The sequence below is a fragment of the Paenibacillus sp. JL3B1040 genome, from assembly GCF_057063165.1.
On record NZ_CM169317.1, the window covers coordinates 4847501 to 4905171 of the forward strand.

General features: G+C 55.9%; 56 protein-coding genes and 1 riboswitch (1 of these 57 cut by a window edge). Of the genes, 10 read left to right on the forward strand and 46 right to left on the reverse strand.

The features are described from left to right. Positions 1-81 precede the first annotated feature (81 nt). The 10 genes from ACZF99_RS22280 to uptA all read right to left on the reverse strand — a co-directional run bounded on the left by ACZF99_RS22280 (position 82) and on the right by uptA (position 10829). On the reverse strand, positions 82-1812 hold the full coding sequence (locus ACZF99_RS22280) for a glycosyl hydrolase family 18 protein (RefSeq protein WP_483607135.1): 1731 nt from the start codon (positions 1810-1812) through the stop codon (positions 82-84). A 138-nt stretch (positions 1813-1950) separates the two neighbouring features. After that, the gene (gene perR, locus ACZF99_RS22285; protein WP_483607136.1) at positions 1951-2379 is read right to left on the reverse strand and encodes a peroxide-responsive transcriptional repressor PerR; all 429 of its coding nucleotides are present in this window, start codon (positions 2377-2379) and stop codon (positions 1951-1953) included. 144 nt (positions 2380-2523) lie between these two features. Then, positions 2524-4359, reverse strand: coding sequence for a DUF4097 family beta strand repeat-containing protein (locus ACZF99_RS22290; RefSeq protein WP_483607137.1), 1836 nt, complete (start codon positions 4357-4359; stop codon positions 2524-2526). Positions 4360-4520: 161 nt separating this feature from the next. Next, entirely contained in the window at positions 4521-4979 is a 459-nt protein-coding gene (locus ACZF99_RS22295) for a GNAT family N-acetyltransferase (RefSeq protein ID WP_483607138.1), read from the reverse strand. An 87-nt stretch (positions 4980-5066) separates the two neighbouring features. Then, entirely contained in the window at positions 5067-6506 is a 1440-nt protein-coding gene (gatB, locus tag ACZF99_RS22300; RefSeq protein ID WP_483607139.1) for an Asp-tRNA(Asn)/Glu-tRNA(Gln) amidotransferase subunit GatB, read from the reverse strand. A gap of 33 nt (positions 6507-6539) precedes the next feature. Further along, a complete protein-coding gene (gatA, locus tag ACZF99_RS22305) occupies positions 6540-7994 on the reverse strand; it encodes an Asp-tRNA(Asn)/Glu-tRNA(Gln) amidotransferase subunit GatA (RefSeq protein WP_483607140.1) in 1455 nt (484 codons plus the stop codon). 66 nt (positions 7995-8060) lie between these two features. After that, complete coding sequence (gatC, locus tag ACZF99_RS22310; RefSeq protein ID WP_483607141.1) at positions 8061-8348, reverse strand: Asp-tRNA(Asn)/Glu-tRNA(Gln) amidotransferase subunit GatC; 288 nt, start codon at positions 8346-8348, stop codon at positions 8061-8063. A 393-nt stretch (positions 8349-8741) separates the two neighbouring features. Beyond that, a complete protein-coding gene (locus tag ACZF99_RS22315; protein ID WP_483607142.1) occupies positions 8742-9125 on the reverse strand; it encodes an ATPase in 384 nt (127 codons plus the stop codon). Between the two features lie 339 nt (positions 9126-9464). Next, on the reverse strand, positions 9465-10091 hold the full coding sequence (locus tag ACZF99_RS22320) for an MBL fold metallo-hydrolase (protein WP_483607143.1): 627 nt from the start codon (positions 10089-10091) through the stop codon (positions 9465-9467). 126 nt (positions 10092-10217) lie between these two features. After that, positions 10218-10829: an undecaprenyl phosphate transporter UptA gene (uptA, locus tag ACZF99_RS22325; RefSeq protein WP_483607144.1), complete on the reverse strand. Its 612-nt coding sequence runs from the start codon at positions 10827-10829 to the stop codon at positions 10218-10220. 171 nt (positions 10830-11000) lie between these two features. Between uptA and ACZF99_RS22330 the strand changes: the two genes are divergently transcribed. Beyond that, positions 11001-11312 carry a dehydrogenase gene (locus ACZF99_RS22330; protein WP_483607145.1) on the forward strand — a complete coding sequence of 104 codons (312 nt, stop codon included), beginning with the start codon at positions 11001-11003 and terminating at the stop codon, positions 11310-11312. Between the two features lie 69 nt (positions 11313-11381). Here the strand turns inward: ACZF99_RS22330 and ACZF99_RS22335 are convergent, their stop codons facing one another. From ACZF99_RS22335 to yyaC, 7 genes are all read right to left on the reverse strand, one after another. After that, a complete protein-coding gene (locus ACZF99_RS22335) occupies positions 11382-13568 on the reverse strand; it encodes an O-antigen ligase family protein (RefSeq protein WP_483612900.1) in 2187 nt (728 codons plus the stop codon). 53 nt (positions 13569-13621) lie between these two features. Next, entirely contained in the window at positions 13622-13753 is a 132-nt protein-coding gene (locus ACZF99_RS22340) for a hypothetical protein (protein WP_483607146.1), read from the reverse strand. A 27-nt stretch (positions 13754-13780) separates the two neighbouring features. Then, positions 13781-13903, reverse strand: a complete 123-nt coding sequence (locus tag ACZF99_RS22345; RefSeq protein WP_483607147.1) for a hypothetical protein — start codon at positions 13901-13903, stop codon at positions 13781-13783. 323 nt (positions 13904-14226) lie between these two features. Beyond that, a complete protein-coding gene (locus ACZF99_RS22350; RefSeq protein WP_483607148.1) occupies positions 14227-15402 on the reverse strand; it encodes a class I SAM-dependent methyltransferase in 1176 nt (391 codons plus the stop codon). 40 nt (positions 15403-15442) lie between these two features. Continuing rightward, on the reverse strand, positions 15443-16090 hold the full coding sequence (locus ACZF99_RS22355) for a DUF6483 family protein (RefSeq protein ID WP_483607149.1): 648 nt from the start codon (positions 16088-16090) through the stop codon (positions 15443-15445). Positions 16091-16237: 147 nt separating this feature from the next. Beyond that, entirely contained in the window at positions 16238-17044 is an 807-nt protein-coding gene (locus ACZF99_RS22360; RefSeq protein ID WP_483612902.1) for an alpha/beta fold hydrolase, read from the reverse strand. Between the two features lie 85 nt (positions 17045-17129). Beyond that, positions 17130-17666 carry a spore protease YyaC gene (gene yyaC / locus ACZF99_RS22365; protein WP_483607150.1) on the reverse strand — a complete coding sequence of 179 codons (537 nt, stop codon included), beginning with the start codon at positions 17664-17666 and terminating at the stop codon, positions 17130-17132. Between the two features lie 137 nt (positions 17667-17803). Here yyaC and ACZF99_RS22370 point away from each other — a divergent pair, with 137 nt between their 5' ends. Then, positions 17804-18031, forward strand: coding sequence for a DUF1128 domain-containing protein (locus ACZF99_RS22370; protein ID WP_483607151.1), 228 nt, complete (start codon positions 17804-17806; stop codon positions 18029-18031). A 24-nt stretch (positions 18032-18055) separates the two neighbouring features. Here ACZF99_RS22370 and ACZF99_RS22375 read toward each other — a convergent pair whose 3' ends face one another. The 9 genes from ACZF99_RS22375 to ACZF99_RS22415 form a co-directional block, all read right to left on the reverse strand. Continuing rightward, the gene (locus tag ACZF99_RS22375; RefSeq protein WP_483607152.1) at positions 18056-19066 is read right to left on the reverse strand and encodes an asparaginase; all 1011 of its coding nucleotides are present in this window, start codon (positions 19064-19066) and stop codon (positions 18056-18058) included. A gap of 127 nt (positions 19067-19193) precedes the next feature. Next, positions 19194-19970 carry a sigma-70 family RNA polymerase sigma factor gene (locus ACZF99_RS22380; RefSeq protein WP_483607153.1) on the reverse strand — a complete coding sequence of 259 codons (777 nt, stop codon included), beginning with the start codon at positions 19968-19970 and terminating at the stop codon, positions 19194-19196. Next, positions 19967-20416, reverse strand: a complete 450-nt coding sequence (rsbW, locus tag ACZF99_RS22385; RefSeq protein WP_483607154.1) for an anti-sigma B factor RsbW — start codon at positions 20414-20416, stop codon at positions 19967-19969. The genes ACZF99_RS22380 and rsbW overlap by 4 nt, the downstream gene beginning before the upstream one ends. A gap of 17 nt (positions 20417-20433) precedes the next feature. Beyond that, the gene (locus tag ACZF99_RS22390; RefSeq protein ID WP_483607155.1) at positions 20434-20772 is read right to left on the reverse strand and encodes an STAS domain-containing protein; all 339 of its coding nucleotides are present in this window, start codon (positions 20770-20772) and stop codon (positions 20434-20436) included. A gap of 80 nt (positions 20773-20852) precedes the next feature. Continuing rightward, complete coding sequence (locus tag ACZF99_RS22395) at positions 20853-21776, reverse strand: sensor histidine kinase (protein WP_483607156.1); 924 nt, start codon at positions 21774-21776, stop codon at positions 20853-20855. Beyond that, entirely contained in the window at positions 21749-22903 is a 1155-nt protein-coding gene (locus tag ACZF99_RS22400) for a PP2C family protein-serine/threonine phosphatase (protein ID WP_483607157.1), read from the reverse strand. The genes ACZF99_RS22395 and ACZF99_RS22400 overlap by 28 nt, the downstream gene beginning before the upstream one ends. 237 nt (positions 22904-23140) lie before the next feature. Then, positions 23141-23641 (reverse strand): DUF948 domain-containing protein, encoded by a 501-nt coding sequence (locus ACZF99_RS22405; RefSeq protein ID WP_483607158.1) that lies wholly within the window; start codon positions 23639-23641, stop codon positions 23141-23143. Between the two features lie 97 nt (positions 23642-23738). Next, a complete protein-coding gene (locus ACZF99_RS22410) occupies positions 23739-24794 on the reverse strand; it encodes a C40 family peptidase (RefSeq protein ID WP_483607159.1) in 1056 nt (351 codons plus the stop codon). A gap of 453 nt (positions 24795-25247) precedes the next feature. Then, complete coding sequence (locus ACZF99_RS22415; RefSeq protein ID WP_483607160.1) at positions 25248-26117, reverse strand: cation diffusion facilitator family transporter; 870 nt, start codon at positions 26115-26117, stop codon at positions 25248-25250. Positions 26118-26345: 228 nt separating this feature from the next. On the opposite strand from ACZF99_RS22415, the gene ACZF99_RS22420 reads away from it, so the two are divergent. After that, on the forward strand, positions 26346-26534 hold the full coding sequence (locus tag ACZF99_RS22420) for a hypothetical protein (protein ID WP_483607161.1): 189 nt from the start codon (positions 26346-26348) through the stop codon (positions 26532-26534). Between the two features lie 89 nt (positions 26535-26623). Here ACZF99_RS22420 and ACZF99_RS22425 read toward each other — a convergent pair whose 3' ends face one another. Next, complete coding sequence (locus ACZF99_RS22425) at positions 26624-28249, reverse strand: ABC-F family ATP-binding cassette domain-containing protein (protein ID WP_483607162.1); 1626 nt, start codon at positions 28247-28249, stop codon at positions 26624-26626. Positions 28250-28562: 313 nt separating this feature from the next. Here ACZF99_RS22425 and ACZF99_RS22430 point away from each other — a divergent pair, with 313 nt between their 5' ends. Continuing rightward, on the forward strand, positions 28563-29471 hold the full coding sequence (locus ACZF99_RS22430; protein WP_483607163.1) for an IS1595 family transposase: 909 nt from the start codon (positions 28563-28565) through the stop codon (positions 29469-29471). Between the two features lie 200 nt (positions 29472-29671). Here the strand turns inward: ACZF99_RS22430 and ACZF99_RS22435 are convergent, their stop codons facing one another. The 4 genes from ACZF99_RS22435 to ACZF99_RS22450 all read right to left on the reverse strand — a co-directional run bounded on the left by ACZF99_RS22435 (position 29672) and on the right by ACZF99_RS22450 (position 33265). Next, positions 29672-30697 carry an MBL fold metallo-hydrolase gene (locus tag ACZF99_RS22435; RefSeq protein ID WP_483607164.1) on the reverse strand — a complete coding sequence of 342 codons (1026 nt, stop codon included), beginning with the start codon at positions 30695-30697 and terminating at the stop codon, positions 29672-29674. 83 nt (positions 30698-30780) lie between these two features. Then, positions 30781-30882 carry a cytochrome bd oxidase small subunit CydS family protein gene (gene cydS / locus ACZF99_RS22440; protein ID WP_483612904.1) on the reverse strand — a complete coding sequence of 34 codons (102 nt, stop codon included), beginning with the start codon at positions 30880-30882 and terminating at the stop codon, positions 30781-30783. A 5-nt stretch (positions 30883-30887) separates the two neighbouring features. Beyond that, a complete protein-coding gene (locus ACZF99_RS22445; protein WP_483607165.1) occupies positions 30888-31919 on the reverse strand; it encodes a cytochrome d ubiquinol oxidase subunit II in 1032 nt (343 codons plus the stop codon). Further along, positions 31916-33265, reverse strand: coding sequence for a cytochrome ubiquinol oxidase subunit I (locus tag ACZF99_RS22450; protein WP_483607166.1), 1350 nt, complete (start codon positions 33263-33265; stop codon positions 31916-31918). Before ACZF99_RS22450 ends, ACZF99_RS22445 begins: the two co-directional genes overlap by 4 nt. A gap of 293 nt (positions 33266-33558) precedes the next feature. On the opposite strand from ACZF99_RS22450, the gene ACZF99_RS22455 reads away from it, so the two are divergent. Beyond that, positions 33559-34704 carry a virulence factor gene (locus ACZF99_RS22455; RefSeq protein ID WP_483607167.1) on the forward strand — a complete coding sequence of 382 codons (1146 nt, stop codon included), beginning with the start codon at positions 33559-33561 and terminating at the stop codon, positions 34702-34704. Between the two features lie 113 nt (positions 34705-34817). After that, a riboswitch (Lysine riboswitch) is annotated at positions 34818-35017 on the forward strand. Positions 35018-35155: 138 nt separating this feature from the next. Continuing rightward, positions 35156-36628: an amino acid permease gene (locus tag ACZF99_RS22460; RefSeq protein ID WP_483607168.1), complete on the forward strand. Its 1473-nt coding sequence runs from the start codon at positions 35156-35158 to the stop codon at positions 36626-36628. 7 nt (positions 36629-36635) lie between these two features. Here the strand turns inward: ACZF99_RS22460 and ACZF99_RS22465 are convergent, their stop codons facing one another. Beyond that, entirely contained in the window at positions 36636-37769 is a 1134-nt protein-coding gene (locus ACZF99_RS22465) for a transglutaminase domain-containing protein (protein WP_483607169.1), read from the reverse strand. A gap of 298 nt (positions 37770-38067) precedes the next feature. On the opposite strand from ACZF99_RS22465, the gene ACZF99_RS22470 reads away from it, so the two are divergent. Continuing rightward, positions 38068-38265, forward strand: coding sequence for a hypothetical protein (locus ACZF99_RS22470; protein WP_483607170.1), 198 nt, complete (start codon positions 38068-38070; stop codon positions 38263-38265). A gap of 16 nt (positions 38266-38281) precedes the next feature. Here the strand turns inward: ACZF99_RS22470 and ACZF99_RS22475 are convergent, their stop codons facing one another. From ACZF99_RS22475 to ACZF99_RS22525, 11 genes are all read right to left on the reverse strand, one after another. Then, positions 38282-38842, reverse strand: a complete 561-nt coding sequence (locus ACZF99_RS22475; RefSeq protein ID WP_483607171.1) for a hypothetical protein — start codon at positions 38840-38842, stop codon at positions 38282-38284. A gap of 141 nt (positions 38843-38983) precedes the next feature. Continuing rightward, positions 38984-39457, reverse strand: a complete 474-nt coding sequence (gene tnpA, locus ACZF99_RS22480; RefSeq protein ID WP_240268557.1) for an IS200/IS605 family transposase — start codon at positions 39455-39457, stop codon at positions 38984-38986. A 60-nt stretch (positions 39458-39517) separates the two neighbouring features. After that, positions 39518-40849 (reverse strand): hypothetical protein, encoded by a 1332-nt coding sequence (locus tag ACZF99_RS22485; protein WP_483607172.1) that lies wholly within the window; start codon positions 40847-40849, stop codon positions 39518-39520. Positions 40850-40932: 83 nt separating this feature from the next. Next, positions 40933-42777: a hypothetical protein gene (locus ACZF99_RS22490; protein WP_483607173.1), complete on the reverse strand. Its 1845-nt coding sequence runs from the start codon at positions 42775-42777 to the stop codon at positions 40933-40935. A 43-nt stretch (positions 42778-42820) separates the two neighbouring features. Further along, complete coding sequence (locus ACZF99_RS22495) at positions 42821-43756, reverse strand: carbohydrate ABC transporter permease (protein ID WP_483607174.1); 936 nt, start codon at positions 43754-43756, stop codon at positions 42821-42823. A 15-nt stretch (positions 43757-43771) separates the two neighbouring features. Continuing rightward, positions 43772-44701 (reverse strand): ABC transporter permease, encoded by a 930-nt coding sequence (locus ACZF99_RS22500; protein WP_483607175.1) that lies wholly within the window; start codon positions 44699-44701, stop codon positions 43772-43774. Beyond that, entirely contained in the window at positions 44682-44822 is a 141-nt protein-coding gene (locus tag ACZF99_RS22505; RefSeq protein ID WP_483607176.1) for a hypothetical protein, read from the reverse strand. Before ACZF99_RS22505 ends, ACZF99_RS22500 begins: the two co-directional genes overlap by 20 nt. Beyond that, positions 44806-46461, reverse strand: a complete 1656-nt coding sequence (locus tag ACZF99_RS22510) for an extracellular solute-binding protein (protein ID WP_483607177.1) — start codon at positions 46459-46461, stop codon at positions 44806-44808. Before ACZF99_RS22510 ends, ACZF99_RS22505 begins: the two co-directional genes overlap by 17 nt. 155 nt (positions 46462-46616) lie before the next feature. Further along, complete coding sequence (locus ACZF99_RS22515) at positions 46617-48926, reverse strand: helix-turn-helix domain-containing protein (RefSeq protein ID WP_483607178.1); 2310 nt, start codon at positions 48924-48926, stop codon at positions 46617-46619. Between the two features lie 372 nt (positions 48927-49298). After that, a complete protein-coding gene (gene trxB / locus ACZF99_RS22520; protein WP_483607179.1) occupies positions 49299-50243 on the reverse strand; it encodes a thioredoxin-disulfide reductase in 945 nt (314 codons plus the stop codon). Between the two features lie 164 nt (positions 50244-50407). Then, entirely contained in the window at positions 50408-52348 is a 1941-nt protein-coding gene (locus ACZF99_RS22525) for a heavy metal translocating P-type ATPase (protein WP_483607180.1), read from the reverse strand. A gap of 357 nt (positions 52349-52705) precedes the next feature. On the opposite strand from ACZF99_RS22525, the gene ACZF99_RS22530 reads away from it, so the two are divergent. The 3 genes from ACZF99_RS22530 to ACZF99_RS22540 are packed head-to-tail and all read left to right on the forward strand — an operon-like array spanning position 52706 to position 54661. Continuing rightward, the gene (locus ACZF99_RS22530; protein WP_483607181.1) at positions 52706-53038 is read left to right on the forward strand and encodes a PadR family transcriptional regulator; all 333 of its coding nucleotides are present in this window, start codon (positions 52706-52708) and stop codon (positions 53036-53038) included. After that, positions 53025-53579 (forward strand): HAAS signaling domain-containing protein, encoded by a 555-nt coding sequence (locus ACZF99_RS22535; protein ID WP_483607182.1) that lies wholly within the window; start codon positions 53025-53027, stop codon positions 53577-53579. The genes ACZF99_RS22530 and ACZF99_RS22535 overlap by 14 nt, the downstream gene beginning before the upstream one ends. Then, positions 53576-54661 carry a DUF4097 family beta strand repeat-containing protein gene (locus ACZF99_RS22540; protein ID WP_483607183.1) on the forward strand — a complete coding sequence of 362 codons (1086 nt, stop codon included), beginning with the start codon at positions 53576-53578 and terminating at the stop codon, positions 54659-54661. Before ACZF99_RS22535 ends, ACZF99_RS22540 begins: the two co-directional genes overlap by 4 nt. Positions 54662-55296: 635 nt before the next feature. On the opposite strand, the gene ACZF99_RS22545 is transcribed toward ACZF99_RS22540, so the two are convergent. From ACZF99_RS22545 to ACZF99_RS22555, 3 genes are all read right to left on the reverse strand, one after another. Further along, positions 55297-56589, reverse strand: a complete 1293-nt coding sequence (locus ACZF99_RS22545) for a homocysteine synthase (protein ID WP_483607184.1) — start codon at positions 56587-56589, stop codon at positions 55297-55299. Between the two features lie 96 nt (positions 56590-56685). After that, positions 56686-57537, reverse strand: a complete 852-nt coding sequence (locus ACZF99_RS22550; protein WP_483607185.1) for an ATP-binding cassette domain-containing protein — start codon at positions 57535-57537, stop codon at positions 56686-56688. Next, positions 57534-57671, reverse strand: partial view of a hypothetical protein gene (locus ACZF99_RS22555; protein WP_483607186.1) — the end only. It continues 720 nt past the right edge of the window; 138 of the gene's 858 nt are visible here — the last part of the coding sequence; its start codon lies off the right edge, out of view; the stop codon is at positions 57534-57536. Before ACZF99_RS22555 ends, ACZF99_RS22550 begins: the two co-directional genes overlap by 4 nt.

Sequence of the window (57671 nt, forward strand, 5' to 3'; positions counted from 1 at the left end):
CTAACCTCAAACGGATTATGACGAAAAAAAAGCGGACCCTGCGCATTGGCAGCGGTCCGCTTCGTTTTAGGGGCCAAGACTCTATTTTTCGATTTGCCGCAGCGTCTCCCAGGCTTCGTCGGAAGCAAAGCCGCGAGTCCAAGTCGCGATGCCGGCCAGCTTCAACGACTTGGCCAATTCCACCCGGCGTCTTAACGATTCCGTATCCTCCAGCCAGATTCGGTGCCGTCCCTCTTTATCTTCATATTCCACATAGTTCTGTCCCGTCTCTTCGGTAAAGCGCGGCTTCAGCTTTTTCTCCGCGATGATTTGCTGAGCTTTGTCCATCCCGATCGCTTTGGAGCTGACCTCCGTTTTGCCGTCCTTTTCGGTCTCCGTCCAAATGCGAGTATAGAGCGGGATACCCAGGATCAGTTTGCTCGGCGGAACTCCGTCCTCCTCCAGAATTCGGGTGACCGACGAGCGCACCCATGGCAGCGAAGCGACGGAGCCGGACACCGGGCTGGCCGCCCAATGCTCATCGTAGGCCATCAGAACGAGGTAATCCACCACTTCTCCCAAGGCCCTGCGGTCCAAAAAAGCCGACCACATCTCGCTGTTCGATTTCGGGGTCACGTCGATCGAAACGATCAATCCCTGCTCCTCGGCCAACGGGCGAAGCTCGCGCATGAACTGGGTCAGATTGTCCCCGTCTTTGGTATAGACATTTTCATAATCAATATTGATGCCGTCCAAATCGTATATTTTCGCATAATGAAGCATTTGCAATATGGTCGTCAGGCGATTCTCGAAACTGGACAACGCCTTCGAGGTCAAGTCGGGCTCAAAGCTGTTGCTGAACAATCCCCAAACCTGCATCCCTTGTCCATGCGCCCATTTGACGTAGGCCCTGTCCGCCTTGCTCTGCACGTTTCCGCTCCCATCCACCAAGGAAAACCAGGTGGGGCTGACGACGTTTACGCCCGGCAGCTTGCCGATGGAGGACGGTTTGGGAGCCACCTGGTACACGGCTTCCCAGGTCATGTTTACCGTTTTGGACTGCCATTTCCGTTTGGCTTCAGACAACTCCAGTTTCATTTCAGGGACGAAACGCTTCTCGCCGGTGATCACGTGCTTCTGCCGAACGTATCCGGTATACCCGTTGTCCAGTTGGACATAATACCATTCATTATCCGGAGACTGCAATATCCGCAGCTCCGTCTCCGCCTTCATATCGGCCAGGATGGGCTGATGAATGCTGGGGCCGGTTCGAAGCGGAACGGTGTCGTTCTTGTCGGAACCCGACTTCACCGCAGCCGGCATAATACTCTCTCCCGCCCGGTACAGCAGCACGGCACCGGAGGAAGCATCCTCGCGAACCTCGGCCCCGTACAATTCCTGGAGCAGATGGGCCGGTAAATAGAGAACGCCGTTTTTTTCCTCGGGAGCAAACCGCAGTTCGGTCGGCTTATTGTTAATTTGGGCAATCTTCTCATCCGCCTTAAGCAATACCAATTTCCGAGGCGTCGTCAAAATAACCGATTTGGTGTCTTCCTCATAACGGATCGTCGGTTCGATAACTTGTTGAATGACCGGAAGCGGGAGCTTCAGACTGTCCCCCGATCCGATCCCGGTGCCGTCCAGCAACTGCCCCCCGGAAAAAATCGGCTTTTCCACCTGGCCCAGCCACTCGGGGTCGACATGCTCGCGGTTCGGCAGCCATACCGATTGAGCCCAATAAAGTCCCGTTATAATAAGGATCAGTCCGAAAAACCATTTTGTTCTCCTTCTGCCGGTCCGTTTTCTTCGATACGTATCTCTTCTGCTTTTCAAAGACAACCCTCCGTATAAGAATCTCCGTCTATTAATAATAACTTATGAAGCGTACCGAAAGTTACCGTAAAAAAATAAAACGTGAAGAACTCCCGAAGGAATTCCGCACGTTATCCGATTCTGAGCAGGTGACAACGATTAGTGTTCAATGCGGCACTCGCTGCAAATCCCATGCAGTTCCAGCCGGTGTCCATGAATCTTAAAGCCGGTAGCCTCTTCCGCTTTACGCTCCACATCGTCCAAGGAAGGATACATGAAGTCCTCAATTTTGCCGCATTTCTCGCAAATCACATGATAATGATTGGACACATCCGCATCAAAACGGCTCGAATTGTCCCCGTATGTCAACTCCCGGACCATGCCGGCTTCAATCAGCATTTTCAAATTATTGTATACCGTAGCAACGCTCATGTTCGGGAAGCGTGGCTCCAGGGACCGGTAAATCTCGTCTGCGGTCGGATGGCTCATCGATTCCATCAGATAGGTAAGTATGGCGTGACGCTGCGGCGTAATGCGGACACCATTGTTCTTCAGTTGGTCCAGGGCATGCTGTACGCGCGTTGTCATCTCGTCCACCGCCTTCTATATGCTCATTCCTAATTAATAGTTATGTTAAAAAAGTTCGCAAGATTATTGTACGTTTTGGTCAAAACTTTTGTCAACGCAAGATCAACGGCATGACGCCCGAGCTATCGCCGATTTTTCGGGTGTTCAGCTTTTATTCACATATAGATCGCTGTTGCCGTCAATCTTGAGCTTGTAATCCCCGCTTCCGATCGTGCCATGAATTTCCTTCTGGTCAACCGCAAAAGGCAGCTCAGTGTAAATATCGCCATACCCGCTGGAACCCTCCAGCTCGTAATTGCCGTCCTCCGGAAGCTCCAGCCTAAGTTCGCCGACCGCGCTGTATACCTCCCAATCGCCGCCGATCTGGCGGGAGGTAATAAAAATCCTGCCGTTCAGCGATTCCGCCTGCAGCTCCAGCGGCACGCCGTCCACACGGATATTTCCGTTTTTCGTGCGGGCCTGAATGCCGTCCCGGGCTTCGGTTAGCGTAATATCGCCTACTAAGGTGGACAAGGAGGCCTTGCCGGTAATCCCCCGTCCCTTGATGTTGCCGCCCTGCGTGTCGACTTGGGCCTCGCCGAAGATCCGGAACAGCTCCACATCCCCGTTCAGCGTCTTGGCGGAAACGTCTCCGATCACATCCCATAACCGCAAATCCCCGTTCCCGGTTTGCAGCTTCGCCTGCTTCATCGCTTGAACGCCGGTCAAGGTAATCCCGCCGCTTGACGTCGTGATGTCCAGATCCAGAAACCGGTTCACGGGCACGATCACGGTCAAATTCACGCGCGGATGGCGGCGGCCGGTCTCGCCGTAGGTTTTGTCCTTAACGGATAAGCCCAGCGTTTTGCCTTCATCGGCTTCAACGGAGGTTACGGCCGCGATTTTACGGGCATCCTCCGTCCCCAACTGGTCGATCCAGACCGTATAGCGGACGATCACATGATCGACTTCGGCTTTACGCACCTCAATATCCCCGTTTATCCCGTCAACGACGATCCGTTCGGTATCCAGATCGATCGGGATGTCCAATGGAGGTTTTTCAACGCGGTAGCCTTCCTCTGCACTATACTCCGCCCCCGCTGCCGTCAAATCCAGGCTGACCCGGTTCCATAAGTGCATGTACTGATCCTGCTGCGTAATCGCGAACACGGAGAAGGCCATAAACATGGACAGCAGCAGCCCGCTCACGTCCACATGCGGCCGGCGTCCGGCTTGCGTTTTTTTCATAGAATTCCATGTCAATATCAAAATATGCTCGATTCCCCACAAAACGAACACCAACGGCCACCATTTGAGGAACAGCCGCATATCGTCCCGTCCCGTCATCGCATCGCGCAGGAGAACCACCGCAACCGCCAGCAGCAATGCGGCGGCAGTAAAGCGTCCCGACCGCGAGAACGCGCGTTTCGATTCGCGCAAGACCAGCAGGAGCGCCGCCAACGCCAGCGCAAACGAGACCAGGTAGGCCCCGGCGTATTGCACCAACAACTGCAGCCAAACCGGCTTCATCCGGAACATAAACAAGACGGCACCGCCGCCGATCAGCAGCGCACCGGCACCGATGCCCTGCTTTAAGTTCCTGCCGGACGGCGTATCCGCCATAGGAGTCGGGCTGGCTTCAAGTTCCTTTTTCAGACGGGCATTATGCGCATCGGTGGATTGCAGAACGTCATAGATACTGAAGAAATACGCCGCAGGAATCAACAACCCCAGCCAAATCAGCAGCGGCACGTTGATGGCCATGCGGACCGACGAGAAATAAATCAGCGCCGAAGCATCGATCAATACGAAATACATAAAGCCGAGGCCTCGTAAATAAAGGCGTAAATATAGATGGCCCAAACCCGGAAGCAGGGCGGAAAGCAGGCAGGCCACCAGCTTGCGCTTGCGCCGCCGGGGCCGATATCCTTTGGTCCGCGCCTGTGTCGGGGTGTCTAATGGCAGCATATCCGGCGTCATCTCTCCACCCCTTTCGATCATTCAGCTTAAACTCCGCGGATATCCCGTTTTCTTAATCATAACCGAAATAAACTCCGGCTGTAACGTGGAATGAACTGGACCTGCCGGACTAAACCGGAGCCTGATGAAAAAACACGCCCTCAAACCCGGAGACGCGGTTCGAAAAGCGTGCTTGATCACCTTTACAGGTCCAGTCGAAAAATCGTCAGTTCAACGCCTGCGGCGGAGTTCGCCCGTTTCACCGGCTGAAAGCCGAACTTGCGGTATAAGGCTACCGCGGGGGCGTTCCCCGTACTTGCCGTTACGGTGAACCTTTGTTTGTCGGGGTGGACGGCAAGGACATATTGCAGCAGCTTGGCTCCGATCCCTTGGCGCAATTGGCCCGGGTGGACCATCAACCGGGTGATCTCGAGGGTTCCAGGCAGCTCTTCGCGAACCGCGATCGCACCCAGCAGCTCACCGTCCTCCGACAGCTCACCGAAAAACACGTCGCCGCTTGTGCGAAGGGAGTCAAAGGTATCCGGCAACGGCGGCGTTTCCGTCAAACCGACGGCCTTGGCCTCCAGCCGGTAAGCCGAATGCTGCAAGCTCCACAACTGCTCTACGATATCCGTGTCCTTCAGCTCTAATTGCCGGATCATCGGCTGCCCCCCTTGGATCGGCCTGCGGCCTGCCATCTGTACGTCCACCGCACCGAGTGCAGCGGACGCTTGTTGCCCCCTTAGGGCTTAGCCTTTCAGCACTTCCACCAGCAGCTTGTTGACCACTCCCGGGTTGGCTTTCCCTTTGCTTTGCTTCATGACCTGGCCGACGAGGAAGCCGATGGCTTTCTCCTTGCCCGCTTTGTAATCCTCGACCGAAGCCGGGTTGTTCGCCACGACCTCTTGGACGATCGCCAAAATGGCCCCTTCGTCGCTGATTTGCACTAGTCCCTGCTCCTCAACGATCTGCTGCGGCAGCTTGCCGCTCTGCAGCATTTCCTTAAACACCGTTTTGGCGATCTTGGAGCTGATCGTACCTTTCTCCAGCAGGCCGATCATTTCGCCGAGACCTTGCCCGGTCAGCTTCACGTCGGACAATTCCAGCGAATTGCTGTTCAGGTAACCCAGCAGATCGCCCATAATCCAGTTCGCCACCGCTTTGGCGTCCTTCGTATACGCAAGGCTGCTCTCGAACAGGTCCGCCAGCGCTTTGGACGACGTAATGACGCCGGCATCGTACTCCGGCAAGCCATATTCCGAAGCATAACGGGCCTTCCGGGCATCCGGCAGCTCCGGAATCGACGCGCGGATCCGGTCCTTCCACGCCTGATCGATATGCAACGTAACCAGATCGGGATCCGGGAAGTAACGATAATCATGCGCTTCTTCCTTGCCGCGCATCGAGAACGTTTTGCCCTGGGTCTCGTCCCAACGGCGGGTCTCCTGCACGACCTCTCCGCCCTCGTCCAAAATCTCGGCCTGACGCAGCTGCTCATACTCCAATCCGCGAACCACGCCGCGGAACGAGTTCATGTTCTTGAGCTCGGCGCGCGTGCCGAACTCCTTCTGGCCCTGCGGCCGCAAGCTGATGTTGGCGTCGCAGCGCATCGAGCCTTCCTCCATTTTCACGTCGGAAACCTCGCAATACAGCATGATCGCCCGCAGCTTCTCCAGATACGCCCGCGCTTCCTCCGGCGAGGAAATGTCCGGCTCGGACACGATTTCCACGAGCGGCGTACCGACGCGGTTAAAGTCCACCAGCGACGCGTACCCGCCGTCCACGTGCGTCAGCTTGCCGGCGTCTTCCTCCAGGTGCAGACGGGTAATTCCGATCCGTTTCGTCTTCCCGTCCACTTCGATATCGATGTATCCGTTCAAGCCGATCGGCTGATCGTATTGGGAAATCTGATACGCTTTGGGCGAATCGGGGTAAAAATAGTTCTTCCGGTCGAACTTGCTGACATCGCCGATTTCGCAATTCAGCGCCATCGCCGCTTTCATCGCGTAGTCGACGGCCTGGCGGTTCAGCACCGGCAATACGCCGGGGTGCCCCAGGCAAACCGGGCAGGTATGCGTGTTGGGCGGGGCGCCGAATTCGGTGGAGCAGCCGCAGAAAATTTTCGTTTTCGTATGCAGCTCCACGTGCACCTCCAACCCGATCACCGTTTCATATTTGGATGTTGACATGGCCTATCCTCCTGCAAAACATTGATATGGAACCTACAAGGCGGGACGTTGTTTGTGATGATCCGTATTCGCTTCAAAGGCATGAGCCACGCGCAAAACCGTGCTTTCGTCGAACGGCTTGCCGATGATTTGCAGCCCGACCGGCAAGCCTTCGGCAAATCCGCACGGCACGCTGACGGCGGGTACCCCGGCCAAGCTCACCGGTATCGTCAAAATATCGTTTAAATACATCGTCAGCGGATCGTCAACCTGCGAGCCTAACGGGAACGCCGTGGTTGGAGCCGTCGGTCCGAGAATCACGTCGAATTTGGCAAAGGTCTGATCGAAATCCTGTTTGATCAGCGTTCTGACCTTTTGGGCCTTCAAATAGTAGGCGTCGTAATAACCCGAGCTGAGCGCATACGTCCCCAGCATGATCCGGCGTTTCACTTCCGGGCCGAATCCCTGGCTGCGCGAGTCGTAGTACAGGTCCAGCAGGCTGCCGGCATGGTCGGCGCGGACGCCGTAACGAACGCCGTCGAAACGCGACAGGTTGGACGAAGCCTCCGAGGACGCCAGCAAATAGTAAGCGGCCACCGCGTATTCCGTATGCGGCAGCGACACTTCTTCCCATACGGCCCCTAAGCCTTCAAGCACGCGCAAAGCATCCATGATGGAAGCCTTGACCTGCGGGTCAACGCCGTCCAGATATTCCTTCGGCACGGCGATGCGCAGTCCGGCAATGTCGCCGGTGAGGGCGCTCAAATAGTCCGGTACGTCCACATTGGCCGAGGTGGAATCCTTCGGATCGTGGCCGGCGATCGCCTGAAGAACGTAGGCAGCGTCCTCGACGTTTTTGGTGATCGGCCCGATCTGGTCCAGCGAAGACGCAAACGCCACAAGGCCGTAACGCGATACCCGACCGTAGGTGGGCTTAAGACCCACCACGCCGCAATACGACGCGGGCTGGCGAATCGAACCGCCGGTATCGGAACCAAGCGTAAAGAACGCTTCGCCCGCGGCCACCGCCGCGGCCGAACCCCCGCTGGAACCGCCCGGTACGCGGCTTAAATCCCACGGATTGCGCACCGGATGGAAGCTGGAATTCTCGTTGGAGCCGCCCATGGCGAACTCGTCCATATTCAGCTTGCCGATCGTGACCGCTTCCGCTTCCTTCAGCTTCGTGACCACCGTAGCGTCATAAATCGGATCATAGTTTTTCAAAAATTGGCTGCCGCACGTCGTGAGCAATCCTTCGGTCACCATATTGTCCTTCACGCCTACGGGAAGCCCGAACAGCAACCCGCGAGCTTCGCCCTGCGCCAGCTTGTCGTCCAAACGGGACGCCTCCGCACGGGCCCCCTCTTCATTCAACGTCAAATAGGCGCCGATCTTTCCGTCGAACTCCCGGATTTGGGCGAAGGCTTCGCCGACCAAATCGGAAACGGACAGCTCCTTGTTGTGAAGCCGATTATGTATCTCCTGCAAACGCAAATCAAAAAGCGCCAATCTAAGCTTCCTCCTTTGTGTACCCCAGTTATTTCAATAGCGATCGATGGTCTTCGTGACGTAAGCCTATTCCAGTACGGCCGGGACCTTAAATTGCCCGTCTTCTTCGTCCGGCGCATTGCGGAATACCTTTTCCGGCGGCAGGCTGTCCTTCACCTCGTCCTCCCGCATCACGTTGCTTAAATGAAGCACGTGCGTCGTCGGCGCGATCTCGTCCGTATTCAATTCATTTAACTTCTCGGCGTATTGTAAAATCGCGTTTAATTGTTCCGTGAACCGATCCCGCTCTTCGTCGGTCAGGTGCAGGCGGGCCAGCTTCGCCACGTGTTCAACGTCTTTCGTCTGGATACTCATGTTACGGATGCCTCCTTTAGTGATGCGTTCCCGCACTATTCGTACATTCTACCATGCTTGTACAATTGAATAAAATTATATTGTAGATTCCGGTTCAATTCAATCCGTTAAAGCGAGACGGCGAAGATGGGGGCTATGCGGAACAAGTCGGCAAAAACAAAAACAGGCCCGCTGGCAACCGTCAAATTTCGTACAACAGGCGGCATGTATCCGGCCCCAATTTGCCGATTATTCGTAATTCGCTATTTATTTGCTTGCTGCGCTCCCCTCTTTTGTACGCTAAATCGTACAAAATCCAGAGACAACAACTTCAAGGACCTCTCCATGTTCTAAATTTTGTCGTAGCCCTCCCCTTTAACGAATAAAAGCCACTCTTCCGAGTGGCTTTATATCCTATATCCATGCCCGCAGGTTCACTTGCTTAATGAACTCCGCTTGGGACATTACTTCCTTTGTTGGTTCCTGCTGCCCGTCTGCCTCGCTGTCTTCACCGTTCATGATGTGCTTGAACAGCTTCTCGTTATGCGTAGCCAGCGCGTAATCGATTAACGCTTCCTGGGTCGCGCGTTCCGCTTCTTGCTCGATCAGCCGACTTTCGGATTCTATATCGCTCTGCGGAACGAAGTAATTCCGCCCCGTCTTCGGAGACCGGATGACATAGTCAAAAGCATTGTCCGGATTGCGGTCGTAAGCAATAACGTAGCCATATTCCCCAACAGGAAGATTCTGCTCAAAAGCATCGCCGACGATAACAATTTTCTCTCCCAAATGAAGCATCGTCTACCTCCCTGAGTAAGTTGATTGCTTAAATTCCTCATAAAACTTGTATTGCTTTATATCATCCTACTAAAAGTGACGGAGATTGGTCAAGTTCTTCGCCAGAATCCCGGATATGAATAGCGTATGCATTTCGGCGACGAGAGGTCCATCCCTGATCCATCAGCGGGACAAAACAAAAAAAGAACGCAAACCGGGACAATTCCGCAGCTTGCGTGCTTCGCAAAGTTTACAATGTTTTAATAAGTATATCCTATCAAAGGGTTGTACTTTTGTCCACTAGTTTTGTACTTTTTCGTCGATTTTTTTGAATGGCATCAGCCGGATCCACCTCCGTCACTAAGAGACGTACGGATTGTTCGCCCGTTCGAAGCCGATGGTCGTCCAGGGCCCGTGGCCGGGGTACACCTTGACCTCATCCTTCATCCGGTACAGCTTCCCGCGAATCGAATTGTACAGGTCCGCTTCACGGCCGCCCGGCAAGTCCGTCCGCCCGACGCCGAGGCGGAACAACACGTCTCCGGAGAAAAGCTCGTCCCCGCACAGAAAGCTGACACTGCCCGGGGAATGCCCCGGCGTATGATATACGGTGAACTCGTGTCCGATAAATCGAAGCTTCTGCCCTTCGGCCAGATCGAATTCCGCCGGAGCCGTTGCGACGGGCGGTCCCACCTCCGGCCACATCAGCGAGCCGTTCAGCTTTGGCGTCGTCAGCCATTCGCTTTCCAGCGGATGGACATAAACCGGACAGTTCTTCGCTTTGCGGATCTGGTCCACACCTCCGATATGGTCAAAATGGGCATGGGTGAGCAAAATGGCTTCAATCTCCAAGTCTTCAATTTTGCGAAGCAGCGGCCCCGGGTTCGTACCGGGATCGATAATGATCGCCCGGCCCTCGTCTTCTCCCCGCAGCAAATACGCGTTGGTTTGCAGGTGGCCTAAGGTGAAACTTTCGATTTTCAACATATCTATCGCTCGGAATAAGCTCGCACCGTTTGATGGCAGAAATCCAGCTTATTCCGCCTCCTTCCTCATAGGTTCTTTGACGGGCTCCAGCCCGTCCGTTTGTTCGGAAGCATGGAGCCCTGCGGCTTAGGCGTCGCCCTTCTTCCGGTTTCCGAAGGTTTTGACGATCAAATACACGATCAACAGCGCCAAGGCCCCTAACAAAATCGGCAGGATATAAGGTCCAGCCTTCTCGTCGACATGCTGCCACTGCTCACCCAGCAGCATCCCCAAATAAACAAACAGCACCGACCACGGAATCACCGCCAAGGTCGTGAGCAGCAGGAACCTGCTTACCGGCATTTTGGCCATCCCGGCGGGAATGGAAATCGCATGCCTCGCCACCGGAATAAACCGGGCGGTGAAAATCACCCCGGACCCGTATTTCAGAAACCAAGCTTCGGATACGTCGATATGCTTCTTCTGAATCAAAATGTACTTCCCGTATTTCTCCAAAATCGGCCTGCCGCCGTAACGCCCGATCCAATAGATGAACAGTTGGGCGATCACACCGCCGACCGTGCCGAAAAAAACGGCTCCGATAAAATGGATATTCCCCTGATGTACAAGGTAACCGCCGTAAGCCAGCACGATTTCGCTGGGGATAATCTCGATCATCAATCCCAGCATAATGCCGACATAGCCCAATTGCTGCACCCAATCCAATAATACGCTCACTAAATTCGATATCCAATCCACAGCTTCGTCCTCTTTCCCACTAGCTTTTCGTCCGAAAGACAGCAAACTCTCTCTCTAATCTCAGTCTATTCTATCATAGCCGGGGACATGCGTTCTACTTCGCTCTTCCGTCTCGGTGACTCCGGGAAATCCGCCCGCATATGCTGGATCAAAAGGAGGCGACTTCAAACCATGACAAACTTCCCGGCGAAACATCGGACTTCCCTCCCGACCCCGCGCAAGATCCGCCGCAGTTGCAGCATAGAGCTGTACCGGACGGTCAAGCGGCTCGGCGTTTACATTCCGGAGGAACGGATCAAGCAAGGCGAAGCCTTGTATTACAAGAAGGTGATCGGCAACCTGCTGTGGATCGGCGAAAATATCAGCAACCGCAAGCTGCTGGCGGATTGGTGGGACGAGGCTGTCAGCGCCGAGCTTGCCGAATTGTGGGAGATCGATCGCGAAGTGTTGTCCTCGGCCTTCCGCGCGGCGTTTGGGGGCTAGGCGGCAAGGGGGGACGTGACTGGCGGAAATGCCGTTCCGCGAGCCTGGCATGGAGAAAGGGGACAATACCTACTTCAGGGCGTCCCCCGTTGTTAATGGGTGAGACCGCTGCTGTAGTTTGCGGCCCAGCTCCCTGGCTTCCGCCGTCAACCGGAACGCCCGATCGTTGCGCGGCGCAGGGACTTCGGCAACGACTTCGGCAAGACGCGAGTAGTCCGCGTATAAGACGGCCCCCGCCGATGCGACGGCATCGGCTTGCTGCGGATGCCCGCTTGTCCGCAAGCCTTGCGCCAACTGCCATAGCTCGCGCAAGGCCGCCGTTTGCTTGACCCGGTCGAACCGGTCCAGCTCCACGCTTCGCCGCAGCGCTTCCGCGGCGGCGGGGTCTCCCGCCCGGGCCAGCGCCCGGCCCAGGGCCCACCACAGCTCGGCGCGCTCCGGCTCGTAACGCAGGCCGGTCCGCAGAAGCGCGGCGGCCTGCTGCGGCGCGGAGCGTTCCGCCAGCTCTACCCGTACCGATATGCGGTACGGGGAAAGAGCCAGCGAGCGCCGAAGCAGTTCCGTCGCCTCCCGGTTCGCCTGGGGCGGCCGGTCTAGAGCTTGGCGGTGGAGCCGCTGGCTTTCGGCTTCGCGGAAGCCGGAAACGCTAAGCACGAGCAGCGCGGCGGCGGTTAGGCCGCATAGGATCGGGCGCAGCGAGGTTAGCGTGATCAGTGGGCGCAGACGGGGCACGAGGCGCTGCTCAAGCCGGACAAGCCGGGGGAGGAGCAAAGCGGCGCGGGTTTGCGGCGTCCCGATTGGCGAGGCGGGGCCGCGCCAAAGGCCTAGACGGCTGTTGCGGGCCTCGGCGATCCCGAGAGCCGCAGCCCACAGCAGCAGCAGCCAGACGAGACCGTAGCTAAGGTCAAAGTCGATGGCGCTATGCAGCAGCAGCGCGATATAAGGCGGAAGCAGCGCGCTGCGGGCCCGCAGCAGGGGGATGGTCAGCACCCCCAGCCACAGAAGTGCGAAGGCGAGGCCAAGCAAGCCCAGATCGAGCGCCAGGTCCAGGTATCCGCTGTGCACCTCGCCGCCGACGTAAGGCCGGCTTTGGACGCTGCGGAACGCGTGGCGCCAGACATCTCCGCCTTGGCCGAGCCATGGCGACCGCCGGAGCAGCGCGGCGGCGTCGGCGTACATCGCCGCGCGGGCGGAGGCCGTTTCCGGGCGGAAACCCCGCCCGAGGAAACCGGCGGACGCCGGCAGCGCGGCCAGCGGCGCCGCGAGCAGCAGCGCCGCTCCGCCGCAGGCGCGGGCCGCACGGCGCATACCCGCGGCGGGCGGGCGCGCTTGCGGCGCGCGGCGGCGGCGCGAGCGCGGGCGCGGCAGGGCGCCGGCGGCGAGCCCGGACGCGAGCAGCGCCGCGGCCAGCACCGCGGCGAGCGCGAGCGCGCCGGGCCCCGGCGCCGGGGCGAGCTGCGCGGCCGCGAGCCCGCGCGCCAGCACGGCGGCCGCGCAGGCGAAGACGGCGCTGTGCCGGGTGTAGCGCCGGCGCTCGGGGCCGCGCAGCAGCGCGAGGCCGGCGGCCCAGCCGGCCAGCGCGGCGATGAGCGCGCCGCGCGATTCGCTCAGCAGCAGGCCGAGGGCAAACAGCAGGGCGAGCGCTCCCGCCCGCTGGCCGCACCAGCCGCCTTCGCGCGTAAAAGCGGCCCGCTCCATCCTCGCGAGCCGCATCAGCCGCTCCAACAGGAACGCCGCCATCACCGCACCGAAGGCGTTCGGGTACTGGAGCAGCCCGCCCAGCCGGGCCCCGGTCGCCGAAACGGCCGTATCCGCGGTGCGTAATATCGCTCCCGGCAACGGCAGCACACCGTACACGGCAGCCAGCGCCGTGACGGCGAGCAGCCCGCCGATCAGCACCCAGCCGGCCTCCAGCGAGCGATGCCCGCGCCGGGAGGCGACCGCCAAAGCCCCTAACGCCGCACCAAATACGCCCAGAAACGCCCACAGCCGCATAACCTCTACCGTCGATTGAACCGACAGCGGACCGGCCGCAAGCCGCCCCCCGTACCCTGCCGCAATGGCCAAAGGACCAGCAAATAACGCCAGGGCATACCGGGTTGCCGGTCCTGTCCGCAGGGTGTCCGAACCCGATAAACGCTTAGAAATCGGCATAGCCCCTTGGCCTAACCCGAGCAGAACCGCCCCTCCTCCCGCCACCAGGGCACCGACGGCCAGCGAACCGGACACCAACCACAGTGCTCCCGGACGGTCCATCAAGAACAAGCCTTGATTCAAGCAGGCCAACACACCGATCAACCCTATGGTTCCTATTCCCACCCCCGCCAGCCAACGCCCCACAACCTCACCTCCTCTTCAACTTCTTCAACTTCTTCAACTTCTTCAACTTCTTCAACTTCCCACCTTCTTATCTTCTTATCCTCATATCTTCTTATCCTCATACCCTCTTATCTACTTATCTTCCTACCTTACTGATCTTCTTCATCTTTCTCACAGACTTTATCCTCTTCTTCATCTCCCTCCCTGACTTCCATTTTCTCTTCCTTACCCTCATCCTCTTTCTTTCCTTTGCCTATTTCCTCCGCCTTCATTGCGGCCCTTTAGGCCAGGCCGCTTTTAACTCCATTCATTGGCAAGTTGAGGCCAGGGTATTCTCCCAAGAATCCAGGTACCCATTCACCAACTGCAAAAGTGCAGTTGTTTTCCGGACATGGAAGGTATATTTCTCAGATAGATGCAAAAGTGCAGTTCATTTCCGGCGGAAAACCGCTTTTTTCCGTGATTGCGGAAAATAAACTGTATTTTTGCAGTTCATGCCTCATTTTTAGCCCCATCACGCGGATATAACTGCATTTTTGCACTTCGCAGCAAAAAACCGGTCGGGAATCCCCGACCGGCTAACCGACTTTCTACTCTACTCCTGCGCCGCCCCCGGCAACAAATCGCGGCACGCCCGCTCCAGATAAGGATCGGCGCTCAAAAAATCGCGAAACGCCGTATACTCCCGCCAGAGCTCCAAGGCGTTCGTACCGCCCGATTTCACGGCACGGATCAAAATGTTCTTTGGCGTGTGCTCCATGTCGATGAACTCGAGCAGCTGCGTTCTGTAACCCATCACATCCAGAAGCTTGGCGCGAATCGCGTCGGTTGCCAGCGCGGAGAAGCGCTCCTTCAGGATGCCGTGCCCCAGCAGCGGCTGCAGCACCTCGCTTTGCACCTGGTTGAACAGCTCATGCTGGCAGCACGGAACGGACAGGATGACGGAAGCGCCCCAGCGGACCGCCTTCTCCAATGCGGCATCCGTCGCCGTGTCGCAGGCATGGAGCGTGACGACCATGTCGACGGCATTGAGCTCGTCGTAATCGGCAATGTCGCCGACAAGAAACCGCAGGTCGTCATACCGCAGCTTGCGGGCCAACCCGCTGCAGTGCTCGATGACGTCGGCCTTCAGGTCCAGACCGACCACGTTCAGCTTTCTTTGCTGCTGCACCGCCAAATAATGATACAGCGCAAATGTCAAATACGATTTGCCGCAGCCGAAGTCGACGATCGTCAACGTCCGGCCCTCCGGCAAATGGGGCAGCACGTCCTGAACCATTTCGAGAAACCGGTTGATCTGCTTGAACTTGTCGTATTTTTTGGCAAGCACCTTGCCTTCCGCATTCATGATCCCGAGCTCCACCAAAAACGGGACCGGGATCCCTTCCTCCAGCACATACTGCTTTTTCCGGTTATGGGTCAACGTTCCCAGCGGCTTGCGGGACGGCGCTTTTTTCAGGATCGTCACTTTGAACTTCTTGCTGATCAACACCTGATAATCGGCCTCCGCCGTGCAAAGCAGCCCTTGCCGAAACTCCGCAAACCGCTTCGTCAGCTCGTCCGCCAACGCGTCGGCCGGAACGTTTTGATGCAGCACTTTATTGGGGGAATGATAAGCGAATTGATAGTGCAGACGCTTCTTGATTTCGACCGGCTTGATCTGCACCTTGCTGTATTCCGTTTCTCCCGGCTTGCGGCGGCCGCTGATCGTGGCCGTGATCAGGCTGCCTTGCTCGGCCAGTTCGCTCGCCAGTTTGTGAAGTGATTCCATTTTTGTTCAACAGCTGCCTTTCTGCATATGCGTATTTACGTCAAAATCGGGCTTCCGCCTCGGCAAGCCCCTCCTCGACTTCCTCGATCGGCAAACCGCCGGCCGCAAGCGTTTCGGGCGTGAGCGTCAGCAGCCGCCGATAAAACCGGATCGCGTCTTCTTTGGTTGCGCCGCCCTCCTTAAGCAGACGGTAAAGCGCGTTTTCCGCCAAATCGAACCGGCCTTCGCTTTCTTCCCAGCGCAGCACGAGCCATTCGGTATCCGGCGGCAGCCGGTATTCCTTCAGCAGCGCTTGCAGCTCGGAGATCGCGCCGGGCAAGTCCCATAACGAGCGCTCCGCCCCATGCAATGCGGCGGTCAAATAAAGATGAAGCGACTTCAGCCATCGCGAAGCCCCTTCGTCAGGCTCTCCGGAACCCTCGTATACGTCGCCTTCCTCTTTGAGCAGCCGGGCCAGACTTTGCAGCTTGTCCGCCTCCACCTCTCCGCCGGTCTGAAACAAGCGCACGATATCTTGGGCGGACAACGTTTCCAGCAGTTGGGAGCTTAGGCGAAACTGCCCTTTATACAGCTCATCAAGGGCCCATAACGCCTCGACCTTCTTTTTCTGCTGCTTCAGACCAAACACCTTGCCCAACACTTCGGTCATTTCCTCGATCATTCGAACGAGGTAATCCCTGCGCAGCATGGTTCTCCCCCTTTCGTGCCATCTCCCGGCATCGTTTCCCGCCGATGCATAAAAAGCCGGAAAACCGGAGTTTCAGAACGAAGCTCCGGCTCCTGGCATCGGTTCAACTCGGGTTGGAGATGCGGGTTGTTTGCGGACGTTTCCGCTTCACGCTTCTCCCGGCTCTTTCGTTACGCCGCGCAAAAAGTCGGCGATTACGGCGGTTAGCTGCCCGGGCGCTTCATACATGCTCATGTGCCCCGCGCCTTTGATGACCGCCTTCGTGACATGCGGCCCCTCGGTCGTAAACAACCTGGCCATCGGCACGACGGCGTCGTTCTCGCCGGCAACCAGCAGCAGCGGGAGCCGCGCAGCTTCCATCACCTCGCGGCGGTCGGGCCGCTCGCGCATGGCAAGCGCGGCCCCGGTCGCCCCTTGGGGCGGCGTCTTGTAGCCGATCTCCTTTGCGCGATCGACTTCGGCCCTAAGCTTAGCGGCGTTGTCCGGAGAAAACAACCCCGGCACCAGGCCGTCCACGAAACGGGTGATCCCTTGTGATCGAATCAGCGAAACCGCCTCCAGCCGTTTCGCCTTCGCTTCCTCGCTGTCCGGATATCCCGTGGAATGGATCAGGCCAAAAGCGTTCAAACGCGGCGCATAACGCTGGGCCATAGATAAAGCAACATAGCCGCCCATCGAATGGCCCAGCAGCGTATATTTGGATACGCCCAGCGCCTCCATAAGTCCGGCGACATCGTCGGCCATCTGATCGATGGTATACGCGCCCATCGGCGCAGACGTGGCCCCGTGGCCCCGAAGGTCGGGAGCAATAACTCGATATGGTTCGGCAAGCAGCGGCTGAACTTTCTCCCAGTAACCGGAGCTGCCGCAAAAACCATGCAGCAAAACTACCGTTTCGCCCTGTCCTTGTTGTTCGTAGGCGATCGTTGTTCCGTTGACCGTTACTTTGTCCATTGCGCTACCCACTTTCATCATTATTTAGAGGTCGTTAACTTCATCCTATTTTCTCGGTGCTCCAAGCCTGACTTTTTGAACTTCGTCACGAAGTTGGCCGAAACGCCGAGGCCGCGGCGCCGGCGATTTCGTCGGCCATTTGCATGACCTTATAAAGCGAGGTCATCTGCAGCGTCCAATAGGGCTTTGGGCCTTTGACGTTGACGACCGCCGCGATGCTGTAATGACCGACCTCCGGCAGGTTGGCCCCGACGGACTGGGCCGGCTGCAACGGCTGGCCGGAAACCAGGTAATACCCGACCGAATCCGGCATCCCCAGGCAGGCATCGATGGCGATGATCACGCGCCCTTCGGGAATGTCGGCCATGCGCTGCTCCAAATTCGTCGCGTCGCACGGCTCGCGAAGCGTCCCGATCACCTGACCAAAGCCCCGTTCGGTCAATTTCGTCCCGACGAGCGGACCCAGCGCGTCCCCCGTGGACCGATCCGTACCGATGCAAAGAAAGGTAACGGCATCACAGATATGCCGGGCGCGAATGCCCGCAAAAAAAGCCTCCAGCTCGCCGCCGCTCAGCTTTTTCCGGTTCAAGCCCGCCGCCGGCCATTGTTGCGGTTCCTGCATGACCCAGACACGCTCCCTCCCGGTATTCCGTACCCTGATTGTAACGCATCCGAGCGGCTCATCGCAAAACTTCATGAACCCGCATTCCTCATGATACAATAGCTAATAACCCATAACCCGGAAGGATGAATAAAGGAATGGATCTGTCCACGAAAAGCCAGGAAAATATCGAATTCATGATCGAGGCGATCAAAAGCAAGCTCAAAATGGCCTCAGGCGCCGCGATGTCGGCGTCCGCGTTCCACGTTAACCAATATGACGATATCCGCGACGTTTATGACATTGTCATGAGCAAAGAGCGGCTTAGCATCTCCGAAGTCGAAGCGCTCGCCCAAGAGCTGGGGAGGCTTCGCGGCAAAGCCTAAAAGCCGAGGCCGTTTGAGCTTGGATTATCGTTCCAGCCGAAACGCCGTTTCGGTCTGACCTACTTGCCAGCCCTCATCGTTTACGATCGAAGACGGGAACGCTTCGCGCAGCTTCCGCAGCGTTTCCCCGTTTTCGTACCCGAGCTGCTCCAGCACGGCCAAAGCGATGAGTCCCCATTCCTCCTCGGAGCCATCCTGAATTTTGAACGTCACGCCAACACGCTCGCGGCGCAATGCCATAGCAAATACTCCTTTAAATCCGCCTTTGGCAACGATGTTCGAATCGCTCAGCAAGATCGAATCGATCCGCCCGGTACCGCCGACGAGCAGGGGATGGCGGTTCATCGCGCCGGTAATGACCGCGGTCGCCTCAACCGTTGCCGAATCCCCGATCAAATCCGGGCAAGCCAACTTCAAGTATGCGGCGGCCAAAGCGGACAACGGCAGCGCAAAGACCGGGAAGCCGCAGCCGTCCGTGCCGAGCGAGATCTGCGCCTCGGGGATCCCCGCCAAGCCAGCCAGCGTCGCCAATATTTCACGCTGAACCGGATGCTCCGGGTGATTATAGCTGTCCAGCGGGTATCCCTTCAATTTGCAGTAGGCCAGGACGCCCAGATGCTTGCCCGAGCAATTATGGTAAATCCGGCGATACGCTCCTCCCTGGCGAAGCAACCGCTCCTTGGCCGCCTCGTCAAGCGGAAGGCTCGGGGCGCATATCAGCCGCTCTTCGGCGAGCCCCGTTTTGCCGATCAGACTCTCCAGCGTGCCGACGTGCATCGCCTCGGCCCGGTGGGAAGCGGTCATGATGGCGATCTCTTCGTCAGACAATCCGTAAGCCTCCCCGATCCCTGCGCGGATGCCCGGAATCGCCTGGATCGGTTTGGCCGAAGAGCGGGTAAATACGGTCGCATGGGGATTCCCCGCCCGCCCCGCAATCTTGCCTCGTTCATCGATGACGCAGATATGGCCATAGTGGGCGCATTCCAGCAGCCCTCCGCGATATTCATTCACCAGTAACGCTTCGTTGTTGTTCATCTCATCGTTCTCTCCTTAATCCGGTTCCATTCCTACACAGTATAGTACAGCGAAAGCCCGCTGGCTAACCCTATGTTTAATAGGGCGTATTTAGCAAAAAAGCGCTGCCCCTATACCACAGGCAACGCTAATTAAGTCGTGTTCGTTGATCCATAATCTGTTTCAGCTTCTCCGTAGCCCGTTTCTGGATGCGGGATACGCTCATTTGGGACATCCCCAGCTTCTGGGCGATTGCCCGTTGGGATTGACCTTCTTGATAAGCCATCAACAGGACCTGCTGCTCTTGAGCCTTCAATTGACTCAGCGCTTGCTGCAAATCCATCCGGTTCTCCACCGTATCGTAGTCGTCGGTCTCCGTACTGATCATCTCTCCCAGCGTTGCGGCGCTTTCGTCCGGTGACAACGGGGAATCCAGAGACACGTAATGATAACATTCCCGGCCAGCCAACACCTCGACGGTCTCTTCGACCGATAACTCCAAATACTGCGCGATTTCCTTGATGTCAGGAGATCGTTCCAACTTGACGGTGAGTTCGTCGATCGCTTGCTGGACCAACGCGCCCTTCTCCTTGATTCTCCGAGGCACCTGGATATACCAGGACTTATCCCGCAGATAGTTCTTCATGTGCCCGATCATGCTTTTCATCGCATACGGTTCGAACGGGATGCCCAGCTCGCTGTCGTACTGCTGAAGCAAACGAACCAGCGCCATTTCGCCCACCTGGTACAAATCCTCGTACAAATCCGGCCGGTTGCGGGATATTTTGGCGGCAGCCATCTTCACCATCGAATCGTATTTGCGGATTAACCGCGTGGCAATCTCATTGTCCTTGGTTTGCTGGTACAGCCGAATCAAGCGGGTGGATTCGTGAAATGACTCGTGGGGAGCCGTTCGGTCAGTCATACCTTCTCCTCGCTCTTCTGAAGTCGGCGGACCATCATCACCTTCGTTCCTTTTCCGGCTTGCGTCTCCACACTGACGTCATCCATCAACGCCTGCATCAGATAGAAGCCTAATCCCCCGATCGGAGCCTCGCTCAACTCTTTTTCGTGCAAGGTGACGCCTCCCGTTTGTCCCCACGGTTCAAAGCTCTCCCCTTCATCTCTGACCGTAATCGACAAAGCATCCGCTAACACCTCGAACGTAATCTCCATTTTCCCGATGTCCTGCCGGTAAGCATACAACACGGAATTGTTGCAGGCTTCCGATACCGCCACCTTCATGTCTTCGATTTCCTCGTACGTAAATCCCATTTTCGAAGCTACACCGTATAAGTTCAATCTGACAATATCTACATATTCCGCTGTAGCCGGAAGGCTGATGACGATTCTCTCTACTTCCTCTATCATGATACTCGATCCTTTCCTTATTGGGAGTTCTCCTGCTCCGCGAAAAACTTGGCGATCCCGGTCATTTCAAACAGTTTCCGGATATGGTCCGGCACTTCCCGCACGTAAAACCTCGAATTCATTCCCTGTCTTGCTTTCAAGATGGACAGGAAAATACCGATCCCGGTGCTGTCGATGTACTTCAACTCTTTCAGATTCAAGACCAAATCCGCGTCATCTCTTCCTACCAACGGATCCATCACCTTTCGGAAGTCGGGGGCTACGGACAAATCCAGCTCGCCGTGCAACGAGACGATGCAAATTCCGTTTTCCGAATGGGTCGTGGTGGAAAATTTCAAACTTTTTCTCGTATTCATGAAAAACTCTCCCCAAAATAGGTTTTCTTCATTTTCTTCGATTGCTTACTACAACATAACCCAGCTTGTCCGCGAATGAATCACGCCGATGGACCGTCGCCGGCGGGACGGCTCCGAAGCGTAAACGCAAATGTGAATGCCGTTCCCTTCTCTCCCAGCCGCTTCGCTTGCAGCTCGCCGCCCAGCTTGTCCACCATCTTCCGGCAAATGGCCAGTCCCAGACCGAGGCCACCGTATTGCCTCGTCAAGGAGGAGTCGAATTGCGCGAACGGTTCAAACAACCGGAGCGTCTGATTTGGGGGAATACCGATCCCCGTGTCGCCGATACAGAAACTTAATCCGATTTTTCCGCTTTCGGCAGGCTTTGAGTCGACGATCATATAAATCCTGCCGTTCTCGGTGAACTTGACGGCATTGGCCAGCAAATGAACCAACACTTTACGCAGCCGCCGAATATCTCCATAGAGAAGGTCCGGAATCCGCTCGTCGATCACATAGTACAGGTCTAGTCCCTTGCCCGCGGTCTCTTGGCGGAACAGGGCAAAGATGTCCCAAATCGATTCTCGCAGCGCAAACGGAGTTTCCTCGAATTCCGGCCGCTCTTGATCCAGTTGGGTAAAATCGAGGATATCCGCAAACATCGACAATAAGGCATTCGCGTTGGCATGGATCAAGCCCGCATACCTCTTCTGCTCCTCGGTCAACTCCGTTTCCATAAGCAGCTCGCTCATCACGAACACGCCGTTAAGCGGCGAACGAAGTTCATGACCCACCATGGCCAGAAAATCCTTCTTGGCCTGGTTGCCCGCTGCGGCAGCCACCTTGGCCTTTGCGAGCTCGAGATTCACGCACTCCAATTCGCGCGTCTTCTGCTCCAACGCCCGTTCCGCTCGCTGCAACGCCATCGTTGTTTTCTCCAACCGGGTCACTTCCGGTTCCAACTCACCTTCCGCCCGTTCGTTACCGCCCATGTCCTTCATTTGAGCGATATCCATACCAGACATTTATCGTCTTCCCTTTTCCGCGGTCCGCTTTCTTCAAAGAACAACCGGCTCATCGCGCCGTGGTCAAAGTCATGACCGCATGTGTTCAAGCGATTCTCCAGCCATTCCTGCCGCGCCTCCGCCGACTCCTCCTGCGCATCGATCAATCCGTCGGTATAGAGCACCAGATGGCCCGGCCGCTCGTAATCAAGCGTTTGGGGAGCGGTTTCGATGCTGTCGAATAAACCTACGGGCGGACCCACTCTGTCCAGGCGCGCCACCTGTCCGTTCCCCGTAAACAGCAGCGCCGGCGGGTGTCCCGCATTGACGTATTCAATTTGTCTGCGCCGGGTATCCACCACGAGATAGATGGCCGTGAAATAATATTGAATCAGTTTGCTTTCGATGTGCAGCTCGATAAATCGGCGGTTCAGCTCTTGAATCACCTTCTTGGGTTCTACGTACTTATGAACCGTATCTCTCAGGACAGAGGAGATGAACATGCAGAATAAGGACGAGGAAATACCGTGACCCATCATATCGATCAAAATGACCGCATATTTCCCCTCTCCGAGCGAATACCAGGAATACAGGTCTCCGGCCAGCTCGTAGGAAGGCTTGTAAATGGCGTCGATTTCGACCTCAGGATCACGGATCGGGGCGCTTAGGACGGCATTTTGGATTAGCGACGCCAGCTTCAATTCCTCCTGGATCCGCTGATCCCGGTTACGATGCCAATCCTTCTCCAACTTCAGCCGCAGAGCCAAGCGAATCCGCGCCATCAGCTCGACCTTGTTGATCGGCTTCGTAACGTAATCGACGGCCCCGGCATCCAGCGCTTCCGCCAGCTTGTTGGAATCCCCCACCGCCGTCACCACGATGATTGGAATTTCCCGCAAATGCTCGGAGCGCTGTAAAATTCGGCACGCCTGAATTCCATCCATCTCCGGCATCATCATATCGAGCAGAATCAAATCCACGTCGGACGGTCCGCTTTCCTCAACCGCTCCGAGATCCTTTACACCAAGCCGCTCGAACATTTCCCGGGCCGAAGTGACCGTGACTGTGTTCCGGTAATTTTCCTTCTTCAAAATCTCACGAATGATAATGGTGTTTGTCGGATTGTCGTCAACGATTAGGATTCTCATGTTAATCTCCTTAAAATGAGCTTGAGCTATGACTTATACCTCATTTCGGCAAAAATTGCGTCAGTCCTGCTCAAAACGCAATCCGAAAACACGCCTAGTTGTGCAAAAAAGGAACGGGGAGCTCCCCCGTTCCTTCTGACTTCGATAATAACGCGGGCTAGGCATGAGTAACAGTGTAGATTACCCCGCCTAACCGCGTTTGAAACGCCGAATCGGAGCCGCCGCGCAAAGCTCGCTTTAACTCCGGTATTTCTGCCAGACATCGGCGGCAACATCCACCCATTTCATCCAACCGGCGGGTTTGGAGTTCGCATCGGGCGCCGGGGGCGCCGCATCGGCGTGAATCTGCCGAGCCGGAGCTGGCGAAGCCGCCGGGTCGGCGGCCTGGACCTTTCGTTTCGCCATCCGAGGGCGGCTCGCGATTCGGCTCGCCAAGGCCGCCGAAACTTGCTTGGTTGCCAGCGTGACCTCACTTAACACCTCGCCGGCATGCTTGACCGATTCCATCAGCGGATCAAATTGCTTCATTTTGTGCTGGATATCGCCGGTTAAGTCGTTCGCTTGCCGCACGACGTGCCGAACCTCGGTTCCCAGCTCGTCAATCGTTTTTTGTACCTCCCGCAGCGTTTCCGTCGTGGTTTGGAGCGAACGCTCCGCCGCCTTCAGCGTTTTGACCAGATATACGACAAGCACCACAAAAGCCGCCGCGGCAACCGCCACGCTGATCTCCCATATCATGCAACGTTCCTCGCTTTCCGTCCGCTTAATCTCGCTCTTTCCTTAACTATACACGAAATGATGCGGAAGAACAGTCGTTTCTTTGGCGAGGGTTCGTTTATTTCAAGACGCTGCCGCCAAACATGAAGCGGTATACCCAGGCGCCGTCGAGCTGGTCGACTTTGACCCCGCCGGACTCCGTCGAGTACGTGTGCAGAAGCTGGCCGTTCCCGAGGTAAATCGCCACGTGGGTAATCCGCTGATTTTGTTTGTTGATCCCTTCATAGGATTTGGCCGAAGAGCCTTTGTAGCTCATGAAGAAGACCAGGTCGCCCCGCTTCAAGCTGTCGATGCTATACACCGCAGTCCCGTTATTCTTGATGTAATCCCCTTGCTTGCGAGAATCCGCGGGAAGCGTAAGGCCCAATGCATCCTTAAAGGCTTGTCTCACAAAATCGGAGCAGTCGAATGTCGCCGTATTACTGCGGCTCGAACCGTACTCATACGGGGTCCCGAGGTATTTCATGCCGGCCTCAATCACCTGTTCGATTTGCTGGCTGATCCCGTTTGACGGAGCGGGGACGGGCGTCGGCTCAGGAGTCGGCGTTGGGGCGGGCGTTGGCGTTGGCGCCGGTGTTTCGGAGGGTCCGCCGATTTCCAAATATTTCTCCATTGTGCTGACGTAACCTATCTTTCCGGCGGACGTTTTCACCTTATAGAAATAGTCGTTGCTTTGTTCAAGAATCGTCAGTTGCGTGCCTTTGCTCAGCATGGTGAGGACTTTGCCCGAGAGCGAAGGTTCATCGCGCATATTGACGCCGTAAACCACCGTTGCCGGCCGCCCCAAGTTAGGCTGGGACGGGGCGGTAGCCCTTGTTTCCAGACGGATATATTTGTCGTTAGCGCTAACGTAACCGACCGCTCCGTCTGCCGTTTTTACTTGATAGAAATATTTATTGCCTTGGTCCAATACGGTAACTTCGGAACCCTTTTTAAGGAATCCGATCACTTTGCCCGAAAGGGAAGGTTGGTCACGAAAATTGACCCCGCCAACAATATGACCTTTGGTGATCGTTTGCGCGGTTGAGGTTGCGGCTGCGGCTTGATGAGGAAGAGTTGTATAAGTAGAGAGAAGAATGGCACTCAACAATGTGATCGCTATGCTTCGTTTCATAGATGATGTCCTGCCTCCTAATGTAAAATCTAGTTATTAGCCTTCGTTCCAACATTCTCCTTTCTTAGATCTTGCCCCCATTATAGCTTTTGTCGAAATTAGTCTAAATCGGTCGAAAATCACAATGTAGGTAAGCGCATTCAAAGACATTCGGCCTAGAGTCTATCGGCCAGAAATAGAGGCACGCGACCTATTAATTCCGGACGGACACCATCCGACAAAACGTCTTCCCGTAACTTCAAGGTCAATTTGTGTAACCAAAGTACCTGATCCTTCGAATTCCCAAATCTATTTCATAAAAATTCCAGATTATCCAATCGACCTATTTTCTTAGGGATATTCACCCGGTTTTCGGGCAAAAAGTAGCCCAAGCGGGTGGGCTGGTAAATGTTTCCGATGGCCTGTCCGCTTGGGCAATGAATGCCTGATGGCGAGTCTTGCTTGTGAACGTCCTTATCCCTCTTTGGGCTCGACATGGACGTGAACATGCATCACATTTTGCTTGCTCCTCATCCGTTCCTCCACCCGGTCGCTGATTTTATGGCTTTCGATGACCGTCAGTTGCGGGTCCACTTCGATGACGACGTCGACCAGGACATGATTGCCGTGAACCCGAGCCTTCAAGTCTTTGATTCCTTCAACGCCTTGGGTCCGGGCAATGGTGCTGCGCAGGTCACCCAATTCCTTCTCATCAAAGCCGTCGGTAAGATTATGCGTAGCTTGGCGAAAGATGTCCCAGGCGGTCTTGCAAATGAGCACGCCCACCGCAATCGCCGCTACCACGTCCAGCCACGGCAGTCCGAATTGTGCCCCAATGATCCCGATGGCCGCCCCTACGCTTACCATGGCGTCCGACAAGTTATCCTTGGCCGCCGCCATCAGCGCCTGGTTGTTGATCTGTTGGGCTAACCTCCGGTTGTAGGCATAAACCCCGCCCATCGCCAGCGCACAAACGGCAGCTACCGCAGCCGAGAGAATGTCGGGCCGGCTATGCACGCCTGCAGTCAACGAACGGACCGCATCAAGGATGACCTGGACGCCGACCATCGCCATAATAAAAGAGGCAACCAGCGCGGCGATCGTTTCCGCGCGAAAATGCCCATAGGCATGATCCGAATCCGGCGGTTTTTGCGAGATTTTGAGACCGATCAGCACCGCCACCGAAGCCACGATGTCCGTGAGATTGTTAAAGCCGTCGGCCAGCAGTGCGTTGGAATCGAAATAAAAGCCGCTTACCAATTTAAAAGCGGACAGCAGCAAATAAGCGGTAATGCTCACCCAAGCCCCGCGTTCCCCTTTGCGTATATCGTCATAAATATCCAAGTCCCGCACCTCCAGACTTCCCCCGAAGTCAATAACCTACTTCTTCGCAATCAAAAAAAACGATTTATGAAAAGCGTTTAATCATCGTAGCAAATAAAACCCGTGTAAGTCCAGAGAAACAGTGTTGCCTCCGGGAAAAGCAGTCACGCTCATTATTCCCGTTGTACGCGCATTTAAAAACGTTTAAAATAGGGACAGCCCCTTTCCAATGTCAAGGAGATGATCAGCGTGACGGAAAATCAAGAACCGCGCAAAATCGATTTGGCCGAAGCGATGCGCCAAAAGCTGCAGCAGAAAAAACAGCAGCAGCAAACCGGCAACAAACCGGGATTGAAGGACAACTTTCAAACCAAAGCGCTGAAGAGCCAAAATAATAAGAAGCCGAACAACCAGCGCCGCCGCACAGGCGGCTCGTAAGCCCGCACAGAAACGCAAACAAGCCGCATGAAGCGTCCGATGGACGTCTCATGCGGCTTTATGCGCAATGAACGTATGTGGATTACCTCTTAATCTTCTTCCGGATACATCGATTTCCGCAGGTTTTGGATTTCTTCATTCTCCAGGTACTCGTCGTACGTCATGATGCGGTCAATGATTCCGTTTGGCGTAATTTCGATAATCCGGTTGGCGATCGTTTGAATGAACTGATGGTCATGCGACGTGAACAGGATCGTTCCGTCGAAGTCGATCAGCCCGTTGTTGAGCGCCGTAATCGATTCGAGGTCCAAGTGGTTGGTCGGCTCGTCGAACAGCAGCACGTTGGCGCCGTTCAGCATCATTTTGGCCAGCATGCAGCGAACCTTCTCGCCCCCGGACAACACGCTCGCTTTCTTCAGCGCCTCTTCGCCCGAGAACAGCATCCGTCCAAGGAAGCCGCGCAGGAACGTTTCGTCCTGGTCGTTCGAATATTGGCGCAACCATTCGACCAAGTTCAGATCCACACCGTCGAAATAGCGGGAGTTATCTTTCGGAAAATACGCCTGCGAGGTCGTAACCCCCCAACTGTATTCGCCGCCGTCGGCTTCCAGTTCGCCCGTCACGACCTGGAACAGCGTCGTTTTCGGCAGGCTGTTCGGTCCGACGAACGCGATTTTGTCGCCTTTGTTCACGACGAAGCTGACGTTATCCAGCACCTTTTCGCCTTCAACGGTTTTGGTCAGCCCGTCAACCGTCAGCAGTTGCTTGCCGGCTTCACGCTCCGCCTTGAAATGCAGGAACGGATATTTCCGGTTGGACGGACGGATGTCCTCCAGCGTGATTTTATCCAATTGCTTCTTCCGGGAGGTCGCTTGCTTCGATTTCGAAGCGTTGGCGGAGAAACGCTGAATAAACGCCTGCAGCTCCTTGATTTTCTCTTCCTTTTTCTTGTTGGCGTCCCGCTGCATCTGCAGCGCGAGCTGGCTCGATTCGTACCAGAAGTCGTAGTTGCCGACGTACATCTGGATTTTGCCGAAATCGATGTCCGCGATATGCGTACATACCTTGTTCAGGAAGTGCCGGTCATGGGATACGACGATGACGGTTCCTTCGTAATCCATCAGGAAGTTCTCGAGCCACTGGATCGATTCGAGGTCCAAATGGTTGGTCGGTTCGTCCAGCAGCAGATTGTTAGGACGTCCAAACAAGGCTTGAGCCAGCAGGACGCGGACCTTCTCGTTGCCGCTGAGCTCGGCCATCTTCTTGTCGTGCAGCTCGCGCGGAATCCCAAGGCCAATTAGGAGCGCCGCCGCGTCCGGTTCGGCATCCCAACCGTTCAACTCTGCGAATTCGCCCTCGAGCTCGCCGGCGCGCATGCCGTCCTCTTCGGAGAAATCGGCTTTGGCGTATAACGCGTCCTTCTCTTTCATGATCGAATAGAGCCGGCCGTGGCCCATAATGACCGTTTCCAGCACCGGATACTCGTCGTATTCGTAATGGTTCTGTTTCAAGACAGCCATTCGCTCGCCCGGCGTCATAAACACTTCGCCTTGGTTCGGCTCGATCTCGCCGGAGAGAATTTTCAGGAACGTCGATTTGCCCGCCCCGTTCGCCCCGATCAAACCATAGCAGTTACCGGGGGTGAATTTTATATTTACGTCTTCGAAAAGTGCCCGTTTTCCGTACCGGAGCGTTACACCGTTAGTGCTGATCATGTTAGGCATTACCATCCTTTTATCATAGTGAGTGCGGACTATCCCAAAATAGTCGATACTACTGGCGTATTATATCATAGATCGCCAAAGAAATTGAACCCAAAGCGCAGAAAGTCGACTTCTGGGGGGCCTTCCTGTGTCTGTCTTGCTCTTCATGCTCCTTTAGCACGATTATCCCTTTCATTCAGCCGGTTTGAAATTACAAAAAAATGGATTGCCTGGTGTCCATTCACTTGACCGGAGAACGTTTGTTCGATATAATAAAGAAAACACGAACGAATGTTCTTTTTCCGGAGTTGGGAGGCGAGCAGACATGGACGATATTTCAGGAAAGGATCTTCATCCTATCGGCACCCGATATGACAGCGAGGAAGCCTGCATGGAGGCATTAATCGCAATGAAGTGGCGAAGTGGCTTCGTCTGCCCGCGCTGCCATTTCACCCGAGGTACACGCCTGAGTTCTCGCCGAATCCCCTTGTTCGAGTGCGGGAGATGCGCATATCAAGCGTCACCTTTGGTCGGCACGATTTTTGAAGGAACGCATCTTCCGCTAATGAAATGGTTCCAGGCATTGGAGTTGTTCCTGCTCCCCGATGGGATCTCGGCGGTGCGGCTAAGCCAGGTAATTCGAGTCACCTACAAGACCGCTTGGTTGATGCTGCACAAAATTCGCTATACGCTTGGAGAATTCGATGCCCGGGAGCTCTTGAGTGGAGACGTGAAGGTGAACAGCGACCAGTACGGGAAGAATCCGGCCCGATATTACCATTTCCCTCATCCATATGCCACGGCGGTCGTTGCCGGCTGTACGGTGACGGAGTCAGGTGAGCCGGAACAAGTAAAAATCCAACTGTTACCACAAAAGCGGGGCGAGGGACTCAGAGCCACCAGACACGAACTTGCCGCGTTTATCAATCGACATGTAGATGTCCATACATCGGTCGTACAGTCGTATCCCCTGGCCTATCGGCTGTATGTGCCCTTACGGAACGTAGTAAGAGAGGCTTGGAAATCGCTAAAGAGTACATATGTTGCTTTAGGACCGAAGTATCTGCAGGCATATCTAAACGAGTACACCGTACGCCGCGGTTTGCGTTTGCCCGGAGCGCCGGGAATAATAATGCATCAGAAGCTGCTGCGCATGTGTGTGTCAATCCCGGCCATCTCTTACCGCAAGTTAATTGCGCACCGCCCCAAGCCGCCTATCGCATTTGCAGCTTGATCTTGCGCTTGCGCTTGACGAGTTTGTCTATGGTGGCTGCAGGTTGATCGCACCAACCTAATCTTCCTCTTATCACGCTTTATCACGCTGCTTGACTGCATATCAACCGAACCTGATCAAATGGAGGGGTAAGCGAGCTATCGTAACCTCCTGATTAAACGGGATAATCGTGCCAAAGGGGCCGGCAACAAGTAACGACCCTATTCGATTCTTCCGCTCAACTGAGGAATTCGCTCCGCAGCTTCCGTCGGTACCGAAGCCGGAAGTTGAGGTGACAACAGATCTGGCAATCGCAGCGTTTCCCCGTGATGCAGCAGCCGAATCTTGTCTTCGGAGATCCCGCGCCGCTTCCGGTCCGCCTCCAGGCGGTCAAGCGCCTCCCGCGCCGTATCGTCGGCCAGCCGGAACGTGCCGTAATGCATCGGAATCATCAGCTTGGCCTTCACGTCCACGAACGCCTGCAACGCTTCTTCCGGCGTTGTATGCTGGCTGGTCATGAACCATTCCGGCTCGTACGCGCCGATCGGCAGCAGCGCCGCATCGATCTCGTAGCGGCTCCCGATTTCGGCGAAGCCGCGGAAATAGCCGCTGTCCCCGGCAAAATAGATGACCGGAGGCCTCCCGTCCGCCTGGGTCTGCGCCGGTTCCAATACGTACCCGCCCCAATGGGACGTATTCGTATCGAACGGCGTCCGGCGCGTCCAATGCTGGGTGGGCACGAACGAGATGTCGACCTCCCCGATCCGCACCCGTTCCCACCAGCTCATCTCTTGAACGCGGCGGAATCCCTTGCGCCGCATCTTCCGACCGAGGCCGACGGGAACCAAAATCGTCGTGCCGCTGCCGTATAAGCGGCGGATCGAAGCCACGTGCATATGATCGTAATGGGAATGGGAGATCAGAATCACGTCGATCGGCGGCAACTTGTCGATCGGAACGCCCGGTTCGCATATCCGGCGCTGGAATCCCATGCGCATCGCCCAGACCGGATCCGTTACGAAATTCAGCCCCTGGTACTGAATGAGAAACGTGGAGTGGCCGATCCAGGTCATCGTGGTCTCCACGCGGTTTTGATGCAAATAATCAAGCTGCGGCGGTTTATTGGGGATGACGTAGGAATAGTCCTTCTTTTTTCTGCGGCGCTCTTCCCGCCATTGTCTGAACTGCTTCAACGTTTTGTCTGTGCTGACGTTATCGATGTTGTTGTAGCGCGTTCTTCTGGGCATCGCTCCAGTTGCTCCTCTCCGCGTTTCTTTTTCCTTTTCTCCTATTCTAGAGCAATTTCGGCGGCAAAACCAACCCTTTTGGATCAATCGGCCGGGTCTCGATATTTCCAGGCATAGATAAACAGGAATAATACCGCCCCGACGACGACCAGCTCCGGCGCCACCATCATCATGAACCATTCCATCACCATCACCCTTTCCCCGGCGAACTGCCCCGTACGTATTTCGCATCGAACAAGAACAAACGCATCAGCAAAAACAAAGAAGGAATGAGGATGCAGAGCCCGGCGACAAAAGCGGTGATCAAGGCAACGGCCATCGTCTCGTTCGTGAAGCTTTCATGGATGCTGACCTGTTTGTAGAGAATGTAAGGCAGGTGACTGCGGCCATATCCGTACCAGGCAAAAGCGAACTGAAACATAACCAGCACGAACGACCAGCCCAGACGACGTTTTTTCCATACCAGGACAACAGCCCCCAGAAAGCAAGCCAACGAGGCGATAAACATCCACGCTACCTCCAGCATATGAGCGAAATGCTCCGGATTTTGCCGGTTGATCTGAAAAAAGGCAAGCACACAGGCGAGAATCGTCGGGCCGCTCCATAGCAGCGCGTAGCCGCGCAGCACTTCGAAGGCTCGGCGGTCCCCCGCTTTATCGGCATAAAACGTAAGAAACATCGCCGAAATGTACAGTACGGACACGAGCGCCAGCAGGATGACCGACCAGGTATACGGATTGCCGAAAAAAGCTCCCCAATCCAAGATCACCTTGCCGTCGGCTTCGCCGATGATCCCCCCCTCCGAAATCGCCAGGATCGTCGAAAGTGCGGCTGGAATCAACAGCCCCGTTGCCCCGTAGATCCCCATGTACGTTTTGTTGTTTGCCTTGCTGCTGCCGTAGGTGTTGTACGCGTAATAGGCCCCCCGCAAAGCGAGCAGCACGGTGACCAGACTGCCGGGAACCAGCAACGCAGTGCCGTAATAATAAGCGGAATCCGGGAAGAAACCGACCAATCCGACGACAAAAAAGATCAGAAATACGTTGGTCACTTCCCATACCGGGGATAGGTAACGCTGAATGATGTCGTGAACTTTGTTCTCATGCCCCGTAATCACACTGTAAAAGCTGAAAAACCCGGCCCCGAAATCAACCGAAGCCACGATCAAATAGCCGAACAGGAACGTCCACAGCACGGTGATGCCGACCAGTTCGTAGCTCATTGTCCGCCGCCTCCCTCAAGCCCGGCTTGCCGCAGCTCCGTCAGCACGTCCTTGTTTCGGAACATGCGGGACAATACAAGGACGCAGGATAGGCATAGCACCAAATACAACACGGCAAATAGCAGCAGCATCGGGCCGACGCTTTCCGAAGTGGTGGCGGCTTCGCCCACCTTCATATAGCCGCGGATGATCCACGGCTGGCGGCCGAACTCGGCAAACATCCAGCCCAGTTCGATCGCCGTCATCGCCAGCGGACCCAGTGCCAGGATGCCGATCAGAAGCCATACCGGGACCCCCTTTTTGCCGCCGGGCAAATAACGCCGAATCAGATACAGGAACGGAATCAGGACGAGCAGCGCCCCGATCGTAACCTTAAGATCGAACATATAATGGATCAGCAAAGGCGGGCGCACGTCCTCCGGGAATTCCTCCAGCCCGATCACCCGGGTATTGGGCGAGTTCCCGGCCAGGATGCTGAGCGCATAGGGGATTTCCAGCGCGTATCTAACGTTCCCCGCCTCATCCAACACGCCGCCGAAGATCAGCGGAGCCCGCTCCATCGTTTCGAAATGCCATTCGGCGGCGGCCAGCTTCTCCGGCTGATATTTGGCCAGAAACTTCCCGGAGAAGTCGCCAATCACCGCCGTGGCCAAAGCAAACACGAAGGAGGCCACGACCGTCAGCTTCAGCGCCTTTTTGAAATAAACATGATCCCGGCCGCGCAGCAGGCTGAAAGCGGCGATTCCGGCCAGGAGACCGGCGCTGACCGTATACGAAGAAACCAGCACATGGGCCACCTTGGTCGGCGTCGCCGGATTAAACATGGCCACGAGCGGCTGGAAATCGGCGATGACGCCGTTCTTGAGGGTAAACCCCTGCGGCGTGTTCATGAAGGCGTTCAGCGTCGTGATGAAAAACGCCGACGCGGAGGAGCCGATGGCCACCGGAATCAGCAGCAGCAGGTGAAGCAGCTTGTTGGTGAACCGGTCCCAGGTATAAAGGTAAATGCCCAGAAAGATCGCCTCCACGAAAAAAGCGAAGGTCTCCATAAACAGCGGCAGCGCAATCGCCTGCCCGGCCACCCGCATAAAAGTCGGCCATAGCAAACTCAGTTGCAATCCGATCGACGTGCCGGTCACGACCCCGATCGCCACGGAAATGACGAAGCCGCGAGCCCAGCGGCGGGCCAGCAGGGTATAGTGCGGATCGGCGGCGCGAATGCCCCGCCATTCCGCGAGCGCGATCATCAGCGGCACGCCGACGCCGATCGACGCAAATACGATATGTACGAACAAAGTCAGCCCGGTAAGCATCCGGCTTAACGTGACCGGATCGAGATTTGCCATGACGAAGCTCCTTCAGGAGAAGTATTGGAGGAAACGGTTAACGCTTTTGATGAAGGCATACAGCATGATCACGGCCACTACGAGACATACGATCGCCAGGGTTCGCTCTTGTTTCTGAAACATGCTATGGCCTCCTTGTCCATTTAGTGTGTCGCGGTTGTTCCTTTTTATTCCTTCTGGCGCTTGGGCTAAACGGCGCATTGAGGTACAATAAATAGAAGATAATAAAAAATTTAAGTATTGCCGGAATCGCCGATTGATTTCGCCACCTTATGGAAGGAGTCGTGATAGTTATGAAGATCGTCTTTATCGAGCCGACCCCCAGCCCGAATTCCATGAAACTGCATTTGGATGAAAGCCTGGAGCCGGGGATCCGGAAAACATATACGCTGGACAACGAACGCTCCGCCCCGGCCTGGATCCGCGGGCTGCTGCAAATTCCCGGGGTAAAAAGCGTGTTCCATACCGCCGATTTCGTAGCCTTGGACCGTAAGGGGAACGCCGATTGGGCGGCCATTCTGACCGAAGTGCAGAAGCAGTTCGGGCAAGAAGGGGTCGAATCGGCCTGGAACCCGGAAAGCGGGGAAGCAGCGGGGTACGGGGAAGCGCAGGTATTCGTCCAGTTTTTCCGCGGCATCCCGATGCAAATCCGGGTGAAGGCGGGGAACCGCGAGGAGCGGATTTCGCTGTCCGAGCGGTTCGTGAACGCCGTAACGGAGGTGGCGAGCGCCACGCTGATCAAGGAGCGCAAGCTCACCGATTACGGCGTTCGCTACGGCGAGCTGCCCGAGATCGCCCGCGAGATCGAGCAGGAGCTGGAGGCGGCGTACCCGCCGGAGCGGCTGAAAGGGATCGTCGCGCAGGCCATCGCCCACGGCCGCAGCGAGACGGAATTCGTCGAGCAGCGGCGTGAGCTCGGCCTGGACGAAATTCGCGAGCGGATGGAAGACGCGGATTGGCGCGTGCGCTACGCCGCGCTGGAGGCGCTGCAGCAGCCGGACGCGGAGGCGCTGCCGCTGCTGGCGGAGGCGCTGCGCGACCCGCAAATGCAGCTCCGCCGACTCGCCGTCGTCTACCTCGGCGACCTGCGGACGCCGGAGGCAATGGAGCTGCTGTACGTGGCGCTGCGCGATGCCTCCGCCGCCGTGCGCCGCACCGCCGGCGACACGCTGTCCGACATCGGCGATCCCGCAGCCACGGGGCCGATGATCGCGGCGCTGTCGGACAGCAGCAAGCTGGTCCGCTGGCGCGCGGCCCGCTTCCTGTACGAGGTCGGCACTGACGATGCCTTGGAGGCGCTGCGCGCCGCGGTGGACGACCCCGAGTTTGAGGTGGGTCTGCAGGCGCGCATGGCCGTGGAGCGGATCGAATCCGGCGAGCAAGCCGCCGGAACCGTCTGGCAGCAAATGGCGGGCCGGGACCGCGGGAGTAACAAATAACCGGCTGGCTTGCCGGATTGGATCTAACCACTTGTCATTAATTTGACATTGCTTGGCTTTCCCTCATGCGCTATACTTTGAAAATGTAAAATTTCATATAAAACCTCATCGTTTGGTGGGGTAGAGGTCGCGATTGTGAAGAGTACACCGGAGGAGGCGTTGGAAGCCGCCCGCGATGCCGGTGGAAAGGCATCGTCGCCGAAGCTTTGGTGCCCGCTTCTGTCGGCATCCGGGCTGGGTCTGTTACCGAAAGGGACAGAACTGTCACGATATTCCCGTCACCCGGGGGATGTCGTGTTGAGCTATCTTCATGGAATGGTGCGGATAAACGGTATAAATATGGCCGCGGAGTCCTTTCCGCGGCCTTTTTTCTGTGGAGTTTGCGGCCTGCCTGGCGCATCGGCGGCAGGTTCCGGGGAAAACTACGGGATCAGAAGGAGTGTTTTCACCCATGAGTAAACCAAATCACACGGCGGACGATCGGCTGAAACCGGGGCTCAAAGCCCGCCACATGACAATGATCGCCCTGGGCGGCTCGATCGGGACCGGCTTGTTCCTGGCGAGCGGCGGCGCGATTGCGGCGGCCGGCCCCGGCGGAGCACTGCTCGCTTATGCCGCCGTCGGCATCATGGTCTATTTCCTGATGACCAGCTTGGGCGAGCTCGCGACCTATATGCCGGATTCCGGCTCGTTCGAAACGTACGCTTCCCGCTTCGTCGATCCATCCCTGGGTTTCGCCATGGGCTGGAACTTCTGGTATAACTGGGCGATTACCATCGCGGCCGAACTGTCCGCAGCAACGCTGATTATCAAGTACTGGTTCCCCGACAGCTCGTCGCTGCTCTGGAGCGTGTTGTTCCTGGCCTTGATCGTCCTGCTGAACATCCTGTCGGTGAAAGGCTACGGAGAATCGGAATACTGGTTTGCCATGATCAAAATCGCTGTCGTTATCGTGTTCCTGATCGTGGGGGTGCTTATGATCTTCGGAATCATGGGCGGCGAAGCGGTCGGCTTCTCCAACTTTACGGTAGGCGATGCGCCGTTCCACGGCGGATTCTTCACGATCCTCGGCGTATTTATGGCCGCCGGCTTCTCGTTCCAGGGAACGGAAATGGTCGGCGTGGCAGCCGGGGAAAGCCATAACCCGAGGGAACATGTGCCTCGCGCCATTCGGCAAGTGTTCTGGCGCATCCTTGTCTTTTACATTTTGGCGATTCTCGTGATCGGCCTGCTGATTCCCTACACTAATCCGAACCTGCTGCAAGGCGGGATCGAACACATCGGCGTCAGCCCGTTTACGCTCGTGTTCGAAAAAGCCGGTCTGGCCTTCGCCGCTTCGGTCATGAACGCCGTCATCCTGTCGTCCGTGCTGTCGGCCGGCAACTCCGGGATGTACGCTTCCTCGCGGGTGTTGTATTCCCTGGCCCTGCGCGGGAAAGCCCCGAAGTTCCTGGCAAGACTGAACTCCCGCGGCATTCCGATGAATGCGCTCTTGATGACGACGCTCGTCGGCATGGTCGCCTTCTTCGCCTCGTTGTTCGGCGACGGAGTCGTCTACAACTGGCTGCTGAACGCCTCCGGCATGTGCGGCTTTATTACTTGGCTCGGCATCGCTATCAGCCATTACCGTTTCCGCCGCGCTTATGTGGCTCAAGGCCGTGACTTGAACGATCTGCCTTACAAAGTCCGCTGGTTTCCGTTTGGTCCGCTCTTCGCCTTTGCGCTTTGCTTTGTCGTCATCCTGGGGCAGAACGTGGCCGCCTTTACCGGCGAGACCATCGACTGGTACGGCGTCGCCGTATCCTACATCAGTATCCCGCTGTTCCTCATCGTCTGGCTTGGCTATAAATGGATCAAGAAAACCAAGGTCATCCCGCTTCTGGAATGCGATTTTGAGGTTCATCCGGCGAACGGCAAGAAATAATCTCATTTTATTCCCAATGGATTTCGACCCGCAAATCCTCCGTGCCGTCCAACGGCTGCATCAAATAACGGATATTGCGGAGGCCCAGGTCGTACAGCCCGGCCAGGTCCTCCAGCAGTTGCCGATCCGAACCGGCATAGCGCACGGTAACCGTGCCTTTACCGGTTTTCTGGCCGTCCTTCACCCGGTCCGCCAACCCTTTGGCGTTGGAAACCGCCGCGCCGGCGTCATACAAGTCGTATCCCAGCTCCGTTTTCAGGGCCAGATACGCCTCCTTCTTCGCCCCGCCCGCCTCGATCAACGCCTGGAGCGTCGTTCGATAGGACACGGAGGCCGGAGGGTAATCCTCCGCAATCCAGGTATGATCTTTGCGCATCTGTTCATCCGTGCGCAAATAATACCCGTAGTTCACCCGCTGAGATACATCGGGAACCGGATCGTTCCAGGTGGCGTCCAGATGATACCAGCGGTTGTCGAGGCGCACGAGATTCCAAGCATGCAGCTGGTCTCCGGCCGTTCCTTCAACCAAACGGCTCTCGATACCCGCTTCCTTCAACAGCTCATAAGTCAGCAAGGCATAACCTTGGCATACCGCTTCGCCGGTTTTCAGCCCCTCGTAGGCCGTATATTTTTGCAGATCGGTATCGTATTTCAAGCCCAGTACGACGTAATCGTGAATCGCTTTGATTTTCTGATGGGCATTCATGCCCGGCTCGATCAGCTGCTTCAGAATTTCCTTGACCCTTTGGCGAACGTACGCGGTTTGTTCGGCCGTTTCGCGGTAATGGACCTGCAGCGTGATTTTGGCCGAACCGGTGGTGCCCCGCCAGGAATAGACGTAACGATCCACGATATATTTCGTATACGGATCAGCGTCAAGCGCATCGTTAACCGCCTGCTTCAACTGCTTCTCCAAATTTTTGGTCGACCCTTTATATTTCAGGGTAATCGTCGTTTTCCGCGCCTCCATCCCTTCCGCCAACTTGGTCTGCAGTTGTTTGGCGGTCGTGACCGTTGCCGGCTCCGTAGCCGCATGAACCGGGACGGCAACCCAGCCCAGCGGTTCGGATCCTAGCAGTAAACCACCGATTATCCCGGTCAAGAGCCAACCCTTTGAAAGTTCCCCGATTTTCTTTCCCATCTGGCCCCCCTCACCTTCCGGTCAAGCTGCATAAATCATACTTCTGTCAATCTTTCAAGCCCATTGTAACACAGGCATTCCGTAAAAGGCTGCTAGGTTTTGTCGAACAAACCCCAGCTTGTCCAAAACCTTGAAATCGGCGCTACGTTCGTAGAAAAGACGCGAAAACGACGTTTAATTTTCACATTCGTCTTCTACAAAAGGGAGTTCTACTTGAGTATAATAAAAATATCGCAATTGTGATTTTAATCATAGCATTATTGATATCGATTATTCTGATGGAACGGAGAACGAACCGATGACGATTGTAAACAGTTCGGATATCTCGATTGAAATGTTTCTGGCTGTCATGTTTTTTTTGCTGATTATCGCCCCTTTGGTCAGTCTTGGGGTGCTAAGGTTGTTCCAGGGACGGCGAAAAGCGGGGTTGTTTTTGATCGGTATCGGCGTTGCAGGTTACCTTATCTTCCAACTCGTCGCCGGGCTTATCAGTTAATATCTCTACTCAATCCTTAATTAATATACGTAAAGAAAAAGCTTGCGCGGATGAACTCTTCCGGCTGGAGCAGATGGAAATTCAGGGCATACCAGGGCGTGTCGATCCCGGCATGATTGCGATAGCTGCGGGCTTCAATCTCCGGCCGCAGCAGTGACTGATCGTAGGAAATCTCCACTCCGCTCCCGCCTTCCCCGACGATTCGCACGGTTCCTTCCCCCACTATCGGCTCGATCAGGGTCACGAACCGCTCCGTCACGCTTCCGGGAGCGGAAGCAAACGCAAACTCGTCTTCAAGCTTGAGTCGCGGCCGACTGCCGCCTTTTGACCAGACGAAATGCCGTTTGAAGGAGCTCAGCTTGCCGCCAGCATAAGCCGCAGCCAATTCCAGGCTGATCCGGTCCTCCTCCTCACCCGTTTCAACTGCCAGCACCTTCGCCGCCGCCGCACGGCCTTCGCTCTGAAGCACGCCATCGATCACCGGCACGGAATGGCCCTGCGAGCCGTTACAATCGAAGCTGTACCGCTCCGTCCCAAAATATTCTCGCGTATATTCGCCGCTGCCGAGATCGGCCAAATCATAACCACCCGTCCAACGGGTGGTTTGCTCTTGGGGTATAACCCCCTGTTGCCAAACTGCGCCTAAAGACGCTAGCCTGACAATAAAATTGTTCAGGCTCAGTGTATTTTGTCACCTTCACTTACCAGTTAAACTGGTTTACTTCTTCTTGCCACCGTTACTGCTGAACGGATCTTCATATTCTTTTACACTCAGCTTATCCATCGCCTGGTCGTGTACTTCTTGTTCACGAATATACTTTGCTACGGTAGCTTCATTCAGTCCCACTGTACTCACATAATATCCCTCCGCCCAAAATTTTCGGTTCCCGTATTTATACTTTAATTGGGCATGTTTCTCAAAGATCATGAGGGAACTTTTTCCCTTCAGATATCCCATGAAAGATGACACGGATATCTTTGGTGGAATGGCTACCAACATGTGTACATGATCCGGCATCATATGACCTTCTAGAATCTCCACGCCTTTATACTTACATAGACGTTTGAAAATTTCGATCAAGTCTTTCCTCACTTGATTATAGATTTCTTTCCGTCTATACTTCGGGGTGAACACAATATGGTATTTGCACATCCACTTTGTGTGAGCAAGACTGTAGTTCTTGTTTGCCATCTAAGACCATTCCTTTCATTGAGCCTGAACATCTCAATTTTATCGGGATGGTCTTGTTGGTCAAACCCTCGTTCCCTCCACCCGCATAGCGGGTGGTTTTTTGTTTCGCACGCTTCGCGTACTCAACTGGCTAAAGCCTAAATAAAACTCGCCGTCCCGGGCCAGCAGAAATTGCCCTAAATCGTTATGGTTATGCGGCTCGTCGTTATGCCCTCCCTTAGCGGCAAAACCAAAAACCGTCTCTCCCTGTTGCACGCGCGAGATCATCCACTGGGCATCCGGCAAATAGAAGCTGCCCGCGTCCCAATCGGCGGAGACCGCCGCGCTGCGCCAGATAAAATTGCGGAAAGCCGGCGCCCAGCGGCTGCAGTGATCCTCGCGGAAATCGGCGCGCAAATAAGCCGGGGGTGCCGCTACCTCGCCCGGATATAACTCCGCCAGGTAGCAGGATAGGCCGATTTGCACGTTAGAACGGGGCAGGGTATCCGAGAAGTTGGCGACGGCGTCTTTGCCGAGAAAACTCTTCTGCTGGAAAGCCGCAATCCGCTTCACCTTAGGCTCGCGGAACCAGTCCAGGGCACCGCCGCTCATCCGCTTCAACAGATCGGCATAATAGGTGAAGTAGCCGAAGCCGTAATTCCAGTAGCCCAATCCTTCCAGGCATCCACCATCATCGCCCAGCCCATTCAAATAGTAAAGCATCGTATTCTGCACTTTGGACAGCAGTGCGGCGAGCCGTGCTTTATCCTCAATCTGGAGAAGCGCCGCCGCGCCAATGGATCCGGAGCATACGGCCGCCCAGTTGTTATTGATCGTTTCCCAGAAGAAGGATTCGCCACCCAGATAAGGGCGGAACAGCCGCTCCTCCACCCGGTCCGCAATCAGCACGCGCAGAAACTTCGGCAACCGGTCGCCCAGCAGCACGTTCAATTCGGCCAGAGCAAAGCCCGTCTCCGAGGAGAACAGGTCGATGGCTCCTTCCAGGGAATAAGTGCCGTTCACATGGGCCGGCAGGCACCAGGTCTGTTCACCGCAAATCGCCCATACGATTTCGCACAGGGCGGATTCGTATTCCTTCGATTCCGGCTCCAGCAACGTCAGCAAAGCAAAGGTGTTAAGCCGACGCCGCCGTTCAAAATAAACGCGTTCATATTCCAGCCTTGTCCCCTGCGTTCTGAACAGGGAAAATAGCGAATAGCTCAACTCCGGAATAGGCAGCGTCAGCAGACGCTCTCCCTCTGAGCGGATTTCCTCCAGATCGCTGCGGAAGGCGGTGCTCTCCTTCACGTATTGCCAGAACGCCTCCGCGTTCCCGTCGGCATAATACAGTTCCAGTCCGGCTTTGGGCATTTTTTGTGTAATTTCGGCCAAATTTGTTGATTCCACCTTCACTTGCTTTCCTCTCCTTGGTCGGCTGCAGCGATATGCCAGCCGGTTGATTTGTTGTATGCCCGCCAGCTTGCGGCCCAAGAGATTTATGCGCCCGTTTCCGTCCCCTGTTCCGCTTCCGTCCATAATTTAAGCCGAAGACTCAAGGATGGACCGGGCGACCGGATCACTGCCAGACGGTATTCCCCGTTCCGGTTTCCGCAGTGTTCTTCCTCTATCTCGAAGAAGCAGCCGGTTGCGCCAACTGTATAGCGGAAGGGGCCCAACGCGACATTTACGGCATGCCGCTCCGCCGTTATCGCGCTCCATTCCTGTCCATTACCGCAGAACAGGGGCACCCGGTAAAGAATAGGCCCCGAATCCTGCCCGGCAAGCTCGGAAACAATCTCCAACCCCTCATCCGACAAAGCGTATCTTTCCGTTACTCGCCCGTCTTCCGGCAGACCCTGACCGCGATAGGCGATTCGGAACTCCACGCGGCCGCTGTCTTGCCGGATGACATGAAGTTCATGCTCCAGCCCGCCGCTCAAATCGGCCAGATATACCGCTGTCCCGTCCTGCCGCTCCCAGCCCGGACCAATCGCAGCGTTCAGGGACCGGAGCCCTCCGGGCAACCGGTATTCAGGCGCGGCGCACAGCGGGCTGGACAATGCCAGTTCCGCGGGAACACCCTGACGGTGATATCTTCCCAGTCCCGTGGAGTCGTAACGGTGATCGGCGGCAGTATCCAATTGCACTGATTGGCCTCCGGCAGAGGCAAACACTTTGTGGAAGTGCTCCGAGGTCGCCAGCACATATCCCCCGCTTTCGGCAGGACAAGGCTCTTCGGCAATATCATCCTCCGCGAACAAATAGGCCATATAAGCGAAGCTGCCTAGCGTAATCATATACTTGTCATAATACGCGTAGGATTCCGTCCCGTAGCCGGAACGGATGCCGTAGTGATTTTTGACATGACGTGGCGGCGCAATATCACGGACCCAGCGCTGGATAGCCTGCACCGACAATCTTGCGCTTCGTTTGAAAGCGCCGGCCAACTTGAGGTTCCCCTGCTGTCGGTACCGCGCGGCTTCAAATTCCGCGCAGGCCGCCGCCAGTGCTTCGTTGAAATGGAACTGGCTGCTGCGTCCTCCATAAGGAAAATGACCGGCGGCAGACTGCATGAACAAGGTCATCATTCCGCCGTCTGCTAGCTTTCGGTTCAGTTCTTCCTGAAACGCTCCCCGATACCCGGCCGCCAACATCAGTTGGATGTGGCAGCGGGTCGCCAGATCGTACAACAGCGGACAGCCCGGGTCCATATACATCCCGTTTCCGTCGAATTTACGTAACTGCACCGGCCAATGCTCGGCCAAATAACCGGTGGCGCTTGTCATTCCTTCCGTTTCCCGCAAATATTCGCCGGTCATGTTGTAAATGTTGATATTGTGCAGCCGTTCAGGTTCGGAAACGGAAGCCAGCGAATAAACATAATTGACCGCAGGATCAATGCGGGTTAATTCATTTTTCCATTCTGCGGATTGTTCTGCGGAAACATGCGACTTCATCGCCTTATAGGCCAGCAGCAGTTCCTTGGTACTGAAATCAGCCATCTGATTGCCCGTCGTTCGCGGCAATTCCCGGCAGCCCGTCTCCATCATGCTCTCCCATAGAGGAAAAAGTTCACGCTTACGTCCGCCCGCCATCAACCCGGCCAGAACGGAGACAACGCGGCAGTAGGTCTGGAGATCCTGCGGACGCCCCTGCCGGTCCGTTCCCCAGGTCTTGTCTGCTTGCTCCAGCCCGTATTCCTGAATCGACCATTCCATCAGATCAAGATAGACGTCTTTGCAAAAACCGGTCGGCTCAAAAGCCGCATTCCGCTCCAGCGCGTCGATATATGCAAACAGATCGGCGCCGGAAAGCGGCTGCAAATCTCTTAATGGACTCATGTCCTTTGACTCAACTCCCTAGTCGGCCACGCAGCCGAAGCCTTCAGCCCTTCAGCGAACCGATCATCACCCCTTTGACAAAATATTTCTGAATGAACGGGTACACGCACAAAATCGGAACCGTCGCCACGACAATCAGGGAATACTTCAGCACGGCCGCCGCCTGGGCTTTGGCCACCTGCAATTCAGGGTCCATAATCATGCTGACATCCACCTGGTTCATGATCAGAATTTCCCGCAAAATAATTTGCAGCGGGTACAGCGAGCGGTCATTCAGATACATCAAAGCATTGAAATAGGCGTTCCAGTGGCCCACCGCCGCGAACAGCGTGATGACCGCGATGACCGCTTTGGACAGCGGCACCACGAAGGAGAAGAAAAAGCGTACATCGCTGCAGCCGTCGATGCTGGTCGCTTCGATCAGCTCTCCCGGAATGGAAGACTGGATAAAGGTTCGTGCGATAATCATGTTGTACACGGAAAGCGCGCCCGGAAGCACCATCGCCCAAATGGTGTTGATCAGATGGAGGTCTTTCATCAAAATATAGAACGGAATCAGGCCGCCGCTGAAAAACATCGTGAACGTGAACAGAAACATAAAGAAGCCTCTACCCTTCAGCCCCGGTCTGGAAAGCGCGTAGGCGCAGGTCATAACGACACTGACATTCACCAGCGTTCCCAGAATGGTATACAGAAACGTGTTGCCGTAAGCTCTGACGATATCTTTGTTTTTGAATACAGCTTCATAACCTTCCAGACTGAAATCGACAGGCCAAAGCAGAACCTGACCGGACGATACGGCATTGCCGGAAGAGAAGGAAGCCGAAAGCACGTAAATAAGCGGATAAGACACAGCGATTAGAATAAAAGTCAAAATAAAGCCGGAAATGATGTAATACACTTTATCCGAAGTCGGATGCGTTGAAAATTTCTTTTTTTTCGCTTTGGTTGCATTCATTTGCACGTGGGTCTGGCCCATTGTCGGTCTCCCTCCTTACCACAGGCTGGTATCGCTGAATTTCTTGGCGGCGTAGTTCACCATAATCAACAGCACAAAGTTGATGAGTGAATTAAACAGGCCAATCGCAGTCGCAAACGAGAAATCGCCCGTGCCGATCGTCAACCCTACCTTATATACATAAGTGGAGATGACTTCGCTTCTCGAAATATTCAATTCATTCTGCATGAGGAACACTTTCTCGAATCCAACTTCCATGATATTGCCGACCGCAAGTATCAGCATGATGGTAGCCGTAGGCAAAATGGACGGAAAATCGATATGCCGCACCCGCTGCAGACGCGAAGCGCCGTCGATTTGAGCGGCCTCGTGCAAATGCTCGTCAACGGAAGACAAGGCGGCGATGTAAATGATGCTGCTCCAGCCGATGCCCTGCCAAATGCCGGACCAGACATACAAGTGCTGGAAAGCACCCGGATTGGCGAAGGCGTCCGGCAGTATTTCACCGGTAAAGAACGAATACAGCGCTCCAAAAGCTCCTGTACGCGGATTGAAGAGCTGAACCAGCATGCCGACGATGACAACCGTCGAAATAAAATGCGGCATATAAGAAACGGATTGTACGATTTTTTTAAATTTCAGCCCCGTAAACGAATTAAGCACCAGGGCAAACAGAATCGGCAAAGGAAAGGAAATCAGCAGACTGTACATGGACAGGCTAATGGTGTTCCAAATAAGGGTCGTAAACTGATAGGAATCGAAGAACCGCCTAAAATTGTCCAATCCGATCCATTCACTGCCCCAGATTCCCAGGTTGAAATCGTAGTTTTTAAAGGCAATCTGAACGCCTGCCATCGGGACATAAGCAAAGATGATGATGTACACGGTGGCCGGAATGAGAAACAGGTACAGCTGCCAGCTCGGCAAAACTTCTTTTTTCAGCCAATTAAATACAGATGCTCGCATAGTTGCTCTCCGTTCTGGGCCGGAAACGCCGGCCCGGGAGCCGGGCATACAGCAAACCCGCTTCCCGGGCCAGGTTCGTCCCGAATAATTGATCGGCCCCGCCGTTACTTCGAACGTTCATAGGCGGCTTGAGTAACTTCCAAATATTGCTTAAGCCCCATTTTGTTCAGTTCGGCGATATAATCGTCCCACTGGGACAGCGGACGGTTGCCGGTGATAAAGGCAACGGCGCTTTCGTTGACGTAGTTGTCGATCGCCGTTTTGCTGTTGGCGATTTCTCTCAGCTCATCGGGCAGATAGTTCAGCTTGACGATTACCTCATCCGGGAAGGTTGGCACATATCCTTCCGCATAAGCAGGCTGCCAGTTCGGCAGTGGATTTTCCGCACCTTTCTTCAGATTGGAGGCCGTTTTGCTGATTTCGAGCGGGCGGTAGGCAGGGTTGGCATCGTTCCAGTGCTTATTCTGCGGATTGTTCCAGATTGACGGATTCAGTTCGGCTAAGCCTGCGGCCAGCCCTTCCGATTCTTCAAACGGACCAAGGTATTCCGCCGTGACAGCAGGGTCGTCGCTCCAGTCCACATCCTTCTCGCCGTAACGGCTCACGAGCGACAATTCGGGATTAAGCATGGAATCGCCGACTTTGAAGGCAAGCTCGGGATCCTTCGCATCCTTCGTAATGAACCACAATTGAGTCGGCAGGGAAGGGCTGTACGGCGTCGCCGCCAGGCCGGACGGTCCCTTGACTGGAGGCAGCAGCGTCATTTTGTTCTCCAGTTCTGGACCAAACGTGCTGTAACTGCCGGCCGTCACCACACCGGCCATTCCGCCCGGCACATTAATCAGCGCCTTCATCTGCGTCTCGTCCTGGGTGAAGGACAAGGACGAGAACAGGCCGTCTTTAACGAGCTTGTTCATATACTCCAGTCCTTCCTTCCATTCAGGCTGAGTGAAAGCCGGGTAGACCTGACCGTCCTTCACATTCATGTAGCTCTTGCCCGGATCGGCGTAAATAAAAGCGTTCATTAAATAAACACGCGGGTTCTGAGACCAGCCGTTCAGTGAGCCGACAACGCCGATTTCGTCCTTCTTGCTGTTTCCGTTCGGATCCTGCTCTACAAACGCTTTCAAAACATTGTACAGATCGTCCGTCGTTTCCGGTATTTCCAGATTCAGCTTCTCCAGCCATTCGCTGTTGATCCAAGCCCGGTTGGAACCTTCGTTCCATTCGTACGGCGTGTATCTTGGCAACGCATACACTTTGCCGTCCGGCAGCTTCATCGAATTATAGACAAAATCCCTATCCGGAATGTTATGGAAATTGGGAGCCAGGGACGGATCGTTCAAATAATCATCCTGCGAGATGAACACGCCTTTGGCGGCATAATCGTAAACCGTCGATTCATTCAAATAGATATTGACGACATCCGGCAGTTCCGCCCCCGAGGAAACCATTAGCGAAAGCTTGGTTAACGCTTCTTCTGCCTGGCTGGGCAGCTCCAGAAACTCCAGATCGACGTTCATCGCCTCTTCGACCAGCTTCGTATAGTGGTTCGTTTCATAGTCCTCGACATTCGGATTAGCCTGAACGGCAACCGTAATGACGGGGCGTCCTCCCGTTTCCGCCGATTCGCCTCCCGCTCCGCTCTCGTTCGCCTGTTGATTGCCCGGCGAGCAAGCCGAGAGCAGCGCTCCCAGCATGGCAAGAACCAGCAAACCTGCCGTCAGCGCTTTCCTTCCTTGACTTATCTGTTGGGTCAAACGGTATTCCTCCCTTTTGTGATCGTGTGATCCACAATATTTTGTAATCGCTTACAGGTCGATTGTATTCCCCTGCCCCCACCGTGAAAACCGTTACTTCTCTTTTACGCTGTCACTGGGTAAGATCAGGGGCGCTGGCAATTCTCCCCTCATTGTCAGTCGGTAAGATTGCACTGGTTTTCCCGCCAAACGGTCGGCGTTACGCCGTGCTTTTTAGAGAAAGCCCGGTAGAATGTATTTTCGCTGCCAAAGCCGCACAGCTTCCAAACCCGGTTGTTGGAATAATCGGTGGTTAAAAGCAGTTGCTCCGCGTTCAGCAGCCGAATTTCTTCAATATATTTGCCCAGACTTTTGCCGGTCTGCTCCTTGACGAAGGAAAAGACATATTTTTCGGAAATAAGCAGTTCGCTGGCGATACCGCCGGCGGAAAGGCCAGGATCTCCGTAATGCGCCCCGATATAATTTAAAATGTCGGTTTTCAGCCTGTCGTTGTTGCTCTTCTTGTTGCCTATGACGATGTCGCATAAATCGAACGCCGTCCTCCGCAGGCGGTCCGCCAGCCGGATAATATCCTGCGACTGGTCGTAAGCCGGAATGGTCAGCGCTTGTCCGCCCGAACCGCTCTTGTCTCCGCCGATCACCTTGTGGGCGCTGAACACCGTCTGCCGGACGGAGAAAAAGATCTGCAACTGCTCCTGCTCTGTCAGGGAGTAGCCGGCCAGAAGTCCGAGACAATCATCCAATATTTGCGATACCAGGCTTTTCTCGCCAGCGATCAGGGCATCGTACAGCTTCAGCAGCACGGCATTATCGAAAGCCGGACGAGTATCGGAATCGGAAGGAGGTTCAAATAGATACACCCCGCTGGCTACCTCGTTCTCATTGATACCTAGGGCGTATTTCGCTTGCTGATAAGCTGCCTTGGCCTGCTCCGGACCGGACATGATTTCGCTGACGCCGATACTTACCGTCACCGCCAGCGACGTCTCGGCATTCAACGAACGGATGAGCTCCGACAACCGCGTTTTGATATCCGAACGCCCTACCGCATTTTCCTCCGGATCGAAAAACAGCATAAAGACCGTTTCGTTGGCATGAAAATTGAGGGCAAGCGGACGATGGCGCATGACGGCGTTAAACCGTTCCTCCAACTGCAGTCCGATATTTTGCTGCACGGCCTTGAGTCCTGCATGGGGGCCGTTCACCTTGTATATGGCTTTCACCACACAAAACCGCTCGAATGCGGAGCCGAAATAGCTCTCCGCCTCTTCCTTTTCCCGCTCCGTAAAGGCGCCCAGAATTAGCATATGCTTGGCAATGGAATATTTAATGGAATCGTTCAACGCTTCGATCCGCCCATGCTGCTGTTCGTTGAGCGTGTGAATCTCGGTAAAGGCGTTGTCAAGGTACTCGAATTCGTTGCGGAGCGTAAAGCCCTTCTGGGTCGACCTTGCCGCCGTCTCTACCAGCTTCTTCAAAGAGATCGCCTCCCTCATCGAAAAAAGGAATGCCAGCAGCACGGTAAGTGCCATACCCGCCACGACGTAGAGCACTACAAGTTCGAGCAAGGAATTAACGTTTTCCTCGAAGGCTCCCGCCGGGATGCCGACTACGACCTGAAGCCCCAGCAGTTCGCTTGAACGCGTAAGCAAGATATACTTGCCGCCCGAAATCTCAATTTCGGCAAGCGTTCCCGCCGTTTCCAGCGGATCCCCGATTTCGTAATTGTGTGACAGCAAAATACGGCCTTCGCTGTCGACAATGTAGACGAAATGATCATCCGTCTGATCCGCATACAGCAGCTTGTCCACAAGATCCTCACGGTCCATGTCAATGGCCAGGACGCTTTTTTGCTCAAACGCATTGAAATAGGAATTGTTAATGACGGCCGTAATGCCGTCGAACGGCCGTCGGCTGTAATAAGAAGAGAATACCTCCTTGGCCGGAAACAGCTTCATCGTGTAGTTCTCGCCGAACAGCCGATCCTGCCACTCTTCCGCCGAAAGGTTTCCGTACCGGTAGTAACGGGCATACACATCTTCATAGTCGTCCGATGAAATATAGTTGGAGATAAATACCGGATTGTCCTTGAAGCGGATGTACACGTTGGAATACATATCCTGGGTCAGCGCCAGGCTTTTTAATTTGGTCTGCACCACTTTGATGTCCATGTAGTATCCGCTGGACGGAACACCTTCTAGAAAAAACAAATGCTTGAACGATTCCTCCTGGTGCAGCAGATTGGTAATGGTTTGGGCCCGCAGCACCTGCTGCTCCAACGACTCCACACCGTCCAACAGCTTGGATTCGCTTTTATCCAGCGTCAACTGCTTGGCCAACGTATAAGATTTGAAATACAGCGGAATGATCATCAGCATGAGAATGGCCAAAATAAGACCGTATTTCATGAAGCGCTTGCCGAAAATCAACCAGGACGGATGTCTCTTTATAAACTCGGTAACCATGATGCGCCCCCTTGCAATAATTGAAAAAGACCGGCTTCAGGATTGTCGGCGGCATATAAAATACAGCGGATAAACAGCCGGATTTTCAGGTGTAATCGCTTACAATAAAGGTAAAGGAGAACGTTTCAAAGTTAAACCTCCAATTTTTTGTATGCTCTGTCATAGAGTACGATAATCCAGCCGAACGAACGGTTTGTCCTGCCCGAATTCGTTATCGCCTCGCGGATCAGCCTGATAATACCGTTTGAACGGAGGTAAAGAAAAAAAGGGCATTGCGGATGGTTCTCCCACTCGCAATGCCCGTCTCCATCACCGGAAAGCGTCGATCTTCTGCTTAATCGCGTTTTCCATGATGGGGTCTTCCTTTATTGATTACTTTGCGGCGACCGCCTCATGTTCTTGGCTTTCGATGAATTTCTCGCAGTCGATCGCGGCCATACAACCGCTTCCCGCGGCGGTGATCGCTTGACGGTAGCGGGTATCCTGCACGTCGCCGCAAGCGAAGACGCCCGGAACGTTGGTCTCGGAAGTCCCCGGCTTCACCACGATGTAGCCGTTCGCATCGAGCTCGATTTGCCCGCCCAGGAACGAGGTGTTCGGATGATGGCCGATCGCCACGAAGACGCCGCTTGCCGGAATGACTTCCTGCTCGCCGGTCTCGTTGTTGCGCACCTTCAGACCGGTGACCCCATGCTCGCCGGCGATAACTTCCAGCGGCGTACGGTTGAGCGCCATTTCGATCTTCTCGTTGCTGCGTACGCGATCCTGCATGATTTTCGAAGCCCGCAGCTCGTCGCGGCGGTGCACCAGCGTGACCTTTGAGGCGAACCGGGTCAGGAAGCCGGCTTCCTCCAGCGCGGAATCGCCGCCGCCCACCACGACGATCTCTTTGCCGCGGAAGAAGAAACCGTCACAAGTCGCGCAAGTGCTTACGCCGCGCCCGACGTTCGTCTCTTCGCCCGGGATGCCCAGATACTTGGCCGTTGCCCCAGTGGACAGAACCAGCGTCTCCGCTACGAGCTCGCCGAGTCCCTCCACCTGCAGCTTGAACGGGCGCTGGCTCAGGTCGACGCTGTTCACCCAGCCGGTGCGGAATTCGGCACCGAAACGTTCGGCTTGCTTGCGCATATTATCCATCAATTCCGGGCCCATGATCCCTTCCGGGAACCCCGGGAAATTCTCCACTTCCGTCGTCGTCGTCAATTGACCGCCCGGCTGCGGACCCTCGATAATCAGCGGATTCATGTTGGCGCGGGCCAGATAAATCGCGGCGGTCAGTCCCGCCGGGCCGGTGCCGATGATGATCGATTTATACATCTCCTCAAGCCCCTTCAAATGGATTGATCCGAATAATAAAAATCATTATTGCTTGACTCTAATTATGTGAACCCGGCGGCGTCCTGTCAATCATTGTAGCGGCAGGGTTCGGTGAAGTTTGCATGAAGGAATGATGAAGGGTTCCCCTTCCGCCGAAAATGTCCTCAACGAAGCAACCGCAGGCCGTTCAAAATAACCAGCAGCGTGCTGCCCTCATGCCCGACCACGCCCAGCGGCAACGGTATGCCCGCAGCAAAGTTGCTTACGATCAGCATCAGGATGACGGCACCGGCAAACATCAGATTCTGCTTCACGATCCGCCGCGCCCGCCGGGCAAGCGATATCGTCTCCGCGATCCGCTCGATGCTGTCGTTCATCAGCACGAGGTCCGCCACTTCCAGCGCCGCGCCGCTGCCGCCACCGCCCATGGCGATCCCCACGGTGGCCGCTGCCAGCGCCGGTGCGTCGTTTACGCCGTCGCCGACCATCGCAACGCTGCCGTAACGCTCCCGCAGCGCCCTGACGTGCTCGACCTTCTCCTGCGGGAGCAGATCGCCGTACACGAGGTCGACGCCGATCTCCGCGGCCAGCGCCTTCGCGGTCGCGCCGCGGTCGCCCGTCAGCATCGCGACCGCGAGCCCCAGCTCATGCAGCCGGGCGATGGCGGCCTTGGCCTGCGGGCGAACCTCGTCGCGGAGCGCGATTAAGCCGGCATACGCACCGTCCCGCTGAATGGCGGACACGGTGTGCCCTTCGGCGATCCAGGCGCGAAGCTGCTCGGCCAGCGGCTCCGGCAGCAGCGGATCGCCGTCGTCCGCCTTGCCGACCCGCCACGTCGCGCCGAGAACCTCCGCTTCGATGCCCCAGCCGGGCAGCGCCCGCAGCTCCTCCGCACCGCGAAGCAAAATCCCCTCGGCTTCCGCCTTGCGCACGATCGCCTTGGCCAGCGGATGCTCCGACATGCTCTCCGCCGCAGCGCAAGCTGCCAACACCTCCCGCGGGTCGTAACCCTCGGCGGTGAACAACCCGGTCACCGTCGGCGAGCCTTCCGTCAGCGTACCGGTTTTGTCGAAGGCGACGACCCGGATGCCGCCCAGATGGTCCATATGAGCCCCGCCTTTAAACAGCACGCCTTTGCGGGCGCTCTTCGACATCGCCGAGAGCATGGCCGGCATCACCGACGAGACGACGGCGCACGGCGAAGCGACGACGAGGAACACCATCGCCTTATAAAAGGCGAAGGACCAGCTCCAGCCGATCAGCCACGGCGTGATCAGGATCAACGCCAGCGTGGCGGCTACGACCGTTTTGGCGTAAATCCCTTCAAGCCGCTTGATGAACCGCTGCGACTCCGGCACCTCCTGCTGGGCCTGCTCGACGAGGGCGATGATTTTCGCGAACAAGGTGCCTTCCGCCGGGCTGGACACCTCGACGTAAATCGCTCCTTCCCCGTTTAACGTCCCGGCATATACACCGTCCCCCGGCCGTTTGTCGACCGGAATCGATTCACCGGTGATCGCCGCTTGATTCACCGCGGAAGCTCCGGTCCGGATCGTTCCGTCCGCCGGAATCACCTCGCCCGGTTTGACCAGCAGCAGGTCGCCGACCGCCAGCGCCTCCACCGGCACCTCCTCCATCCCGTCTCCGCCGACGCGCAGGGCGGTTGCCGGCTTCATCGCGATCAGTGCGGAGATATCCTTCCGGCTCCGGTCGCCGGCGAACGATTCCAAAGCGCCGCTTAATGCGAAGATAAAGATTAACATCGCGCCTTCGTTCCAATAACCGATCGAGGCGGCCCCAAGCGCCGCGGCGATCATCAACAGATTAACGTCCAGATCCCGCTCCTTCACTAAGGTAATCAATCCCTCCCGGGCCTTCACGTAACCCCCGACCGTATAGGCGGCAATGTATAAAGCCACCGAGCCCCACGGCATCCACGCTTGTATGCCCCAAGCCGCAAGCATGAGCAATCCGCTGCCCAGCGCCAGCAGCATTTCCCGATGACGCAGCATTCGCAGCAAATCGAAGCGGCGGCGCTTGCCGGGATTGGGTTGGTTTGCGGTTTTTTGCGCTGCCGGCAGGGTTCTTCTATGGATGGCTTCCATAATGATGATCTCCTCCTTAAAAATCGTAATACTCGCACCGTGAACTCGTTCAAGCGTCCGGCTTGAGAATGAATATTATTGTTAACCCCCCAAAAATGGCGCAAGCTGCCCCGGGATCTTCCCGGAGCAGCTTACAAATGAGAACGATAATCATTTTTGTATTAGGACAATAATTTTGGTTTAGTGAAACTTTATCTTCATTTTAAGCTATCCTTCTCAAGTTGTAAACACTAGGTTGCAATATTCAGTACAGAATATTATACTGGGATCATCTAGTGGTTATTATCTAGTACTGAACAACGTCTACTTAACGACCGAATATGCGAACCCACGACATGGATACCCGAGGTGATGCCCGTGAATGCGCAGTTTAAAAAGGGGGCGCTGGAGCTTTGCGTCCTGGTCTTGATCTCCAAGAAGGACCGCTACGGCTACGAGCTGGCGCAGAAAATAACCGAAAAAATCGAGCTTGCCGAAGGAACGCTGTACCCGATCCTGAGGCGGCTCACTAAAGAGAAGCATTTAACCTGCTATTTGTCCGATTCCTCGGAAGGGCCGCCGCGCAAATATTATGCGATTACCGAATCGGGACGCGAACAGTTGGCGCAGCTAATCGCGCAGTGGATGCCGTTTGCCAAAGCCGTCAACGAGTTTATTGAAGAAGGGACGAATTCAGATGGAGAGAACTGAGTTTTTGCAAAGCCTCGAAGGCTTGCTCGCCGGGATCCCGCCGGAAGAGAGAAAGGAGATCCTGTACGATTACGAAGAGCATTTCGAAGCCGGCGCGGCTGCCGGCCACAGCGACGAAGCGATCATCGCGAAGCTGGGAACCCCGGCTCTGCTGGCCAAAGAGCTGCTGCTCGATTACAGCATTACGGCCGCCGAGAACAAGCGCAGCTTCTCCAACATCATGCGTGCCGTATGGAAGGTCGCCAGAATTAACCTCATCAATATTTTTGCGGTTGCCTTGCCCGTTGGCCTTGGGCTGTTGGCCGCCGCTTTGCTGACGGTCGTTGCCGCCGCCCTGCTGCTGAGCCCGCTGCTGATCATTGTCGCGCTCTTGCAGCGCGGTTTTGAACTGTTCCTGTTCAACTTGTTCGCCACGATGACCCTGTTTAGCTTAGGTTTGTTGCTGGCGGTGGGACTGCGGCAATTTGCGGGATGGGGGTACGGCGCGATCATGCGTCTGGTCAAAACAAAAGCCGGAATTCAAGGAGGAACGCCGTTATGAAAAAGATCGTTTACTTTGCCGTCGCTATGCTGGTCATCGGGGTCATTGGGACCATCGTTACGATTCCCAAAACAAACACGTTTGCGGCGATCGGCTTATTTCCGGATCGCGCTGACACCGGATTCGGCTCGGGCGAACGCGGGAAGGCGGCGGAACGGCAAGAGCCCCCGCAGGATTTGGACGGCGCGATCCGGGATTTCCACGACGGGATGATGGAAGGAACGGCCGGCATGGTGGACGGGATCATGAAGGAAGTCGCGGGGGTCGTAGACGAAGCCGTTTCGGCCGGTTTAAGCGGCCTGGATGATCTGGAACTGCCGGAAGACGATTTCTCTGACGATCCGGAAATCAGGGACGTCTCCCGTTCCGAAAGCATGGACGGGAAAGGCATCCGGGAGATCGTCATCCAAACCGCGGCGGCCGACGTGAAGCTGGCCATCTCCGACTCGTCGGCGATCGGCGCCGAACTGAAAGGCAAGGCGAGCAGCGACTTTAAGGACGACGAGCTGATCACCGAACAAGGCGACACGCTGTTCGTGGCAACGGAACGGTCGCGCAAAAACGGCGGCAACCTGCGCGCGGATTTGACGCTGACCGTGTATCTTCCTTCCCGCTCGTTCGACCGGTTGTCGGTGACCACGGCCAGCGGCGACGTCGAAGCCTTTGGCCTGCAGGCCAAACAATCGATCGAAGTGCAAACCGCAAGCGGCGACATCACACTGACCCAAGCCAAAGCGACCCGGGTGGCGCTGGACAGCAGCAGCGGTTCCATCGAAGGCTCCAATCTCCAAGGCGGCGGCCTGGAGATCAAATCGGTAAGCGGCGACTTGAAACTTGACCTGCGGAACGACCCTTTGGACGGAGACCTCACGGCTCAAACCACTTCCGGCGACATCGGTATCGCCTTAAAGAAGTCGCAAGCCTTCGCGCTCCGCTTCAACACCGTGGCCGGGGAAGGCCGGATCGATGTGGCCGGGATGGAATTCGACAAACGCACGGACCAAGAGATCGAAGGGAAGGTCGGCGACGCCAAATACACCGTCAAAGCCAGCACGACCAGCGGCGATTTTACATTGGAATAACGAACCTGGGCAAGGGGGAAGAGGAAGGAGGGAGGAGGGGCGGCGCGAAAATCTAACGCTTGTGAGCGACGCTATTTGAGCCGGAACGGGGAATCGTTGCATGTAACGCTTGCCAGAGAGCTTATTCCCCCGCTTTTCCTAAGAAAAGGGGCGGTTTCCCCCTTATAAGCGTGCTGGCAAGCGTTAGAAAAGAAATCCCCGTCATTTCGGCCAAATAAGCGTTGTGGCAAGCGTTAGCGCAAAGATACACGGGGCGGGTTGGCCGGCACCGCAACAACCTCGCCGGCCGGTTGTTACCTTGTTGTCCCTGCGTGGCTGCTTTGCACAATTATCCCTTTCGTTAAGGGGGCAAGGGGCGCCAGAAGAAGGGAAGCAGACCGGACGTGAGATCAAGAACAAAATGTGATGGAACGAAAAAACTGCACCGTCATGTTCTCACACCTTAATTTCTTATCCGGAGTTTGGCTGTTTCTCTGCGATCTGATCAAACGGGATAATCATGCAATGCGTCGGACAGCGAGTGTTAGGCTCGATCCAAATCCTAGTATTCCCCTGTCCGAATGCGGCGATTACAGCACAAAGCGGCCGCCCGCCCTACCGTAGGGCAAGCGACCGCTCGCTGCGAACTCAATGCATCAACCTTGGCTGGCGGCAATCGCCTGCTCCAAGTCGTACAGGATGTCGTCGATCGACTCCGTCCCTACGGACAAGCGGATCAAGCCCGGCGTCACGCCGGCGGCCAACTGCTCCGCTTCCGTCAACTGTTGGTGCGTCGTGCTGGCCGGATGGATGATCAGCGACTTGGAATCGCCGACGTTGGCCAGATGCGAGAACAACTTCACGTTTTCGATCAGCTTGCGCCCGGCGTCCACGCCGCCGCGAATTTCGAACGTCAGGATGGCGCCTTGGCCTTTCGGCAGATATTTTTGCGCCAGCTTATAGGATTCATGGCTCGGAAGTCCGGCGTAGCTGACCCACTCCACCTGCTCGTGCGCCTCCAGGTACTGGGCCACCTTTAAGGCGTTTTGGCTGTGGCGTTCGACGCGCAGATGCAGCGTCTCCAGCCCTTGCAGCAGCAGCCAGGCGTTAAACGGCGACAACGAAGCGCCAAGATCGCGCTGCAGTTGAACGCGTGCCTTGATGATGTACGCCAGCGGTCCGACCGCCTGCGTGTAAACGACGCCGTGATAGCTGGGATCGGGTTCGGTGAGGCCCGGGAACTTACCGCTCGCCGCCCAATCGAATTTGCCGCTGTCGACGATGATGCCGCCGATCGAGGTGCCGTGTCCGCCGATGAATTTGGTCGCCGAATGCACGACGATGTCCGCGCCGAACTCGATCGGACGCAGCAAGTACGGGCTGGGGAACGTATTGTCGACGATCAGCGGAATCCCGTGCTCATGGGCGATCGCGGCCACCGCCTCGATGTCCAGCACGTCGCCTTTCGGGTTGCCGATCGTTTCGGCGTAAAGCGCCTTCGTCTTGTCCGTGATCGCGGCGCGGAAATTTTCCGGATTGGAGGAATCCACGAACTTCACGTGAACGCCAAGCTTGGGCAGCGTCGTCGAAAACAGGTTATACGTGCCGCCGTAGAGCGTCGTGGAAGATACGATTTCGTCGCCCGCTCCGGCGATATTCAAGATGGAGAAAGTGATCGCTGCCTGGCCGGAGGCCGTCGCAAGCGCCCCGACGCCGCCTTCCAGCGCCGCCACGCGTTTCTCGAACACATCGTTGGTCGGATTCATGATCCGGGAATAAATATTGCCGAATTCCTTCAATCCAAACAGGTTGGCCGCATGCTCGGTGTCGCGAAAACCGTAGGACGTCGTTTGGTACAGCGGGACCGCCCGGGAGTATGTAGTGGGGTCGATCTCCTGGCCGGCGTGGATCGCCAGCGTTTCCGGGGCAAATTGACGCTCTTGGGACATGGATAATTCCTCCTTTATGTTTTTCATATTCTCTCACATCTCGCGTTATTTGAAAATAGGAAATCCGATAAAAATAATATGAATTCCAAAAAGCGTTTAGCCTCCGGCGTATTTTCGCATAAAATAAACGTCCTCCAGGGACGGATCGCCTTCCGAAAGCCCGGGAAAAGGCCGGAACTCGGCCACCAGCCGGACATACACCCCGCCGGGAACCTCCCGAAAAACGATCAGCCCCTCCTCCGGGCAGGCAGCGAACTGCTCGCGCGTGATGGCGCCCTCCCAAACCCGGCACGGCAGATCCTCCAGCCACGACGATTTCCGGCCGTAAAACCGGACTTGGCCACGGTCCAGCCATAAAATATAGTCCGCCGCCGCGCCCCACTCGTTCATCTCATGCACCGCGGCGATAACGGTGCGCCCTTCGGCGTACCGGTTCAGATAAGACACCGCCAGCTTCCGCTCTTCGGAATCCATCGCGTTTAACGGCTCATCCAGAAACAGAAAGTTCGGCGCGGCCAGCAAGGATTGGGCCAGGACGATCCGCCGCCGCACCCCTTGGGATAACGCTTTTATCCGCGTATTCCGGTACGGCTCCAGCCGAAAATCGCGGAGCAGCACCCCGGCCCGCTCCGGATTGAACACGCCTTTTAACTCGGAAAAATACGCCAGGAGCCGATACGTCGTCATTTCTTCATATAACTCGATCTCTGCCGGCACATATCCGATTTGGCTGCGCACGAGCGGCAAATCCTCCAGCGCAGATCGCCGCTGGTAGCGAATCGTCCCTCGGTACGGCATTCGCACCGTCGCCAGCAGCTCCAGCAGCGTCGTTTTCCCGGCGCCGTTGGCACCGACCAGCAGCGTTAGCCCCGGATGCAGCCGCAGCGTATCGATCTGCAGGCAAAAGCCGCCCACCGGCTGCCCGCGCAAATGTTCGACGGCGATCATGGCTGCTGTTCCTCCGCTCCCCCACCGGTAAATTGCAGAATTCGGCTGCGTTGGTAGGAGCGAAGCAGCAGCACGACGCCGAACAGCAGCAGCACGGCATTCAGCGCCGTTTCCCGCCCGGCGATTCCGTGCAA

Bases quoted from the DNA above. Each gene is read 5' to 3' on its own strand.
- ACZF99_RS22395 (WP_483607156.1), bottom strand. From the start codon at position 21,776: ATGTCTGGTATGGATATCGCTCAAATGAAGGACATGGGCGGTAACGAA.
- ACZF99_RS22355 (WP_483607149.1), bottom strand. From the start codon at position 16,090: ATGCTGCGCAGGGATTACCTCGTTCGAATGATCGAGGAAATGACCGAA.
- ACZF99_RS22370 (WP_483607151.1), top strand. From the start codon at position 17,804: ATGGATCTGTCCACGAAAAGCCAGGAAAATATCGAATTCATGATCGAG.
- ACZF99_RS22500 (WP_483607175.1), bottom strand. From the start codon at position 44,701: ATGCGAGCATCTGTATTTAATTGGCTGAAAAAAGAAGTTTTGCCGAGC.
- ACZF99_RS22430 (WP_483607163.1), top strand. From the start codon at position 28,563: ATGGACGATATTTCAGGAAAGGATCTTCATCCTATCGGCACCCGATAT.
- yyaC (WP_483607150.1), bottom strand. From the start codon at position 17,666: ATGCAGGAACCGCAACAATGGCCGGCGGCGGGCTTGAACCGGAAAAAG.
- ACZF99_RS22450 (WP_483607166.1), bottom strand. From the start codon at position 33,265: ATGGCAAATCTCGATCCGGTCACGTTAAGCCGGATGCTTACCGGGCTG.
- ACZF99_RS22455 (WP_483607167.1), top strand. From the start codon at position 33,559: ATGAAGATCGTCTTTATCGAGCCGACCCCCAGCCCGAATTCCATGAAA.
- ACZF99_RS22495 (WP_483607174.1), bottom strand. From the start codon at position 43,756: ATGGGCCAGACCCACGTGCAAATGAATGCAACCAAAGCGAAAAAAAAG.
- gatB (WP_483607139.1), bottom strand. From the start codon at position 6,506: ATGTCAACATCCAAATATGAAACGGTGATCGGGTTGGAGGTGCACGTG.
- ACZF99_RS22295 (WP_483607138.1), bottom strand. From the start codon at position 4,979: ATGATCCGGCAATTAGAGCTGAAGGACACGGATATCGTAGAGCAGTTG.
- ACZF99_RS22460 (WP_483607168.1), top strand. From the start codon at position 35,156: ATGAGTAAACCAAATCACACGGCGGACGATCGGCTGAAACCGGGGCTC.
- ACZF99_RS22505 (WP_483607176.1), bottom strand. From the start codon at position 44,822: ATGAACGTTCGAAGTAACGGCGGGGCCGATCAATTATTCGGGACGAAC.
- ACZF99_RS22375 (WP_483607152.1), bottom strand. From the start codon at position 19,066: ATGAACAACAACGAAGCGTTACTGGTGAATGAATATCGCGGAGGGCTG.
- ACZF99_RS22525 (WP_483607180.1), bottom strand. From the start codon at position 52,348: ATGGAAGCCATCCATAGAAGAACCCTGCCGGCAGCGCAAAAAACCGCA.
- ACZF99_RS22360 (WP_483612902.1), bottom strand. From the start codon at position 17,044: ATGGACAAAGTAACGGTCAACGGAACAACGATCGCCTACGAACAACAA.
- rsbW (WP_483607154.1), bottom strand. From the start codon at position 20,416: ATGATAGAGGAAGTAGAGAGAATCGTCATCAGCCTTCCGGCTACAGCG.
- ACZF99_RS22540 (WP_483607183.1), top strand. From the start codon at position 53,576: ATGAAAAAGATCGTTTACTTTGCCGTCGCTATGCTGGTCATCGGGGTC.
- ACZF99_RS22490 (WP_483607173.1), bottom strand. From the start codon at position 42,777: ATGAGTCCATTAAGAGATTTGCAGCCGCTTTCCGGCGCCGATCTGTTT.
- ACZF99_RS22550 (WP_483607185.1), bottom strand. From the start codon at position 57,537: ATGATCGCCGTCGAACATTTGCGCGGGCAGCCGGTGGGCGGCTTTTGC.
- trxB (WP_483607179.1), bottom strand. From the start codon at position 50,243: ATGTATAAATCGATCATCATCGGCACCGGCCCGGCGGGACTGACCGCC.
- gatC (WP_483607141.1), bottom strand. From the start codon at position 8,348: ATGAGTATCCAGACGAAAGACGTTGAACACGTGGCGAAGCTGGCCCGC.
- ACZF99_RS22335 (WP_483612900.1), bottom strand. From the start codon at position 13,568: ATGGACCGTCCGGGAGCACTGTGGTTGGTGTCCGGTTCGCTGGCCGTC.
- ACZF99_RS22515 (WP_483607178.1), bottom strand. From the start codon at position 48,926: ATGGTTACCGAGTTTATAAAGAGACATCCGTCCTGGTTGATTTTCGGC.
- ACZF99_RS22425 (WP_483607162.1), bottom strand. From the start codon at position 28,249: ATGATCAGCACTAACGGTGTAACGCTCCGGTACGGAAAACGGGCACTT.
- ACZF99_RS22405 (WP_483607158.1), bottom strand. From the start codon at position 23,641: ATGATATGGGAGATCAGCGTGGCGGTTGCCGCGGCGGCTTTTGTGGTG.
- ACZF99_RS22290 (WP_483607137.1), bottom strand. From the start codon at position 4,359: ATGATCGAAAGGGGTGGAGAGATGACGCCGGATATGCTGCCATTAGAC.
- ACZF99_RS22545 (WP_483607184.1), bottom strand. From the start codon at position 56,589: ATGTCCCAAGAGCGTCAATTTGCCCCGGAAACGCTGGCGATCCACGCC.
- ACZF99_RS22350 (WP_483607148.1), bottom strand. From the start codon at position 15,402: ATGGAATCACTTCACAAACTGGCGAGCGAACTGGCCGAGCAAGGCAGC.
- ACZF99_RS22340 (WP_483607146.1), bottom strand. From the start codon at position 13,753: ATGAGGATAAGAAGATATGAGGATAAGAAGATAAGAAGGTGGGAAGTT.
- ACZF99_RS22380 (WP_483607153.1), bottom strand. From the start codon at position 19,970: ATGACTGACCGAACGGCTCCCCACGAGTCATTTCACGAATCCACCCGC.
- ACZF99_RS22320 (WP_483607143.1), bottom strand. From the start codon at position 10,091: ATGTTGAAAATCGAAAGTTTCACCTTAGGCCACCTGCAAACCAACGCG.
- ACZF99_RS22330 (WP_483607145.1), top strand. From the start codon at position 11,001: ATGACAAACTTCCCGGCGAAACATCGGACTTCCCTCCCGACCCCGCGC.
- ACZF99_RS22410 (WP_483607159.1), bottom strand. From the start codon at position 24,794: ATGAAACGAAGCATAGCGATCACATTGTTGAGTGCCATTCTTCTCTCT.
- ACZF99_RS22390 (WP_483607155.1), bottom strand. From the start codon at position 20,772: ATGAATACGAGAAAAAGTTTGAAATTTTCCACCACGACCCATTCGGAA.
- ACZF99_RS22435 (WP_483607164.1), bottom strand. From the start codon at position 30,697: ATGCCCAGAAGAACGCGCTACAACAACATCGATAACGTCAGCACAGAC.
- ACZF99_RS22465 (WP_483607169.1), bottom strand. From the start codon at position 37,769: ATGGGAAAGAAAATCGGGGAACTTTCAAAGGGTTGGCTCTTGACCGGG.
- perR (WP_483607136.1), bottom strand. From the start codon at position 2,379: ATGACAACGCGCGTACAGCATGCCCTGGACCAACTGAAGAACAATGGT.
- ACZF99_RS22345 (WP_483607147.1), bottom strand. From the start codon at position 13,903: ATGAAGGCGGAGGAAATAGGCAAAGGAAAGAAAGAGGATGAGGGTAAG.
- cydS (WP_483612904.1), bottom strand. From the start codon at position 30,882: ATGGAATGGTTCATGATGATGGTGGCGCCGGAGCTGGTCGTCGTCGGG.
- ACZF99_RS22470 (WP_483607170.1), top strand. From the start codon at position 38,068: ATGACGATTGTAAACAGTTCGGATATCTCGATTGAAATGTTTCTGGCT.
- tnpA (WP_240268557.1), bottom strand. From the start codon at position 39,457: ATGGCAAACAAGAACTACAGTCTTGCTCACACAAAGTGGATGTGCAAA.
- ACZF99_RS22445 (WP_483607165.1), bottom strand. From the start codon at position 31,919: ATGAGCTACGAACTGGTCGGCATCACCGTGCTGTGGACGTTCCTGTTC.
- ACZF99_RS22400 (WP_483607157.1), bottom strand. From the start codon at position 22,903: ATGAGAATCCTAATCGTTGACGACAATCCGACAAACACCATTATCATT.
- ACZF99_RS22535 (WP_483607182.1), top strand. From the start codon at position 53,025: ATGGAGAGAACTGAGTTTTTGCAAAGCCTCGAAGGCTTGCTCGCCGGG.
- ACZF99_RS22315 (WP_483607142.1), bottom strand. From the start codon at position 9,125: ATGCTTCATTTGGGAGAGAAAATTGTTATCGTCGGCGATGCTTTTGAG.